The 57,671-nt window shown below is 48.4% G+C and carries 57 protein-coding genes, 3 tRNA genes and 1 other annotated feature (2 of these 61 running past the window's edge); of the genes, 48 read left to right on the top strand and 12 right to left on the bottom strand.

Annotated features, from left to right (window positions below; all coding sequences use genetic code 11):
• From G358_RS0105695 to G358_RS0105580, 23 genes are all read left to right on the top strand, one after another.
• On the top strand, window positions 1-76 hold the 3' end of the coding sequence (locus G358_RS0105695; protein WP_019636237.1) for a UDP-N-acetylmuramoyl-L-alanyl-D-glutamate--2,6-diaminopimelate ligase. Its footprint begins 1,415 nt before the window's first position; 76 of the gene's 1,491 nt are visible here — the last part of the coding sequence; its start codon lies beyond the left edge, outside the window; its stop codon occupies window positions 74-76.
• Window positions 76-1,473, top strand: a complete 1,398-nt coding sequence (locus G358_RS0105690; protein WP_033403820.1) for a UDP-N-acetylmuramoyl-tripeptide--D-alanyl-D-alanine ligase — start codon at window positions 76-78, stop codon at window positions 1,471-1,473. Before G358_RS0105695 ends, G358_RS0105690 begins: the two co-directional genes overlap by 1 nt.
• 24 nt (window positions 1,474-1,497) lie before the next feature.
• Window positions 1,498-2,463: a phospho-N-acetylmuramoyl-pentapeptide-transferase gene (mraY, locus tag G358_RS0105685; protein ID WP_019636235.1), complete on the top strand. Its 966-nt coding sequence runs from the start codon at window positions 1,498-1,500 to the stop codon at window positions 2,461-2,463.
• 4 nt (window positions 2,464-2,467) lie between these two features.
• Window positions 2,468-3,892, top strand: coding sequence for a UDP-N-acetylmuramoyl-L-alanine--D-glutamate ligase (gene murD / locus G358_RS0105680; protein WP_019636234.1), 1,425 nt, complete (start codon window positions 2,468-2,470; stop codon window positions 3,890-3,892).
• Window positions 3,893-3,941: 49 nt separating this feature from the next.
• Window positions 3,942-5,039, top strand: coding sequence for a stage V sporulation protein E (gene spoVE / locus G358_RS0105675; RefSeq protein WP_019636233.1), 1,098 nt, complete (start codon window positions 3,942-3,944; stop codon window positions 5,037-5,039).
• Window positions 5,040-5,046: 7 nt separating this feature from the next.
• The gene (gene murG / locus G358_RS0105670; RefSeq protein WP_019636232.1) at window positions 5,047-6,165 is read left to right on the top strand and encodes an undecaprenyldiphospho-muramoylpentapeptide beta-N-acetylglucosaminyltransferase; all 1,119 of its coding nucleotides are present in this window, start codon (window positions 5,047-5,049) and stop codon (window positions 6,163-6,165) included.
• A gap of 223 nt (window positions 6,166-6,388) precedes the next feature.
• Entirely contained in the window at window positions 6,389-7,294 is a 906-nt protein-coding gene (gene murB, locus G358_RS0105665; RefSeq protein WP_019636231.1) for a UDP-N-acetylmuramate dehydrogenase, read from the top strand.
• A gap of 16 nt (window positions 7,295-7,310) precedes the next feature.
• The gene (gene murA, locus G358_RS0105660; RefSeq protein WP_026342083.1) at window positions 7,311-8,591 is read left to right on the top strand and encodes a UDP-N-acetylglucosamine 1-carboxyvinyltransferase; all 1,281 of its coding nucleotides are present in this window, start codon (window positions 7,311-7,313) and stop codon (window positions 8,589-8,591) included.
• Window positions 8,592-8,680: 89 nt separating this feature from the next.
• The gene (locus G358_RS0105655; RefSeq protein ID WP_019636229.1) at window positions 8,681-9,436 is read left to right on the top strand and encodes a cell division protein FtsQ/DivIB; all 756 of its coding nucleotides are present in this window, start codon (window positions 8,681-8,683) and stop codon (window positions 9,434-9,436) included.
• Window positions 9,437-9,693: 257 nt separating this feature from the next.
• Window positions 9,694-10,947, top strand: coding sequence for a cell division protein FtsA (gene ftsA / locus G358_RS0105645; protein ID WP_019636228.1), 1,254 nt, complete (start codon window positions 9,694-9,696; stop codon window positions 10,945-10,947).
• Between the two features lie 50 nt (window positions 10,948-10,997).
• The gene (gene ftsZ / locus G358_RS0105640; RefSeq protein ID WP_019636227.1) at window positions 10,998-12,119 is read left to right on the top strand and encodes a cell division protein FtsZ; all 1,122 of its coding nucleotides are present in this window, start codon (window positions 10,998-11,000) and stop codon (window positions 12,117-12,119) included.
• Between the two features lie 211 nt (window positions 12,120-12,330).
• Complete coding sequence (spoIIGA, locus tag G358_RS0105635; protein WP_019636226.1) at window positions 12,331-13,344, top strand: sigma-E processing peptidase SpoIIGA; 1,014 nt, start codon at window positions 12,331-12,333, stop codon at window positions 13,342-13,344.
• A gap of 16 nt (window positions 13,345-13,360) precedes the next feature.
• Entirely contained in the window at window positions 13,361-14,083 is a 723-nt protein-coding gene (gene sigE, locus G358_RS0105630; RefSeq protein ID WP_019636225.1) for an RNA polymerase sporulation sigma factor SigE, read from the top strand.
• Between the two features lie 102 nt (window positions 14,084-14,185).
• Window positions 14,186-14,968: an RNA polymerase sporulation sigma factor SigG gene (gene sigG / locus G358_RS0105625; protein ID WP_019636224.1), complete on the top strand. Its 783-nt coding sequence runs from the start codon at window positions 14,186-14,188 to the stop codon at window positions 14,966-14,968.
• Between the two features lie 184 nt (window positions 14,969-15,152).
• The gene (locus tag G358_RS0105620) at window positions 15,153-15,461 is read left to right on the top strand and encodes a YlmC/YmxH family sporulation protein (protein WP_019636223.1); all 309 of its coding nucleotides are present in this window, start codon (window positions 15,153-15,155) and stop codon (window positions 15,459-15,461) included.
• Window positions 15,462-15,656: 195 nt separating this feature from the next.
• Window positions 15,657-16,520 carry a peptidoglycan editing factor PgeF gene (pgeF, locus tag G358_RS0105615; protein WP_019636222.1) on the top strand — a complete coding sequence of 288 codons (864 nt, stop codon included), beginning with the start codon at window positions 15,657-15,659 and terminating at the stop codon, window positions 16,518-16,520.
• An 8-nt stretch (window positions 16,521-16,528) separates the two neighbouring features.
• Window positions 16,529-17,221: a YggS family pyridoxal phosphate-dependent enzyme gene (locus tag G358_RS0105610; RefSeq protein WP_019636221.1), complete on the top strand. Its 693-nt coding sequence runs from the start codon at window positions 16,529-16,531 to the stop codon at window positions 17,219-17,221.
• Complete coding sequence (locus G358_RS0105605; RefSeq protein ID WP_019636220.1) at window positions 17,221-17,670, top strand: cell division protein SepF; 450 nt, start codon at window positions 17,221-17,223, stop codon at window positions 17,668-17,670. Before G358_RS0105610 ends, G358_RS0105605 begins: the two co-directional genes overlap by 1 nt.
• 7 nt (window positions 17,671-17,677) lie before the next feature.
• Window positions 17,678-17,950 carry a YggT family protein gene (locus G358_RS0105600; protein ID WP_019636219.1) on the top strand — a complete coding sequence of 91 codons (273 nt, stop codon included), beginning with the start codon at window positions 17,678-17,680 and terminating at the stop codon, window positions 17,948-17,950.
• A 7-nt stretch (window positions 17,951-17,957) separates the two neighbouring features.
• Window positions 17,958-18,740, top strand: coding sequence for a YlmH family RNA-binding protein (locus G358_RS0105595; protein WP_019636218.1), 783 nt, complete (start codon window positions 17,958-17,960; stop codon window positions 18,738-18,740).
• Between the two features lie 102 nt (window positions 18,741-18,842).
• The gene (locus tag G358_RS0105590; protein ID WP_019636217.1) at window positions 18,843-19,361 is read left to right on the top strand and encodes a DivIVA domain-containing protein; all 519 of its coding nucleotides are present in this window, start codon (window positions 18,843-18,845) and stop codon (window positions 19,359-19,361) included.
• 64 nt (window positions 19,362-19,425) lie between these two features.
• Window positions 19,426-19,707, top strand: a binding site (T-box leader).
• A 138-nt stretch (window positions 19,708-19,845) separates the two neighbouring features.
• On the top strand, window positions 19,846-22,941 hold the full coding sequence (gene ileS / locus G358_RS0105585) for an isoleucine--tRNA ligase (RefSeq protein ID WP_019636216.1): 3,096 nt from the start codon (window positions 19,846-19,848) through the stop codon (window positions 22,939-22,941).
• A 226-nt stretch (window positions 22,942-23,167) separates the two neighbouring features.
• Window positions 23,168-23,542 (top strand): DUF5665 domain-containing protein, encoded by a 375-nt coding sequence (locus G358_RS0105580; protein WP_019636215.1) that lies wholly within the window; start codon window positions 23,168-23,170, stop codon window positions 23,540-23,542.
• A 107-nt stretch (window positions 23,543-23,649) separates the two neighbouring features.
• Here the strand turns inward: G358_RS0105580 and G358_RS0105575 are convergent, their stop codons facing one another.
• The gene (locus G358_RS0105575) at window positions 23,650-24,387 is read right to left on the bottom strand and encodes a TraR/DksA C4-type zinc finger protein (protein ID WP_019636214.1); all 738 of its coding nucleotides are present in this window, start codon (window positions 24,385-24,387) and stop codon (window positions 23,650-23,652) included.
• Window positions 24,388-24,594: 207 nt separating this feature from the next.
• Here G358_RS0105575 and lspA point away from each other — a divergent pair, with 207 nt between their 5' ends.
• The 9 genes from lspA to pyrE all read left to right on the top strand — a co-directional run bounded on the left by lspA (window position 24,595) and on the right by pyrE (window position 35,551).
• The gene (gene lspA / locus G358_RS0105570) at window positions 24,595-25,089 is read left to right on the top strand and encodes a signal peptidase II (RefSeq protein WP_019636213.1); all 495 of its coding nucleotides are present in this window, start codon (window positions 24,595-24,597) and stop codon (window positions 25,087-25,089) included.
• Window positions 25,090-25,130: 41 nt separating this feature from the next.
• On the top strand, window positions 25,131-26,039 hold the full coding sequence (locus tag G358_RS0105565) for an RluA family pseudouridine synthase (RefSeq protein WP_240479953.1): 909 nt from the start codon (window positions 25,131-25,133) through the stop codon (window positions 26,037-26,039).
• 626 nt (window positions 26,040-26,665) lie between these two features.
• A complete protein-coding gene (gene pyrR / locus G358_RS0105560) occupies window positions 26,666-27,211 on the top strand; it encodes a bifunctional pyr operon transcriptional regulator/uracil phosphoribosyltransferase PyrR (protein ID WP_019636211.1) in 546 nt (181 codons plus the stop codon).
• Window position 27,212: 1 nt separating this feature from the next.
• Window positions 27,213-28,127, top strand: a complete 915-nt coding sequence (locus G358_RS0105555; RefSeq protein ID WP_019636210.1) for an aspartate carbamoyltransferase catalytic subunit — start codon at window positions 27,213-27,215, stop codon at window positions 28,125-28,127.
• A gap of 105 nt (window positions 28,128-28,232) precedes the next feature.
• The gene (locus tag G358_RS0105550) at window positions 28,233-29,531 is read left to right on the top strand and encodes a dihydroorotase (protein WP_019636209.1); all 1,299 of its coding nucleotides are present in this window, start codon (window positions 28,233-28,235) and stop codon (window positions 29,529-29,531) included.
• Window positions 29,532-29,737: 206 nt separating this feature from the next.
• A complete protein-coding gene (gene carA, locus G358_RS0105545) occupies window positions 29,738-30,874 on the top strand; it encodes a glutamine-hydrolyzing carbamoyl-phosphate synthase small subunit (protein WP_019636208.1) in 1,137 nt (378 codons plus the stop codon).
• Window position 30,875: 1 nt separating this feature from the next.
• Window positions 30,876-34,088 (top strand): carbamoyl-phosphate synthase large subunit, encoded by a 3,213-nt coding sequence (gene carB, locus G358_RS0105540; protein ID WP_019636207.1) that lies wholly within the window; start codon window positions 30,876-30,878, stop codon window positions 34,086-34,088.
• A 93-nt stretch (window positions 34,089-34,181) separates the two neighbouring features.
• The gene (gene pyrF, locus G358_RS0105535; RefSeq protein WP_019636206.1) at window positions 34,182-34,919 is read left to right on the top strand and encodes an orotidine-5'-phosphate decarboxylase; all 738 of its coding nucleotides are present in this window, start codon (window positions 34,182-34,184) and stop codon (window positions 34,917-34,919) included.
• On the top strand, window positions 34,913-35,551 hold the full coding sequence (gene pyrE / locus G358_RS0105530; RefSeq protein ID WP_019636205.1) for an orotate phosphoribosyltransferase: 639 nt from the start codon (window positions 34,913-34,915) through the stop codon (window positions 35,549-35,551). The genes pyrF and pyrE overlap by 7 nt, the downstream gene beginning before the upstream one ends.
• A gap of 87 nt (window positions 35,552-35,638) precedes the next feature.
• Here pyrE and G358_RS0105525 read toward each other — a convergent pair whose 3' ends face one another.
• The 3 genes from G358_RS0105525 to G358_RS0105520 form a co-directional block, all read right to left on the bottom strand.
• Window positions 35,639-35,884: a hypothetical protein gene (locus G358_RS0105525; protein WP_019636204.1), complete on the bottom strand. Its 246-nt coding sequence runs from the start codon at window positions 35,882-35,884 to the stop codon at window positions 35,639-35,641.
• Between the two features lie 119 nt (window positions 35,885-36,003).
• Window positions 36,004-36,315, bottom strand: coding sequence for a hypothetical protein (locus G358_RS32930; protein WP_157274269.1), 312 nt, complete (start codon window positions 36,313-36,315; stop codon window positions 36,004-36,006).
• Window positions 36,316-36,934: 619 nt separating this feature from the next.
• Window positions 36,935-38,563 (bottom strand): S-layer homology domain-containing protein, encoded by a 1,629-nt coding sequence (locus G358_RS0105520; protein WP_019636202.1) that lies wholly within the window; start codon window positions 38,561-38,563, stop codon window positions 36,935-36,937.
• Window positions 38,564-38,768: 205 nt separating this feature from the next.
• On the opposite strand from G358_RS0105520, the gene G358_RS0105515 reads away from it, so the two are divergent.
• The 9 genes from G358_RS0105515 to G358_RS31550 all read left to right on the top strand — a co-directional run bounded on the left by G358_RS0105515 (window position 38,769) and on the right by G358_RS31550 (window position 47,298).
• Complete coding sequence (locus G358_RS0105515) at window positions 38,769-39,629, top strand: ABC transporter ATP-binding protein (RefSeq protein WP_019636201.1); 861 nt, start codon at window positions 38,769-38,771, stop codon at window positions 39,627-39,629.
• Entirely contained in the window at window positions 39,592-40,695 is a 1,104-nt protein-coding gene (locus G358_RS0105510; RefSeq protein ID WP_019636200.1) for an efflux RND transporter periplasmic adaptor subunit, read from the top strand. The genes G358_RS0105515 and G358_RS0105510 overlap by 38 nt, the downstream gene beginning before the upstream one ends.
• The gene (locus G358_RS0105505) at window positions 40,695-43,586 is read left to right on the top strand and encodes an ABC transporter permease (protein WP_019636199.1); all 2,892 of its coding nucleotides are present in this window, start codon (window positions 40,695-40,697) and stop codon (window positions 43,584-43,586) included. Before G358_RS0105510 ends, G358_RS0105505 begins: the two co-directional genes overlap by 1 nt.
• 7 nt (window positions 43,587-43,593) lie before the next feature.
• Window positions 43,594-44,490, top strand: coding sequence for an ABC transporter ATP-binding protein (locus G358_RS0105500; protein WP_026342078.1), 897 nt, complete (start codon window positions 43,594-43,596; stop codon window positions 44,488-44,490).
• Window positions 44,487-45,989: an ABC transporter substrate-binding protein gene (locus tag G358_RS0105495; protein WP_019636197.1), complete on the top strand. Its 1,503-nt coding sequence runs from the start codon at window positions 44,487-44,489 to the stop codon at window positions 45,987-45,989. The genes G358_RS0105500 and G358_RS0105495 overlap by 4 nt, the downstream gene beginning before the upstream one ends.
• Before the next feature lie 355 nt (window positions 45,990-46,344).
• Window positions 46,345-46,418, top strand: a tRNA-Met gene (locus G358_RS0105485).
• An 18-nt stretch (window positions 46,419-46,436) separates the two neighbouring features.
• Window positions 46,437-46,510, top strand: a tRNA-Ile gene (locus tag G358_RS0105480).
• 92 nt (window positions 46,511-46,602) lie between these two features.
• Entirely contained in the window at window positions 46,603-46,722 is a 120-nt protein-coding gene (locus G358_RS34385) for an HNH endonuclease (RefSeq protein WP_338042674.1), read from the top strand.
• 15 nt (window positions 46,723-46,737) lie between these two features.
• The gene (locus G358_RS31550) at window positions 46,738-47,298 is read left to right on the top strand and encodes an SMI1/KNR4 family protein (protein ID WP_019636195.1); all 561 of its coding nucleotides are present in this window, start codon (window positions 46,738-46,740) and stop codon (window positions 47,296-47,298) included.
• A 224-nt stretch (window positions 47,299-47,522) separates the two neighbouring features.
• On the opposite strand, the gene G358_RS0105470 is transcribed toward G358_RS31550, so the two are convergent.
• Entirely contained in the window at window positions 47,523-48,368 is an 846-nt protein-coding gene (locus G358_RS0105470) for an MBL fold metallo-hydrolase (RefSeq protein WP_019636194.1), read from the bottom strand.
• A gap of 86 nt (window positions 48,369-48,454) precedes the next feature.
• Here G358_RS0105470 and G358_RS32925 point away from each other — a divergent pair, with 86 nt between their 5' ends.
• Window positions 48,455-48,595 (top strand): hypothetical protein, encoded by a 141-nt coding sequence (locus G358_RS32925; protein ID WP_019636193.1) that lies wholly within the window; start codon window positions 48,455-48,457, stop codon window positions 48,593-48,595.
• A gap of 4 nt (window positions 48,596-48,599) precedes the next feature.
• Here the strand turns inward: G358_RS32925 and G358_RS0105460 are convergent, their stop codons facing one another.
• The 5 genes from G358_RS0105460 to G358_RS0105440 all read right to left on the bottom strand — a co-directional run bounded on the left by G358_RS0105460 (window position 48,600) and on the right by G358_RS0105440 (window position 50,694).
• A complete protein-coding gene (locus G358_RS0105460; protein WP_019636192.1) occupies window positions 48,600-48,896 on the bottom strand; it encodes a hypothetical protein in 297 nt (98 codons plus the stop codon).
• 215 nt (window positions 48,897-49,111) lie between these two features.
• Window positions 49,112-49,309 (bottom strand): DUF6199 family natural product biosynthesis protein, encoded by a 198-nt coding sequence (locus G358_RS0105455; protein WP_019636191.1) that lies wholly within the window; start codon window positions 49,307-49,309, stop codon window positions 49,112-49,114.
• A 277-nt stretch (window positions 49,310-49,586) separates the two neighbouring features.
• On the bottom strand, window positions 49,587-50,144 hold the full coding sequence (locus G358_RS0105450; protein ID WP_019636189.1) for a 5' nucleotidase, NT5C type: 558 nt from the start codon (window positions 50,142-50,144) through the stop codon (window positions 49,587-49,589).
• Window positions 50,145-50,212: 68 nt separating this feature from the next.
• Complete coding sequence (locus G358_RS0105445) at window positions 50,213-50,401, bottom strand: glycine zipper domain-containing protein (RefSeq protein WP_019636188.1); 189 nt, start codon at window positions 50,399-50,401, stop codon at window positions 50,213-50,215.
• A gap of 71 nt (window positions 50,402-50,472) precedes the next feature.
• Window positions 50,473-50,694, bottom strand: coding sequence for a DUF2905 domain-containing protein (locus G358_RS0105440; RefSeq protein ID WP_019636187.1), 222 nt, complete (start codon window positions 50,692-50,694; stop codon window positions 50,473-50,475).
• A 342-nt stretch (window positions 50,695-51,036) separates the two neighbouring features.
• Here G358_RS0105440 and G358_RS0105435 point away from each other — a divergent pair.
• The 6 genes from G358_RS0105435 (at window position 51,037) to G358_RS0105410 (ending at window position 56,501) form a co-directional block, all read left to right on the top strand.
• Window positions 51,037-51,122: transfer RNA gene (locus G358_RS0105435), tRNA-Leu, on the top strand.
• Window positions 51,123-51,565: 443 nt separating this feature from the next.
• Entirely contained in the window at window positions 51,566-52,240 is a 675-nt protein-coding gene (locus G358_RS0105430; RefSeq protein WP_026342077.1) for a uracil-DNA glycosylase, read from the top strand.
• Window positions 52,241-52,368: 128 nt separating this feature from the next.
• A complete protein-coding gene (locus G358_RS0105425) occupies window positions 52,369-54,594 on the top strand; it encodes an Ig-like domain-containing protein (protein ID WP_019636185.1) in 2,226 nt (741 codons plus the stop codon).
• 226 nt (window positions 54,595-54,820) lie between these two features.
• The gene (locus G358_RS0105420; protein ID WP_157274268.1) at window positions 54,821-55,735 is read left to right on the top strand and encodes a ComEC/Rec2 family competence protein; all 915 of its coding nucleotides are present in this window, start codon (window positions 54,821-54,823) and stop codon (window positions 55,733-55,735) included.
• Window positions 55,736-55,740: 5 nt separating this feature from the next.
• A complete protein-coding gene (locus G358_RS0105415; RefSeq protein WP_019636183.1) occupies window positions 55,741-55,956 on the top strand; it encodes a DUF3006 domain-containing protein in 216 nt (71 codons plus the stop codon).
• Window positions 55,957-55,979: 23 nt separating this feature from the next.
• Window positions 55,980-56,501, top strand: a complete 522-nt coding sequence (locus G358_RS0105410) for a DinB family protein (protein ID WP_019636182.1) — start codon at window positions 55,980-55,982, stop codon at window positions 56,499-56,501.
• Between the two features lie 91 nt (window positions 56,502-56,592).
• On the opposite strand, the gene manA is transcribed toward G358_RS0105410, so the two are convergent.
• On the bottom strand, window positions 56,593-57,540 hold the full coding sequence (manA, locus tag G358_RS0105405) for a mannose-6-phosphate isomerase, class I (protein ID WP_019636181.1): 948 nt from the start codon (window positions 57,538-57,540) through the stop codon (window positions 56,593-56,595).
• A gap of 42 nt (window positions 57,541-57,582) precedes the next feature.
• Window positions 57,583-57,671 carry the 3' end of an ROK family protein gene (locus G358_RS0105400; RefSeq protein ID WP_019636180.1) on the bottom strand. 832 nt of this gene lie beyond the right edge of the window, so the window shows 89 of its 921 coding nt (coding positions 833-921); its start codon lies beyond the right edge, outside the window — the gene reads right to left on this strand; it ends in the stop codon at window positions 57,583-57,585.

The raw sequence follows: 57,671 nt of genomic DNA, 5'->3' as shown, positions 1-57,671 counted from the left end.
ATTGATCGGTACAGCGGTGCTCGATTTTGATGATCGGATCGTCGCTAAAGAAGCGATAAGGGGTTTGAGTAAGTGATAACTAGAACATTGGAACAAGTAGCTGCCATGTGCGGCGGAGAAGTTTGGAACACGGAAGATAAGCAAGTAACCATACAAGGAGTTACCACGGACTCGCGCAGCGTTGCTGGAGGCTGTCTTTTCGTTCCGCTCATCGGAGAGCGGTTCGATGGCCATCAATTTGCCGGGGATTGCCTGGCGGCAGGGGCAAACGCAGTATTGTGGGACAAAGCCAAGGGGACCCCGCCTGGTCCGGCTGTCCTCGTGGATGACACGCTAGAAGCGCTCCAGCGGCTTGCGCAGAGCTATTTGCAGGAGAGCAAGGCAAGGGTAGTTGGCATCACGGGCAGCAACGGGAAGACGACGACGAAGGACATCGTATATTCCCTGCTCTCGACCACCTATTCTGTTCATAAAACACAAGGCAATTTTAACAATCATATCGGACTTCCGCTTACGATTCTCTCCATGCCGGAGCATACCGAGATCGCGGTGCTAGAAATGGGGATGAGCGGCCGCTATGAAATAGAGTTGCTTTCGAAGCTGGCCGAGCCGGAAGTAGCGGTTATTACGAATATCGGTGAAGCGCATCTGCTGCAGTTGGGCTCCCGGCTGGAGATTGCCCGCGCCAAGCTGGAAATATTGGCAGGGCTGAAGCCGGGCGGGCTGCTCGTCTATGAAGGCGATGAGCCGTTGATAGCGGAGGTGCTTCAGGAGCCGGGGACGGTGAAGCAGGATCATTTCACCACGGCCACCTTTGGTCTTGCCCCGCATAATGATGATTATCCCGTCGGCATGATGTTCCTCGATGACGGCACGGTGTTTACTTCCAGCGCTCAGGGGGACACGCCGCTGCATCTGCCGATTCTCGGGCAGCACAATGTAATCAACTGCCTTGCGGCAATCGCCGTTGCCCGCTATTTTGGCGTCACGGTACAGGCGATGAAGGAAGGGCTGGCGAATGTTCAGCTGACCGGCATGCGGATCGAGGTGATCACTGGCGACAGCGGCGTAACGATTTTGAACGACGCCTATAACGCCAGTCCCACCTCGATGAAGGCGGCGATCGGAGTGCTGCACAATATGAAGGGGTTCCGCCAAAAAATTGCTGTGCTAGGCGACATGCTTGAGCTGGGCCCGACCGAGAACGACCTGCACCGTGATGTAGGCGCATTTTTAACACCTGATAAAGTGGATCATTTGTTTACTTATGGCGCACTGGGAACAAAAATTGCCGAAGGTGCGGCAGGACATTTGGACCAAGAGCGCATCCATGCATATACTGATAAAATCGAGTTGATTACGGACCTTCTGGACGTACTGCATCCTGAGGATGTTATCCTCGTCAAAGCGTCCCGGGGAATGAGGCTGGAGGAAGTTGTGGAAGCGGTCAAGTGTAATGATCTTCATCAATAATACCGGCGAAAGGGGGGTGATCCCATGGATTTTGGACTTATATTACTAACAATCGGGGTGTCCTTTATATTGGCCGTTATTTCGGCTCCGCTGCTCATTCCGCTTTTGCGGCGGATGAAGTTCGGGCAGCAGATTCGTAACGAAGGACCGGAAAGTCATCAGAAGAAGGCAGGTACGCCTACGATGGGCGGAATTGTCATTATTTTAGCGTTTACATTGGCTTTTCTTAAGTTTTCGGTGGTGAACACCGAGTTTTATGTCATGCTTGTCGCTACGCTTGGCTTCGGTTTGGTCGGATTTCTCGACGATTACATTAAAATCGTATTCAAGCGTTCCTTGGGACTGACGCCCAGGCAGAAATTGTTCGGTCAGCTGCTGTTCGCCGGTATCGTATGCGCCTTGCTGATTTCGGGAGAGCACAGCACCGCTCTTGGTATTCCAGGGACGCCAATATCGTTTGATTGGGGCGGCTGGTTCTATTATCCGTTTATCATTCTTATGATGCTCGCTATTAGCAACGCTGTGAATTTTACAGACGGACTTGATGGGTTGTTGTCCGGGGTGAGCGCTATTGCTTTCGGCGCTTATGCCGTTATTGCGATACAGGCGACTTCCATACCAGCGGCGGTGTGTGCTGCAGCGATGATCGGGGCCGTGCTTGGCTTTCTCGTGTTCAATGCTCATCCGGCTAAAGTATTTATGGGAGATACCGGTTCACTGGGCATTGGCGGCGCGATTGCGGCGATTGCGATCGTAACCAAAAGCGAGCTGCTGTTCCTCGTCATTGGCGGCGTCTTTGTGATGGAGATGCTGTCTGTCGTACTGCAAGTCATATCTTTCAAAACACGCGGGAAGCGAATATTTAAAATGAGTCCGATTCACCATCATTTTGAATTGACAGGCTGGTCAGAGTGGCGTGTTGTCGTTACATTTTGGGCCGTCGGCTTATTGCTTGCAGGGATTGGACTTTATTTAAACAAGGGGTTGTAAAACAATGAAACATCCAGAACAATACCGGGGGCGCCGGATCGTCGTTCTCGGTTTGGCGAGGAGCGGCGTTCAAGTTGCCAAAACCCTGCATCATCTTGGTGCGATCGTAACCGTGAATGACAAGAAGGATAGAGAACAATGTCCCGAAGCTTCTGAATTGGAGGCTTTGGGAATTTCTGTTCTATGCGGGGGCCATCCGGAAGGGCTGATCCATGAAGGGATAGAACTGGTTGTGAAAAATCCGGGTATTCCTTATACGGCGGCGCCAGTCGTCAAGGCATTGGAACTCGGAATTGATGTCGTGACGGAAGTCGAGGTGGCCTATCATTTATGCGCCGCACCAATTATCGGCATTACGGGCTCCAACGGAAAAACGACGACAACGACCTGGATCGGCAGCATGCTGCAAGCGGCGGGCCTGAAGCCGCTCGTCGCCGGCAACATCGGTACACCGCTCTGTGAAGCGGCAGAGGCGGCGAGCGAGGACAATTGGATGGTCGTCGAACTGAGCAGCTTCCAACTGAAGGGAACGCAGCAGTTCCGCCCGTCAATCGGCGTTCTGCTCAACCTGGCCGAGACGCATCTCGATTATCACGGTACGATGGAGGACTACATTTCTTCTAAAGTGAAGCTGTTTGCTAACCAGACCAAAGAGGATATCGCCGTCCTAAACTGGGACGATCCAGTATGCCGGGAATTCGTCCCAACCATGAACGCAAAGGTGCTGCCCTTCTCAGCGGCAGAGCGATTGACGGTAGAAGGGGTATACATTGAGCCGCCGTATTTGCCGCAAGAGCTGGATGCATGCGATAGAGTCATCGTCTACCGGAATGGCGAAGGGCTGGTTACCGAGATTATCCGTGTGGAGGAAATCGGTCTGCCGGGCCGTTTTAACGTTGAGAATGCCCTGGCAGCTATTGCAGCCTGTCTGGCTGCTGGCGCGGCTCCTGCGCAGCTGCTGGAGTCTTTAAGATCGTTCCGGGGAGTGGAGCATCGTCTCGAATTTGTCGCCGTTAAAGAGAATGTAACCTACTATAACAATTCAAAGGCGACGAACTCCAAAGCGACAACGATGGCTCTCGAAGCGCTGAACTCCCCGATTGTGCTTATTGCCGGCGGATTGGACCGCGGTTCCGATTATATGGAACTGGTTCCTGTATTTAAGGACAAGGTCAAAGCGGTCGTTGCCCTGGGAGAGACGCGGGAGAAAATGGCCAAGGCCGCAGAACTGGCGGGACTATCTGAGGCTGTGCTTGTCGATACTGGAGACAGTGCCGCCGAAACATTACGCGCCGCGACGCTCAAAGCTGCCGGTTTGGCTGAGCCGGGAGACATTGTCCTGCTCTCGCCAGCCTGCGCTAGCTGGGACATGTTTGCTTCCTATGAAGAGCGGGGACGCATTTTTAAAGAGGTGGTGCATACCCTTTAAGTAGGGGGGTGGATAAGCCCCTACTTATTGTTAAGAGGTGGCTTCCACGATGAACAAAAACCGCAAGGCACCAGATTTCTGGTTACTGGCCAGCATAGTGGCTTTGCTGGCTATAGGAATTGTGATGGTATACAGCGCAGGCTCCGTGCTTGCTTTTCATGACTATGGAGACTCTTTCTATTTCGTGAAGCGTCAGCTGTTATTTGCTGTTCTAGGCCTGGCAGCAATGTTCTTTATGATGAATCTCGATTACCGTCATCTGCGCCAGTATGCGAAAATTAGCTTGTTTATCTGCTTTGCTCTGCTTGTCATCGTGCTTATTCCTGGAATAGGCGTCGTTCGCGGCGGCGCGCGAAGCTGGCTTGGCATTAGCTCTTTTGGCATTCAGCCTTCCGAATTTATGAAGCTCGGCATGATTCTCTTTCTCTCCCATTGGCTTAGCAAGGAAGATTATAAGATCACGATATTTTCAAAAGGGTTGCTGCCTCCCCTAGGCGTAATGGGGCTCGCGTTCGGCCTGATCATGATGCAGCCGGATCTAGGCACCGGTACAGTTATGATGGGGGCGTCGCTGCTCATTATTTTTACAGCTGGTGCGAGAATTTCACATTTGACCGGATTGGCTGCCATAGGTGCTGCCGGATTTGCCGGGCTCATTTTAGCGGCGCCTTACCGGCTGCAGCGGATAACCGCCTTTCTCGATCCTTGGTCCGATCCGCTTGGTGCAGGGTACCAGATCATCCAATCACTGTATGCGATTGGGCCCGGCGGACTCGCTGGGCTTGGGCTTGGAATGAGCCGTCAGAAGTACAGCTATGTTCCGGAGCCGCAAACGGATTTTATTTTTTCGATTTTGTCCGAGGAGCTTGGCTTTATTGGGGGATTACTTGTCCTCCTGCTGTTCCTTATTTTAGTTTGGAGGGGCATGAGAGTGGCGATGACAGTGGATGACAGCTTTGGCAGCTTGCTTGCCGTCGGTATTGTCGGTATGGTAGCTGTACAGGTTGTTATTAATATCGGCGTCGTCATCGGTCTCATGCCTGTCACTGGCATTACTTTGCCGCTGATCAGCTACGGGGGCTCATCGCTTACGTTAATGCTGACAGCGCTTGGAATTTTATTGAATTTATCCCGTCATGCGAGGTGAATAAGTTATGCGCGTCGTGCTTAGCGGCGGCGGAACGGGAGGGCACATTTATCCCGCTCTTGCGATCGCCAAACAATGCGGTGCGGAATATCCGGAGTCCGAATTTTTATATATTGGTGGACAGCGGGGACTGGAGAGCACTCTGGTTCCCAAAGAGAATATTCCATTTGAAGCTATAGATATTACCGGCTTTCGCCGGAGTCTGTCATTTGATAACGTTAAAACGATCGTTCGTTTTATGAAAGGGGTGCGTACTTCCAAGCGGCTGCTGCGAGAATTCAAACCGGATGTGGTAATAGGGACCGGCGGTTATGTCTGCGGTCCGGTAGTGTATGCGGCGGCCAAACTTGGCATCCCCAGCATCATTCATGAGCAGAACGCTGTACCGGGGTTGACGAACCGCTTTTTAAGCAAATATGTATCGACGGTGGCGGTCAGCTTCGAAGGCTCAGGACCCGCCTTTCCCGCCGCGAAGAAAATACTGTATACCGGCAATCCGCGGGCGACAACCGTATTTGAAGCGGATAAAAATAACGGCTATGCTTCGCTCGGTCTTCCCTCCGGAAGAACAATTGTTCTTATCGTAGGGGGCAGCCGTGGGGCAAAGGCGATTAACGAAGCTATGGTCGGCATGGCTCCATTTGTAGACAAGCTGGAACATATCGATTTCATTTATGTTACCGGCGAACAATATTATGAAAATACAAAAGCGGCCGTGGCGTCGAAGCTTGGAAATATGCCTGACAACTTGCGAATACTGCCCTATGTGCATAACATGCCTGAGGTGCTCGCCTGTACTTCTTTAATCGTGAACAGGGCTGGAGCGTCTTTTTTGGCCGAGATGACCTCCCTTGGAATCCCATCTATATTAATCCCGTCTCCCAACGTAACGAATAATCATCAGGAGAAAAATGCGAGATCACTAGAAATGGCCGGAGCGGCCGAAGTCATTCTCGAGCCTGAATTAACGGGGAATTCGCTGTTCTCTGCCATCAAGCGCATTATGACGGAATCCTTGGTACATGAGTCGATGTCCAGGGCGTCCAAACGGCTTGGCAAGCCGGAAGCGGCTCATTTAATCGTAGAGGAAATGCGCCGGCTTGTCCGGAACCAAAGTACACGCTAGTAATACACCGGAGCTGGGCCTTTGTCACCATCTTACTGCCGGAGGCATAAGATACTTTATAAATCGTGACAATCCAAGCGGGGACCAGGAAGGAAGAGCGATTTCATCGAGAACCTGTTCCCTGTACACCCACGCAGCCGGTGAAATTTATACGGATTAACCGATTATCGGAAGGCCTGGTGCCGGAAGGGATTCGGCATGTTAGTCAAGGAGGGATTTTCCGATGCAGCAGTGGATATCAAAATTGTTAGAACTGGAAGTTGGCAAGGTGTTGCCCAATGAGTCGATGTCAAAGTATACGACTTGGAAAATAGGAGGCCCTGCCGACGCTCTGATCGTCCCAGAGAACATACAACAGCTGGCCAATCTGATCCGCCAGCTCTATGAAGAGCAAATCCCTTGGTTAATGGTTGGCAAGGGCTCTAACATGCTCGTATCCGATAAGGGCATTCGCGGCGCGGTGATCAAATTAGGCAGGGAATTGGAGCAAATCCGATTCCGGGGAACCGAGGTTGAAGCGGGGGGAGGCGCCTCGATTGTAAGATTGAGCATTATGGCGGGCAAAGAGGGCTTGAGCGGACTGGAATTTGCTGGAGGCATTCCAGGAACCGTCGGTGGAGCCGTATATATGAATGCCGGCGCTCACGGGTCTGATGTGTCACGCATATTTAAATCCGCTGAAATTGTTCTGGAGACCGGTGAGTTGGTAACTTACAATGCGCAGGATATGGATTTTGCATACCGCCATTCCATTTTGCATGGAAGCCGGGGCGTCGTAGCAAACGCCATCTTCACACTGCAGGAGGGAGACCGCTTGGAAATTGCTGCTGCCATGGCATCCTACAAAGATCGCCGCCGCAAAACCCAGCCGCTGCAGCAGCCCTGCGCGGGTAGTGTGTTCCGTAATCCGTCAGGAGATCACGCGGCCAGGCTGATTGAAGCGGCAGGACTTAAAGGGCGCAGTATAGGCGGAGCTCAAGTATCCGAGCTGCATGCCAATTTCATTGTCAATACGGGGCAAGCGACAGCAGAGGACGTTCTTGCGCTCATGGAGCTAATCCAAGACACCATCGCTTCGAAATTTGAAACCGCTCTGGTGCCGGAGGTTTATTTCGTGGGTGAACGGTAAACTCGGAGGTGATACATTGGACAAATTGGTGATTGAAGGCGGGAGACCCCTCTCAGGAACCATTCGTATCCATGGAGCGAAAAATGCCGCACTGCCTATTCTGGCTGCTAGCTTGCTGTCCGAAGGCGCGGTGCAGCTTCGCAATGTTCCCCGGTTGCTGGATATTGATGTTATGCTGGGCATTTTAAGCCGTTTGGGCTGCAAAGCGGATCATCAGGGCGATACCGTGATGATCGACGCCAGCAGTGCTAACTCCAGCCATGTGCCGGAAGATTTGATGAGTCAAATGCGATCTTCTATTTTTCTTATGGGACCGCTGCTTGCGAGATTCAAAGAGGTTTGCATTTACCAGCCCGGCGGGTGTGCGATCGGTGAACGGAAAATTGATTTGCACTTGCGGGGACTGCAGGCTCTGGGAGCTGTCATTGAGGAGCGGCATCAACAGATTTGGTGCAGGGCCGGCCAATTGGTCGGGGCCGACATTCATCTTGACTTTCCAAGCGTCGGGGCTACGGAAAATATTATGATGGCAGCGGCTCTGGCGAAAGGTACGACCGTGATTACGAATGCGGCCCGTGAGCCCGAAATACAGGATTTGCAAAATTTCCTTAACGAGATGGGCGCAAGCATTATGGGAGCCGGCACGGATACGATTACGATCCAAGGCGTATCGCGACTTTACCCGTGCGATTATGAAATTATTCCCGACCGGATTGTGGCAGGTACAGCGCTCATCGCTGCCGCGGCAACGAGAGGCTCGGTTACTTTGACGCACTGCAATCCAGCCCATCTCGTGTCATTGCTTCATGTATTGCGCCGGGCTGGTGTTCAAATCAGTGCTCTCAATGATATAATAACTGTAAGCAATGCAGGCCGGCTAAAGGCTGTAGACCGAATTGTGACTTCTCCTTATCCTTCGTTTCCGACGGATTTGCAATCTCAGGTCATGGTTTTGCTGTCTTTGGCAGATGGAGTCAGCCTGATGAAGGAAACGGTATTCGAAGGCCGCTTCAAGCATGTTGATGAATTGGTGCGGATGGGGGCAGATATATCGGTAGATATGAATGCAGCAATCATTAGGGGCGTGCCGAGACTGTACGGGGCTACTGTGGAAGCAACGGATTTGCGGGCCGGTGCCGCACTGGTGATTGCCGGGCTGGCGGCGCAAGGCAAGAGTATCGTTGAGCGGGTATATCATATTGACCGGGGTTATGACCGGATCGAAGTGATGTTTCAGCGATTAGGCGGCGTCGTTAGCCGCGATGCTCCCGTGTTGAAACAGCTGGATTTAGCTTGAGCTAGCTTAATGATGGAGCCTTGATCAATATCCCCTCCGGCGGAGGGGATAAAGGCTTTGTATACTACAATAATGTCCGGAGAAATGTTATGTCAAAAGCCAAAGTGCCGGTGTTGAAGCAGCCGAAACCGAAGAAGAAAACGAATGGAAAAATTGTAGGCATATTAATTTTATTGTTTCTGACGTTGTTTGCCGTACTTTTTTTTCGTTCCTCGTTAAGTAAAATTTCCAGCATTGCGTTTGATGGCAACACATATACGACAGACGAAGAGCTCTTGCAAATTAGCGGGTTGAACATTGGCGCTCCCTTTTTTGGAACAAGCTCGGAGAAGATCAGTAAGCGGATGACGAAAGTGCCGTCCATTGAGGAAGCGGAGGTGCACAAGGCTTTTCCCGGAAGCATTACAATCCGGATTAAGGAATTTCCGCTGGCAGCTTATGAGCTGACCGTGGATGATGGGGTGAAGGGCTTGCTGGCCAACGGTACGAAAATTAGCCTGAGTCCCGGAACGATGCCGATCGCAAAGCCGATTTTGACCGGATGGAAGACGGATGATCCAAATTTGGCCAAGCTGTGTGAGGTACTGGCGCAAATGCCGGAAGACTTGACTTCCGATATATCAGAAATAGTACCTTCACCTACCCTGTCCTATCCAGACCGGGTAAAAATGTATACAGGCTCCAAATTCGAAGTGGTGACGGCGATTTCCTTGCTTTCGAGGAAGCTGGAATATATGAATTCCATTCTTCAGTCCCAGGATCCGGGAATGCTCACGATGCTGGAGGTAGATTCATATGTGCCTTATGTACCACAGGATGAGCAAAATGATACTACTCACGAGTGAAAAACAATGTTAAAATACATTTTATGGGCTAGTTTTTCCACCTGCTTTTTTTTGCAGTTTTTTTACGGGGTAAGTTATTTGTGCCTCGTGCCCGTTAACCTATTCTATCGTTACCTTTATCCTATTTTTATGCAAAAGATGGAATTCAAAAATATTGTAGAAAAAAGAGGGAAAGGTCAAACGGCGGAGAATATGTAGAGAGTGCATTTTTAAATTCGTATTTATAATTTTGAATGGGAAATAGGAGGTGCCAGAGCTTGAGCAACAATGACATCATTGTTAGTTTGGACATCGGTACATCCAAAGTTCGTGCTATTATTGGGGAAATTAGTAATGGAACCTTTAATATTATTGGGGTTGGATCTGCCGACTCGGAAGGAATTCGCAAAGGTGCGATTGTAGATATTGACCAAACCGTTCAATCGATCCGCAGTGCAGTCGAACATGCGGAGCGGATGGTAGGAATTCAAATATCGGAAGTATATGTCGGCATTTCGGGAAATCATATTGGACTCCAGACGAGCCACGGGGTTGTAGCCGTACAAAATGAAGACCGTGAAATCGGTGAAGAGGATATCGACCGGGTATTGAAGGCAGCGGAAGTTATCGCACTGCCTCCGGAGCGGGAAATTATCGATGTGGTTGCTAAGCAATACGTGGTGGATGGCCTTGAAGGAATTCAAGATCCCCGCGGCATGATCGGAGTCCGCTTGGAAGTCGAGGCAACGATTGTTACAGGCGCTAAGACGGCAATACATAATTTGCTTCGATGCGTTGAGAAGTCTGGACTTAGAGTAAGGGACCTGGTATTGCTGTCATTAGGAGCGGGTCAGCTTGCCTTATCCAAGGATGAGAAGACGATGGGCTCCGTGCTGGTGGATATCGGCGCAGGATCGACCACAATCGCAGTGTTCGAAAGCGGCGCAATTATTGCGACATCTACGTTACCGATAGGGGGAGAATTTATAACGAATGACATTGCTTATGGCCTTCGTACTCTGACCGATCAAGCTGAGAAGGTAAAGCTTAAATACGGCTGCGCCTCTATCGAGGATTCGGCGGGAGATGTCACTTTTAAGGTGACGAGAATTGGAAGCAATGTGGAGAAGGAATTTACCCAGGAGGATTTGGCGGCTATTGCCGAGCCTCGGGTGCAGGAAATATTTCAAATGATTCGGCAGGAAGTAAAACGGCTCGGTTACAATGAGTTGCCCGGAGGTTATATACTTACGGGAGGAACCGTATCGATGCCGGGACTTCTCAAGGTTGCACAGGAGGAACTGGCCGCTTCCGTGCGGGTTGCTGTACCGGATTATATTGGTGTCCGTGATCCCGGTTATACGGGAGGCGTCGGCATATTGTACAAAGTCATCAAAAATATCCGCGTCCGAAATGCCGGTAACAGTGCTAAGAAGCCAGCTAATCGGAATAAGCCGGTAAGTACCCAGGAAAGCTCAGGCAAACCAGGGATTATGGAACGTCTTAAGAACTTATTCAGTGAATTCATATAACTTGAAGATGGACGGGCCATCCATGCACAATGAGGGGGAGATGGAAGAGTATGTTGGAATTTGATTTTGAAATGGAGAGTTTGGCTCAAATAAAAGTCATTGGTGTTGGCGGTGGGGGCAGTAACGCTGTGAACAGAATGATCGAGAACGGAGTGCTGGGCGTCGAATTCATTACGGTGAATACCGATGCTCAAGCTTTGCATTTAGCCAAGTCCGAGCATAAGCTGCAAATTGGGGATAAATTGACGCGGGGACTTGGAGCGGGAGCCAACCCGGACGTAGGGAAGAAGGCGGCTGAAGAGTCGCGCGATTTGATTGCCAATACGCTGAAGGGCGCAGACATGGTATTTGTCACAGCCGGGATGGGAGGCGGCACCGGTACGGGGGCAGCCCCGGTCATTGCGGAAATTGCCAAAGAATGCGGAGCATTGACTGTGGGGGTTGTTACGCGTCCATTCACATTTGAAGGCCGCAAGCGTTCCTCCCATGCCGAGCTGGGCATCGAGGCTCTGAAGGAGAAGGTGGATACATTAATCGTTATTCCGAACGACCGCCTTCTTGAAATCGTAGATAAGAAGACGCCGATGCTGGAAGCATTCCGCGAAGCCGACAATGTACTGCGTCAGGCCGTTCAAGGCATTTCCGATCTGATTCAAGTTCCGGGCCTTATCAATCTTGACTTTGCCGACGTGAAGACCATTATGACGGAGCGCGGCTCCGCTTTGATGGGGATTGGCGAAGCAACAGGCGAGAACCGCGCAGCAGAAGCGGCGCGTAAAGCTATTATGAGTCCGCTGCTTGAAACTTCCATCGAGGGAGCACGCGGTGTTATAATGAACATTACAGGCGGATCAAATCTGTCCCTGTATGAAGTGAATGAAGCGGCCGAGATTGTTATTTCTGCTTCTGATCCGGAAGTGAATATGATCTTCGGTGCGATTATCGATGAGAATTTGAAGGAAGAGATTAAAGTGACGGTCATTGCTACCGGGTTCGAACATAAATCCTATTCCGCAGCTTCGATTCGTAAGCCAGGGACAGGAACAGGGGCAGCCGATTCCCAAGATAGCCGTTCCGCTTCCGCTTTAAGACCTTTCGGGAATCAGCCGAGCGGTGACCAGCTGGATATCCCAACATTCCTCCGCAATCGTTCTCGCAACAATAACGAATAAGTTTGACCAAATCTCCCCAAAATCTAAACCTCTGTTCCATTGCTATGGAGCAGAGGTTTTTTGCATTGCTCGACAAAAATAGTACTAATTCTTCACTCAATTTTAGACAGACTTTACAGACGTATCTCATTATACTGATAGCAACTCCTCGTCACAACAAGTTCTCTAGTATAGCTGAAGAAGATTTAAGGAGCTGGGCAGGTGAAGCATAGTGGTCGTCTATATCGATCTCATCTTTTTAATGAACCTGCTGATCGATGCGAGCTTACTGCTGGTGACAGCCTGGATCAGAAAGCAGCGCGTCATCGTATGGCGAATCGCTGTCTCGGCTGCAGTTGGGGCGGCGTATGTCATCATGATGTTCCTCCCCGAGCTGTCTTTTCTGTTTACATTCGTCGTGAAGTTTTTATTTTCTGTTGTGATGCTCTGGATTGCGTTCGGATATGTTAGTCTGCAAAACTATTTGCGGAATATGGGAGCATTCTACATGGTTAACTTCGCAGCTGCTGGCGGTATTCTGGGTATTCATTATTTGCGGCAAAATTCCGGAGAAGTGTGGAGCGGTATATGGTACTCGGCTTCCGGAGGTCTCGGCTTCTCGCTCGAAATCGGTTCTATTTTCACGGTTGTTGTTTTTTTCATTATACTTATTTGGTTCAAAATGGTCGTATCCTCGCGTCGCGCCTTGGAGCGCACAGACAGCTGTTTGGCAGAAGTTCAGGTGCGGATCGGGGAAATCGCAGTAAAGTGCACAGGACTAGTCGATACCGGAAACCAGTTGAAGGATCCGCTGACGAGATGGCCGGTTATGGTTATGGAAGCCACTTTGTGGAAGCAAGTGTTGCCGGAATCTTTGACCGTCAGACTGGCTGCGGAGCAAGCGGACAACCTCATTATGGATTGGGCGGATGATGAGTCGTTCCCATGGAGAGACCGGTTGCGGCTCGTTCCTTACCGTGGGATCAACAAAGGCTCCCAATTTATGCTCGCCTTGAAGCCGGATGAGGTATGTGTTGTTAGGGATGGTCAAAAAGTGGTCACGACCAAGGTGCTGATCGGCTTGGACGGCGGGCAGCTGTCTAGCGAGAAAACTTATCGTGCCATTATTCATCCTGTGCTGATGGAAGGAATGGAAGAAGGGACGGGATTATCACCTTCGGGAATGGCTGCGGCTCCCTTTGCTGACAATCAGGAAGGGGCGTCTATAAGTACACCAGGATCGTAATATAGGAGGAAGAGAGATGCGTGTAAGATGGAAGTTAATGTTGCAGTTGCAGTATTACCGGCTGTTGTTCCTATTCGGGCTTAAGAGTGAGGAAATCTACTACATAGGCGGCAGTGAGGCGCTCCCTCCTCCCTTAACGAGAGAGGAAGAAGAATATTTGCTGCAGCGCCTGCCTACGGGAGATTCGGCCATACGGGCTATGCTTATTGAGCGGAATTTGCGTCTTGTCGTTTACATCGCCCGCAAATTCGAGAATACGGGCATTAACATCGAGGATCTCGTGTCGATCGGTGCCATTGGGCTGATCAAGGCCGTCAACACGTTTGATCCGGACAAAAAGATTAAGCTGGCAACGTACGCATCACGCTGTATTGAAAATGAAATCCTGATGTATTTACGGCGCAACAGTAAAATCCGTACGGAAGTGTCCTTTGATGAGCCGTTGAACATTGATTGGGATGGAAATGAATTGCTTCTGTCCGATGTGCTCGGAACGGAGAACGACACAATCTATCGCAATATTGAAGAGCAGGTTGACCGTAAGCTTCTTCATAAGGCGCTTGACAAGCTGAGCGAGCGGGAAAGGATGATTATGGAGCTGAGATTCGGCCTTGTCGATGGCGATGAGAAGACGCAGAAGGACGTGGCGGACCTGCTTGGAATTTCTCAGTCCTATATATCAAGGCTGGAGAAAAGAATTATTAAAAGACTCCGTAAGGAATTCAATAAGATGGTCTAAGTCCTTATGAATTCAGAAACGATTTCCGAGGAAATTCAGGAATAAAAATACAGCCCGGGGAGATAATGATCATTAAGTTTCTCCTTGGGAGGTAAAGACACGATGACCCGAAACAAAGTCGAGATTTGCGGTGTGGACACTGCAAAATTGCCCGTTCTAACCAATGTGGAAATGCGTGAGTTGTTCCGTTCCCTGCAGCAGGACAACGTAAGATCAGCCAGAGAAAAGTTAGTGAATGGCAACCTTAGGCTAGTGCTGAGTGTCATCCAGCGATTCAACAATCGGGGGGAGTTTGTAGACGATTTATTTCAGGTCGGCTGCATCGGACTCATGAAAGCGATCGATAATTTCGATTTATCGCAAAATGTTAAATTTTCCACCTATGCCGTGCCCATGATTATCGGTGAAATCAGGCGATATTTGCGGGACAACAATCCTATCCGGGTATCCCGCAGTCTTCGCGATATAGCCTATAAAGCACTGCAAATGCGCGATACGTTAACCAATCTGAACTCGCGCGAGCCAACCATCTTCGAAATTTCCGAAGCGCTCGGTTTACCGAAGGAAGATGTCGTTTTTGCCCTCGACGCGATTCAGGATCCCGTCTCTTTGTTTGAACCGATTTATCATGACGGAGGAGATCCTATTTATGTGATGGATCAAATTAGCGATGATAAAAATAAGGATGTGACGTGGATTGAGGAAATCGCTTTGCGGGAGGCGATGCAGCGCTTAAACCGCCGCGAAAAAATGATCCTGTCCATGCGCTTCTTTGAAGGCAAAACGCAGATGGAGGTTGCCGATGAAATCGGCATATCTCAGGCGCAGGTGTCAAGGCTGGAGAAGTCGGCAATCTTACAAATGCAAAAGCATGTTAAGTCTTAAAGCAAAGGTTCCTTCGGGAACCTTTTTTAATTGTATGCTGCTTTGCAGGATAAGTTCTTTAATGTTTTGGAGTTGATCATCATATATATAAAATTATTAGGCTGGTCGACACTTGCCCTACATCCATATCAATTGTTCAACATATATAGAATTTGAATGTGGGCTAATGTTAGGAGGAGCGAACATGAAAATCTCCGATTTTCAGGCGAAGGATGTCATTAACGTTGTAGACGGCAAACGGCTTGGACATATAAGCGACCTTGAGCTCGATTTGCGTCAGGGGCTCATTGAGGCGATCGTTGTGCCAGTAAACAGCAAGTTCATGGGATTGTTCGGCGGGGGCAGCGATTTAATTATTCCATGGAAAAACATTGTGAAAATCGGTTCGGATGTAGTGCTGGTTAAAATGGACGGCTTGGCGCAAAGCGGTGTCCAGCAGGTTGAGACGACTGTATATATCGATCGTGACGGGAGAACCGATCGCCGGAATTGACTCCTGCAGTTGAATGCGGCTGACTGCGGGCCGACTACGGCATGACTACGGCATGAAGGAGATCTCCTTCGAAAAGCAGTCTTCCTTATGGTAAACTAAAAGTAGTTGTTTGAATATCGCGTGGGGTCATTTAACTTATTCGAATGTTATTAGAAAGATAGGATTACAGGAATTGAAGTGCTGAAGAGGTGGATGATGGAACCGTTTATTTGGAAGCCTATAGAAGAGTTTTCCGGGCAGCGGGAAACTTTGCCGGAAACCTTTGTTTTGGAAAGCTGGTGTGATGCGCTGCCCGGACTTCGTGCAGGCTTTAGCGGCCGAAATGGGGGAGTGGGGCAAGTCCCCTATGAAACGCTGAATTTGGCTTATCATGTCGGAGATGCCCCTGCGGATGTGCTGGAGAATCGCCGTCTCCTGGCCGCAGCGGTTGGCTTTAGACCCGAGACCTGGACCTGCGGCGAGCAGGTGCATGGAACGAACGTTGCTGTTGTAACACAGGCTGACATAGGGAAGGGCTACCTTGACAGGGAGAGCGCGTTTCAACATACGGACGGACTCGTAACGAATGTCCCTGGCGTGCTGTTGACGTCTTTTTACGCGGACTGTGTTCCGCTTTACTTTATGGACCCCGTACAAGGGGCGGTAGGCCTTGCTCATGCAGGCTGGAAAGGAACAGTAGGCAATATTGCCTTGGCGGTCATCCAGACGCTGGAGCGGGAGTACGGCAGCCACAGAGCGAATCTCCTTGCGGCTATCGGTCCGTCTATCGGACAATGCTGCTATGAAGTCGATGAAGCGGTAATCTCTAAAGTGAAGCAAGGCTTGTCGGGCGACGAGGACATGAGCGCGTATGTCTCTAAGTCTGTTCATCCTGGAAGATGGATGCTGAACTTGAAAGAATTGAATCGAATCATTATGATAAAAGCAGGAATATTGCCGACTCATATCGAATGTACAACATGGTGTACAAGCTGTCATCCTGATAAGTTTTTCTCATACCGCAAGCAAAGCGGTATAACCGGAAGGATGGCAAGCTGGATTGGATTGAAAGAGAGGTGATCCTTTCTTTGTCACTTAAAGAACGGATACAGCAAGTAGAGCACCGTGTCCTGGCCGCTTGTGAACGAAGCGGACGCCAGCGGGACGACGTAAAAGTCGTCGCGGTGACGAAATATGTGAGCCTGGAGACAACAGGCTTGTTGTTGGATGAAGGCATAGCGCACATTGGAGAAAATCGCCCGCAGCGGGCGGTGCCGAAATGGGAGGCGCTCGGCGGACGGGGCATATGGCATTTTATCGGTTCTTTGCAGACCAACAAAGTCAAGGATGTCATTGGTAAATTTCAATATATTCATTCGCTCGACCGTCTTTCGCTCGCTAAAGAGCTGGAGAAGAGGGCCGCAGCACTAGGGATAACTGTAAGTGTCTTTTTGCAGGTGAATGTATCGGGAGAGTCGTCCAAGCAGGGAATCCGTCCGGAAGAGGCAGCTCAATTTCTGAAGGAAGTCGCAGCGTTGTCCCATGTGAAAGTGATCGGGCTGATGACAATGGCACCGATCGAGGAGGACCCAGAGCTAACGCGCCCGGTGTTCCGCCGGCTTCGGGAGCTGCGGGATCAGCTGAATGCTCAGCAAATTTCACAGGAGCCGTTAACAGAGCTGTCGATGGGAATGTCCGGCGACTTTGAAGTCGCGATCGAAGAAGGGGCGACATGGATACGATTAGGCACAATATTAGTAGGGAAAGGGGAGGAGACGTAATGGGAGTAATGAATCGGTTTATGAATTTTCTTGGCCTTCAGGAAGAGGAAGAAATCGTCGAACGGGAGAAGATGCCCGGACAAGAGGAAGCGGACTTCGAAGCACCCAGCTTTGAATCGCGCAGAAATCAAAAGATAAACAATGTAGTCAGCATTCATTCCCAGAAGAACGTGAAAGTCATTCTCTATGAACCTCGTTCTTATGATGAGGCGCAGGAAATCGCTGACCATTTGCGTTCGCACCGGTCGGTTGTCGTAAATTTACAGCGCGTGCGCAACGATCAGGCGATGCGCATTATTGATTTTTTAAGCGGTACGATCTATGCGCTTAGCGGCAGTATTTCCAAAATCGGCGGCAACATTTTTCTATGTACACCGGATACAGTGGAAATTCAAGGCGCGATTACCGAAATATTGACCGAAGATAATGAATACAACAGAATGAGGTGAAGGCAGCTTGGGAAATAATATCGCGCAAATAATTTTAATGCTTCATCAGGTTTATTTTTTCATGATTTTAATTTATATATTGATGTCCTGGGTGCCGAATGTCCGTGAGAGCTTTGTCGGAGAGTTGCTGGGAAAATTGGTTGAACCGTATTTAGCGCCGTTCCGCCGTTTCATTCCTCCGATTATGGGTATGATCGACATATCGCCGATCGTCGCTATTTTTGTGCTTCGCTTGGCCGTATACGGCTTGCTGGGCGTGCTGGACTTCGTGTTCAGGTAGGTCATTTATGCGAGAGAATATTTATGAACACTTTCTTCCGGAAGAGCGGCCGTTCGTTGATCGTGCCTGGGAGTGGGTGGTAAACGCAGCGACTTACCATGAAGTGAAGCTAAGTGATTTCCTTGACCCTCGGCAGGGTCAAATTGTTGAAAGCCTGGCCAATCGTCATCCGGATGTTGCTCTCCGCCTGGACGGGGGATCTCCGGAAGCCGAGCGGCGGCGCGCCCTGATTGCTCCTGATTATCGGGATATCGCCGCAGAGCCTATGGGAATGAAAGTACTCAGCATCACATCCAGTGACCAGAAGTTTATTTCGCTTCAGCATGGCGATTATTTGGGAGCAATTCTTGGTTTAGGACTGAAACGGGACAAGATCGGCGATATTCACGTTCACGAGGACGGGTGCCACGTTGTGGTGACAGAGGAGATATCCGCCTTTTTGGATGTGAACCTTCGTCAAGTGCACCGAGTCGGCGTCTTAACCGAAATTGTTGAGCTCGATGCGTTAAGAACGGCTAGCGCTGCGCTTGAGCCGCTGGATATAACGGTGGCTTCTTTACGTTTGGACGGAATAGCAAGCGATGTGTTCCGTTTAAGCCGCAGTAAAATTGTTATTCCAATCCGGGCGGGTCGCTGCCGGGTGAACTGGAAGAACGAGGAGGATCCGTCCAAACTGTTGAGGGCCGGTGATGTTGTAGCGCTCCAAGGATTTGGCAGATTCAAGGTGTTGGAGACGGACGGCATGACTAAAAAGGGCAGACATCGTGTCCGAATCGGTAAATTTGTGTGAACGCTTTGCAGGAGTTCGCGGATTCCTGTCGAATTTAACAACAACTTGTACTGTACATGCTTCCCTGTAGGGAGGCTTCGAATTTTCTAGGAGGTGCGCAGCATGCCATTAACACCGCTGGATATACATAATAAAGAGTTTTCCAGACGTATTCGCGGTTACGACGAAGACGAAGTAAATGAATTTCTTGATCAGGTCATTAAAGATTATGAAATCGTGATCCGGGAGAACAAGGAGCTTCATAACCAGATACTGGTTGTGCAAGAGAAGCTGGATCATTTTGCAAATATTGAAGAAACGCTGAGCAAGACGATTATCGTGGCGCAGGAGGCGGCGGACGAAGTAAGGAACAACGCAAAGAAGGAAGCCCAGCTCATCGTGAAGGAAGCGGAGAAGAACGCGGATCGCATCGTAAACGAATCGTTGGCTAAATCGCGCAAAATAGCGTTGGAAGTCGAGGAGCTGAAGAAGCAGGCCTCCATTTACCGCGCCCGGTTCCGGACGCTCGTTGAGGCGCAGCTTGATTTATTGAGCCAGGACGGTTGGGAATCACTTGAAGACCGCGACCGTCATGCGGATCGTCATTTGGACAATGAACGTGAAATTAAAGAAATTTACTAAGCGGCTGCCCTGTTGACAGAGCAGACCATTATAAGATATAACTATAAGCATATTACACATGCATATGAATTTGATGATGGGAACCAGTACGCTGTGATTCTGTTCTCAGAGAGTTGGTGAATTGCTGCGAGCCAATGTTCAGAACACAGTCGGAATATCGTCCCGGAGAAGATAAGCTGAAATTTCTTTCTGAAAGCGTAAGTTTATCCGGCCGCCGGCCGTTACACCGGCCCCATATGAAGCGTATGGGATCAGAGTGTCATGCCGGGTACCGGGTACAGCTCATTTTTGGGTACAAGGGGCATGGAACAAGGGTGGTAACGCGAGCATAAGTCTCGTCCCTTTTGGGGCGGGGCTTTTTTTGTTGTCCGGGGCCGATTGGAGGTACAAAGGCCAGCATTTTGAAGGCTTCGCATGAAATTGATGGCTCAAATTGAATGTAGCGCAGTGAATAAAGATTATGACCGAAAGGAAGTCGCAGTAAATGAAAAAAGTGGATGTGAAGGAACAAGCGCGCGCGCGTGATCTCCGCATTTTAAATAAATGGAAGCAGGAGAACACGTTCAAGCGCAGTATGGAAAATCGGGCGGGCCGCCCGAACTATGTGTTCTATGAAGGCCCCCCTACGGCGAATGGAGCCCCGCATATCGGGCACGTGCTCGGCAGGGTCATTAAAGATTTTATCGGGCGTTACCAGACGATGAACGGCTTTCGTGTCGTTCGCAAAGCAGGCTGGGACACGCATGGCTTGCCCGTTGAGCTTGGCGTAGAGAAGCAGCTTGGCATTTCCGGCAAACAGGAAATCGAGAACTATGGCGTCGAGAAATTCGTTAAGAAATGTAAGGACAGTGTGTTTGAATACGAAAAACAATGGCGCGAGTTGACGGAAGGGATCGCTTACTGGACAGATCTCGACAACCCGTACATTACACTGGAAAATACGTATATCGAAAGTGTATGGAATATTTTATCCACTATTCACAGCAAAGGCTTGCTGTATCGCGGCCATCGTGTCAGCCCCTATTGCCCTTGCTGTCAAACGACGCTCAGCTCTCATGAGGTGGCCCAAGGCTACGAAGATGTGAAGGATTTGAGCGCTACGGCAAAATTCAAGCTGAAGGACAGCGGCGAGTATGTTCTGGCCTGGACGACGACGCCGTGGACGCTGCCCGCGCATGTGGCGCTCGCGGTTAATCCTGAATTGGAGTACGTGCGTGCCAAGCAGGAAGACGGCGTATATATCGTGGCTAAAAATTTGGCTGATGACGTGCTAAAAGGTGATTTTGAAGTACTGTCCACATTTAAAGGAGCAGAACTTGTAGGCAAATCCTATACTCCGCCGTTCGGCTATGTTTCACCGGAGAATGGACTGGTCGTTCTCGGTGCCGGGTTCGTTACCGATGCTAGCGGGACAGGGATCGTGCATATGGCGCCCGCTCATGGTGAGGACGATTACCGGGTATGCCGTGAGAATGGCGTGCAGTTTGTCAGCGTAGTAAATACGCAAGGCCGCTATACGGAAGAGGTAACGGATTTTGCCGGGCGTTTTGTCAAGGATTGCGACTTGGATATTGTGAAATGGCTGTCTGAGCGCGGCCTTCTATATTCCAAAGAAAAATACGAGCACAGCTATCCGTTCTGCTGGCGTTGTAAATCCCCGCTGTTGTACTATGCGATGGAAAGCTGGTTTATCCAGACGACGGCTGTCAAGGATCAGCTTATCGCGAATAACAACAGCGTACAATGGTACCCGGGACATATCCGGGAGGGACGCTTTGGCAAGTTTCTGGAGGAGCTGGTCGACTGGAACATCAGCCGCAACCGTTACTGGGGAACGCCGCTTAATGTTTGGGTGTGTGAATCCTGTAAAGGCGAATACGCCCCTTCCAGCCATAAAGACCTGCGCGAGCATGCGATTGGTCATGTATCTGAGGACCTCGAACTGCACAAACCGTATGTCGATGAAGTGAAGCTGCATTGCCCGCATTGCGAGGGTGGTGTTATGGAGCGCACATCGGAAGTGATTGACGTTTGGTTTGACAGCGGGTCGATGCCATTTGCTCAATATCATTATCCATTCGGGGATAAAAATATATTTGAAGAGCAATATCCGGCCGATATGATCTGTGAAGGAATCGACCAGACGCGGGGCTGGTTCTACAGTCTGCTTGCCGTATCTACGCTGTATAACGGCAAGGCCCCATATAAAGCGGTTATTTCGACGGGGCATATTTTGGATGAGAATGGACAGAAGATGTCCAAATCAAAGGGCAACGTTATTGATCCGTGGGATATTATTAATGAATACGGAGCGGATGCTTTCCGCTGGGCATTGCTATCTGACAGCGCCCCATGGAACAGCAAACGCTTCTCCAAAGGAATTGTGGCTGAAGCGAAATCCAAAGTGATCGATACGTTAGTCAATACGCATTCCTTCCTGACGTTGTATGCGACAATTGACGGTTACAAACCGGAAGAGCACGCCTACCGTCCATCCAGCAGCAAGCTGGATCGCTGGATTTTATCGCGGCTCAACAGCCTCATCCTGGTTGTGGATAAAGGACTGGCGGTGAATGACTTCCTCAATCCGGCCAAAGCGATAGAAGGATTCATCGACGAGCTTAGCAACTGGTACATCCGCCGTTCGCGCGATCGCTTCTGGGGAAGCGGCCTTGGCGAGGACAAATTGTCAGCATATCAGACGCTGACCGCTGTGCTGCTGACGCTGTCCAAGCTGATGGCGCCATATACACCGCTATTGTCGGAGGATATTTATACAAACCTCGGCGGCGGGGAGAGCGTGCATTTGGCGGACTATCCGAAGGCTGATGAAGCGCTTATCGACAAGGCGCTGGAAAACGATATGGAGAGCGCTCGTCAAATCGTTGAGTTAGCCCGTAATGTGCGGAATGAGACGGGAATAAAAACCCGCCAGCCGCTGAAGGGCCTTATCGTTTCTATGGACCGGGATTTTGCGGTTCATGAATATGAAGGCATCATCAAGGATGAAATTAACGTGAAGGAGATCGAGCTGGAGACGAGTGACAGCGGGTTTGTCGATTTCACGCTGAAGCTGAATTTGAAGGTGGCCGGAAAAAAATATGGTAAAAACGTCGGCTTCCTGCAAGGCTATTTGAAAGGGCTGGCTCCGGAGGAGACGCGCCGTGCGGTAGAGGGCGGGGAAATCCATGTCACTTCGCCTGCAGGTGAAGAGCTGCAAATTACGGCTGATGAGCTGCTGATTGACAAGCAGGCGAAGCCCGGATTTGCTTCCGCATCCGGCTATGGAATTACGGTGGCGCTTAATACGGATATAACACCAGAACTGGAGCAGGAAGGCTGGGTTCGTGAAGTTGTTCGCGCTGTTCAGGATACTCGAAAAAAGCTGGATCTGCCGATTGAGCAAAGAGTACAACTGACGCTTGATGTAGATGACGAGCTGAAAGAAGCCATTACGGCATTCGAGCAAGTGCTGCGCGATAACGTACTCGTTACTGACGTGGTGTTTGCTGCGGCGGATGGAGAGTTCGAAATCGCTGATTTGGGAACGAAGAAGATAGGAATCCGGATCGTTTCCTAATCTACTCCTAATCTTGTTGTGATCTTGCTGGCACCCTAATCCACTTCCTAGTGAAGTTATTTTAACGATGGCGTGTGCCTTGCTGAATGGCGGCTGCGATTGACGGTCATAATATTAAAACCCAAGCACAAACGAGCTCTGGTTTTCCTCGCAATGGAGGAAGCCTAGCTCGTTTGTGTTCAATAAAGCATGCAGGTGCTGCCTTAGTAAAGGATGGGATAGCCGGATGATTCATCACAGACCGAAAGCAGGCAATGTGAAAATAAAGAGTGCGTTTCCGAAAACGATTAGCGCTCCTGAAACACAGGAGGAAAAAATGAACGCTATTTACCATTTAACGTTTAAGGGATCACAGCTGCTCGAGGAAGCTCGAATCAGGGAATATACGGAGCTGCTGCAGAGCCCTTGGAGTCTGATCTGGCGCAACGTTTTGGGCGGAACCGCAAGAGGCATAGGCATCGCCATCGGTTTTACTTTTTTTGCGGCAACCATTATTTATATCCTGCAAATTCTTGGGGCACTGAATCTCCCGATCATCGGAGATTATATTGCCGATATTGTCAGAATCGTACAGCGCCAACTGGAGCTGAATACGTATTAATGCTGTTCCATACTATAATCAATATTGTTGTTAATATCTGGATTGTAGGCATGGACGTCTTCGTTTACCGTATATATAAGATGTACTAAATACCGAAGGATTTGTATTTAGTACGTGTTTGGCCCGCCGCCAAGCGAATCCTCGCTTTCCAAATATTCGGTGGCGCTCATGTGCTTGCGGTATTGCCCATTTCGGTAAAAGAATACATTCTGACCGTAGATGTCTGTGGCGATGAAGCTCTCATAGGGCTCAACGAAGCCGTCGAGTTCATTGCTTGACTCGATTTCCATGTCGTTGTAATCATCGATCTCGTCCTCTTCGGCCATGGCCGGGGAATTCGAAGTGCCATAGCTCTCGACAATTTGCCAGGCATCTTCCCCGTCGAATTCAGTCTCGTGGTCCAGTTCGTCCAGACTGGTACGCCCGAACGGCGGGGCCAAAAACTCCTCCTCGATCGGCCGGTTTCTCGATACGACCTGTTGGGGGCTGTGTTCCTTGCAGTAAGCAGTTTCCGGGATTGCCTGCAGCCGTTCGAGCGGTATCGGCTTTCCGCAGGAAATACAGCTGCCGTAGGTCCCCTCGGCTATCCGGTCGAGCGCACCATCAATGCGGGTAAGATGCAGCTCGTCATGTTCGGTCAGAGCCCGGTCCTTGCCGCGTTCAAAAAGCTCTGAACCGATGTCGGCTGGATGATTATCGATTGAACTCAGTTCGCTTGTATTGTCCCTAAGATCGTAGTTGAGCCCATAGTGATCGTTGGCGGACAGCTTGGTCTGGATGGACTTTTGTTCAGAGCGCAGCATTGCTTCCAGCTCTGCAATTTGTTGTTTGGTAAGATGAGGCATAATAAGTCTCCTTTCGGCAGGGGATCGCTTAGGTCGTTTGCCATAGCCCTATTTTGCGTCAAAGTACGACGATTTACCTAAGGAAAATACTATCGCTCATGGACGACTCAATTCCTGCTGTGCTACAATAAACAAGGCTTACATGTGGTTAATCCTGCCGTTGTAACTTTAAAACGGGTGGAAATGAAAAACGAGGTGACTTGCCGCATGATTTATTTTTTAATTGCATTGATTATTTTCCTTATTGATCAGGGAACGAAGTATTTAATAGCAACACAAATGACCATAGGTGAACAAGTTCCTGTAATAGGCAATTTTTTCCTGATTACTTCGCATCGAAATCGTGGTGCGGCTTTTGGAATTTTGGAAGACCAGCGCTGGTTTTTTATCGTATTTACGATTATTGTCGTTATCGGAATCGTGTGGTATTTGCAAAAAGTTAAACGCTTGCCCAATAAATTGCTGCCGATTGCCTTGTCACTAGTTCTTGGAGGAACGTTTGGGAATTTCATCGACCGTTTGTTGACCGGAGAGGTTGTCGATTTTCTGCAGTTTAATTTCGGCAGCTATACGTTCCCGATTTTTAATGTAGCCGATTCCTGCATCGTTATAGGGTTCGGGCTCATTGTTCTGGATTCATTTCTCGATGTGCGCCGTGAGAAGAAAGCTTTAGGCGATACCGCTATGGAGCGAGAGGATTAAGCATGAGTGAGCATACATTTTACGAAAACGCGGAAGTCAATATGCGGCAATGGCTGGTAGATGATGAAGCAGCCAAGCAGCGGATCGACAAATATGTAAAAACTTTGCTTGACGATGATACTTCACGCAGCCAAATTCAGATTTGGATTGACGATGGACATATCGAGGTTAACGGTTTAGCGGTAAAAGCCAACTACAAGGTGGCTGAAGGCGATCGCGTCACATTGATAATACCCGAAGCGGAATCGGTGGAGATTGCAGCTGAGGATATTCCCCTTGATATTTATTTCGAGGACCGTGACGTCATCGTTGTAAACAAGCCGCGGGGAATGGTTGTTCATCCTGCGCCGGGGCATAGTTCAGGGACGCTCGTTAATGCGCTGATGGCTAATTGCCAGGATTTATCCGGCATTAACGGAGAGCTTCGCCCCGGCATTGTCCACCGGATCGACAAGGATACCTCAGGACTTCTTATGGCCGCCAAAAATGACAAGGCTCATGCTTCGCTAGCGGCTCAGTTGAAGGAGCACTCCGTGACCCGAAAATATTTAGCACTCGTTCATGGCAATCTCAGCCATGATCAAGGTACGGTGGATGCGCCGATCGGACGCGATCCTCATGATCGCAAAATGTACACCGTCATCGACCGGAACAGCAAGCATGCGGTTACGCATTTTCACGTGGTGGAGCGATTTGGGGACTATACGCTGCTTGAATTGAAGCTGGAGACCGGAAGGACGCATCAAATTCGCGTACATATGAAGTTTATCGGTCATCCGCTGGTAGGCGATCCAATGTACGGGCGAAGCAAAGGTATAAAATTTAACGGACAAGCGCTCCATGCAGCCGTTCTTGGTTTCGTTCACCCGAGCACAGGGGAATACAAGGAATTTACGGCTCCGATTCCTTCGGATATGGAGGATTTGCTGCTTTCCTTGCGGAGTCGTTAAAGCGGCAGCTTGAGTTTTTGACTAATGTTATATAGTAAAATGATCAGCTCTAATAAGCACCTGCTGACCCGGATATTCGTATAAACGAACCCGGTTCCAGTAAGGTGTTTTTTGTTTTGTTAAAGAGAAGGGGGGCGGTATAAAGTATAAACAATAATACGAATTATCCAGAATTCAAGCGACGCTTTGCGATGTGCCATTAAGGTATGAATGCGTGATACAGGGCAAAATATTAAGAAAAAAATTATTGTATAAATATAAGTTTAATTGTATAATTATTAATATCCTTCATAATTCCTATTTGTGGAAACTTAAATGATCGCTCAATTCCAAAAAAATAATGCCTATTTTTTACTAGGTCGCCTTCTTGACAGTCCAGGTGCTTTCTGTCATAATTCTCTTAAATCAATAGCACCTTTAAATCAGTCCCGTGAGGCTGGCAAGGTAACGTGAATGGGTTATTTGGGGAGACCTGCGCTTTTTTGCGGGGTTATCCGACCGGATACCCGCAAAATAGTCATGGTCAATTACTGTGGCTAACGACTCCTTGCCTGAATCAGGCAAGGAGTTTTTTGTGCGCTATCACGGAACCAGGTGAATTAATCGTCCTTAGGAGGCTAAAAGAGATGAGCATTGAAACACGTGTCATTATGGATGAGACTGCGATTCGGCGGGCGCTTACAAGAATTGCGCATGAAATTTTGGAGCGAAACAAGGGAATTGAAGGATGTGTTCTTGCCGGGATCAAGACGAGAGGCGTATTTCTGGCGCAGCGGCTGGCAGAACGGCTGGAAGAAATTGAAGGGGCTAGCATCCCATGGGGAGAGCTTGATGTAACCTTCTACCGGGATGACCGCAACAAGACCGCTGAGGTGGCAAACGATAATGGCTTTAAGCTGCCGGTTCACGGCAAAAAAGTGATTTTGTTCGATGATGTTCTTTATACGGGCCGCACGATCCGCGCAGCGATGGACGCGATTATGGACTGCGGGCGTCCGGAGAGCATTCAGCTTGCGGTACTCGCTGACCGGGGACACCGGGAGCTTCCGATCCGCCCCGATTATATTGGCAAAAACGTTCCTACCTCCAAGTCGGAAGAGATCGAAGTGCTTTTACAGGAAATCGACGGTAGCGATATGGTTCGGATCATGCACGACCGGGAGGAGAACTGATATGACGATGACAGCTTCCTCATTGAAAGAACGCAGCTTGCTGGGCCTGAAGCATCTGAGCAGTGCAGAAATTAATTGGATTCTGGACCGCGCCGCTTACTGGGAAGAGAAGAAGGAGAAAGTCACTCCGATTTTGAAAGACCGGTTCATCTCTAACATGTTTTTTGAAAATAGCACGCGCACGCGCTTTTCCTTCGAAATGGCGGAGAAACGGCTAGGTGCGGAAGTGCTCAACTTCTCGGCAGCTTCCTCGAGCGTAGAAAAAGGCGAATCGATTTATGATACGGTCCGTACGCTGGAATCGATGGGCATCGATGCAGGAGTCATCCGGCTCAAGCCGATCGGACTGCTGGAGGAATTGGCGGAGAAAGTGTCGATTCCGCTTGTGAATGCAGGAGACGGCAACAATGAGCATCCGACGCAAGCGCTGCTCGATTTGTACACGATGAAGAAGCATTTCGGTGAGATAAAGGGTTTAAAGGTGTCCATTATCGGTGATATCAAGCACAGCCGGGTAGCCCGTTCGAATTTGTGGGCATTGCAAAAGCTGGGCGCGGAAGTGAAGTTTTGCGCGCCGGATACGATGAAAGCACCGGATTTGGAGCGCCATGCCCCTTACGTGTCTATAGATGAAGCGATGTCCAGCGATGTGGTCATGATGCTGCGGGTTCAGCTGGAGCGGCATGCGGAGGGAATTATGAACTCGGCCGAGGAATATCGGCTGCGTTACGGAATGACGGAGGAACGGGTGCGTAAGCTGTCGCCGCATGTCATTATTATGCATCCCGCACCGGTGAACCGGAACGTGGAGATCGACGACAGCGTAGTTGAACATCATCAGTCCCGGATTTTCAAACAGATGGAGAACGGAGTTCCAATCCGGATGGCGGTTATGGAGCGGGCGATGAAACAGTAATCTCGCTACCCAGATGAATCAGAGCAAAGGTAGAAGAGACTTGATTAAAGCAGATTGCTTTGAACAGATAACCTGATACAGCAATTCAATGAGCGGAGGTAAGTTATGCTACTCAAGATTACAAATGCCAATGTATTGGACGGAAATGGTCAATTGCAGCTGAAGGATATTTATATCCATGACGGAGTGATCGAAAAGGTGGCAGATGCCGGGAGTGAAACCGCGGGCCAAGCTGGTGCGTACCAGGCGGTCGACGCCGGAGGCAAGCTGGTCACACCGGGTTTTATCGATATGCACGTTCATTTGCGCGAGCCGGGGTATGAGCATAAAGAGACGATCGAGACGGGCTCAAGATCGGCGGCTAAGGGGGGCTTCACGACGATAGCCTGTATGCCCAATACCCGTCCGGTTATCGATACGCCGGAAACGATCGGGCTGGTGAAGAACAAAGCCGCAGAAGCGGGACTCGTTAACGTCCTGCCTTACGCGGCGATTACGAAGAGCGAGCTTGGACGGGAACTGACTGATTTTGCCGCTCTGAAAGAAGCTGGGGCGATCGGGTTCACGGATGACGGTGTAGGCGTGCAAAGTGCGCAAATGATGAAGGATGCTATGGCGCTCGCCCATTCGCTCGGCATGCCGATTATCGCTCACTGTGAGGACAACTCGCTCGTGGAGGGCGCTCCGGTCAATGAGGGGGAATTCGCCAAGCGCCACGGGCTGAAAGGAATTCCGAATGAGTCCGAAGCGATTCACGTCGGCCGGGACATTTTGCTGGCAGAAGCGACAGGGGTTCACTATCATGTGTGCCATGTCAGCACGGAACAGTCGATCCGCTTGATTAGGCAAGCGAAAGAGATCGGCATTCGCGTAACCGCAGAAGTGTGCCCGCATCACCTGCTGCTTGCCGAGACGGATATACCTGGACTGGACGCCAATTGGAAAATGAATCCTCCGCTGCGCTCCCAGCGCGATGTCGAAGCCTGCATTGAAGCGCTGGAGGACGGTACGATTGACATGATCGTCACTGACCATGCACCGCATAGTGAAGAGGAAAAAGCGAAGGGCATGCACCTCGCGCCGTTTGGAATTGTCGGCTTTGAAACAGCCTTTCCGCTGCTCTATACCAAGTTCGTTCTAACCGGACGCTGGGATTTGTCCCTGCTTGTTGAGCGCATGACGGCTGATCCTGCCCGGGTATTCGGCCTTACGGCGGGGCGGTTGGAGCCTGGTGCTCCGGCTGACCTGACAATCGTTGATCTTGAGAAGGAGCAGGAAGTCGATCCGGCTGCGTTTGCTTCGAAGGGACGCAACACTCCTTTTGGCGGCTGGAAACTTAAAGGCTGGCCAGTGACGACGATCGTAAAGGGCAAGGTCGTTTGGTCGGAAGGTCAAGCGAATTAACGGCAGCTTAAATATTAAGAGCAAGTAATAACACAAATAATAGTAGCAATTATTACTAGCAATTATTAGCAGCAAATAATAACAGCCCAATGTTTCATTAGACTTTACAAAAGCCGTATCGGTTTTGCAAGACTTCTTCATTTTTTTTCAAAATCGTACTCATTCATATATATAAATAAAAGTCGAGTATAAAGGAGTGCTGGGAAATGCAGGCAAGATTGTTATTGGAAGACGGCACATTGTTTACCGGAAAGTCTTTCGGGGCAGAGGGCGAACTGACAGGAGAGGTTGTTTTTAATACAGGTGTTACCGGCTATCAGGAGGTCGTATCCGATCCTTCCTATTATGGACAAATCGTAACGATGACTTATCCTTTAATCGGCAACTACGGCATTTCCAGAGATGATTTTGAATCGATCGTTCCTGCGATTCATGGCTGCGTCGTCCGCCGCTATGAGCCGGTCCCGAGCAACTGGCGCGCGCAATACAGTCTGGGTGACTTGCTTAAGGAGCACGGTGTTCCTGGAATTTCAGATATCGATACCCGTATGCTGACGAGAAAAATCCGCCAGCAAGGCACGATGAAAGGAATTATTACGACCTCAGCCAAATCCGTGGAAGAGCTTGCGGAAATGATGGCTTCGGTCCGTGTGGATGAACTGCATAATCAGGTTGCCCGCACGTCTACTGCGCACTTATACCATAACCCGGGATGGAAGGAGCGGATCGTGCTCATCGATTTCGGCGCCAAGAACGGTATTCTCCGCCAGCTCAACCAGCGCGGCTGCGATGTGGTGATCGTTCCACACAACACGACAGCGGATGAAATCCGCCGTCTTAACCCGGACGGCATTCAGCTGTCAAATGGTCCTGGCGATCCTAAGGACGTCCCCCATGCTGTTGAAACGATCTCTCAACTGCTCGGCGAGTATCCGATATTTGGCATTTGCCTTGGACATCAGCTGCTGTCCCTGGCCTGCGGAGCGGATACGGAAAAGCTGAAATTCGGCCACCGCGGAGGCAATCATCCGGTAAAAGACCTTGCCACAGGGCGCTGCTATATTACATCCCAGAACCACGGATACACCGTAACAGAATCATCGATTGCCGGCACCGGGCTGGAAATTACACATATCAACAACAACGATAAGACGGTTGAAGGCGTCAAACATACGAAATATCCGGCTTTCTCGGTTCAATATCATCCTGAAGCATCGCCAGGACCTCAAGACAACAGCTATTTGTTCGACCAGTTCCTGGATATGATTCACGAGCACAAGCGGCAAAATCCGCAAAAACCTCGTCAAGCTGAACTGATGGCAATTGCGAAAGGAGAACTTTAATATGCCTATCAATAAAGAGCTCAAAAAGATTCTCGTCATCGGTTCCGGCCCGATCGTTATCGGTCAGGCCGCCGAATTTGACTATGCAGGAACACAGGCCTGCCAGGCGCTGAAGGAAGAAGGCGTTGAGGTCGTGCTGATCAACAGCAACCCTGCTACAATTATGACTGACACGAACATGGCGGATAAAGTATATATCGAACCGATCACGCTGGAATTTGTTACGCAAATTATCCGGCAGGAGCGCCCGGATGGGCTATTGCCGACGCTTGGCGGCCAGACCGGCCTGAATATGGCGGTCGAACTGGCTCGCGCTGGAGTACTGGAGCGCGAGAATGTCAAGCTGCTCGGTACGCAGCTTACTTCGATCGAGAAGGCGGAGGATCGGGATCTGTTCCGCGAGTTGATGCGTGAACTAGAGCAGCCGGTACCAGAAAGTACAATTATTACTACTGTTGAGGAAGCGCTGCGGTTCGCGGAAGAGATCGGTTATCCGGTCATTGTTCGACCGGCCTATACACTAGGCGGTACAGGGGGAGGCATTTGCGCAACGGAAGAAGAACTGAAGGAGACAGTTGCTTCCGGTATTCGCTATAGTCCGATTGGACAATGCCTGATCGAGAAATCGATCGCCGGTATGAAAGAAATTGAATACGAGGTTATGCGCGATGCGAATGATAACTGTATTGTCGTATGCAACATGGAGAACTTTGATGCTGTCGGTGTGCATACCGGAGACAGCATTGTCGTTGCGCCAAGCCAGACGCTTTCGGACCGCGAATATCAAATGCTCCGCTCCGCATCGCTTAAAATCATTCGCGCTCTGAACATTGAGGGCGGCTGCAACGTCCAGTTTGCCCTCGACCCGCAAAGCTTTCAATACTATGTAATTGAAGTGAACCCGCGGGTCAGCCGTTCCTCGGCACTGGCCTCCAAAGCAACGGGCTATCCGATTGCCAAAATGGCAGCTAAAATTGCGCTTGGTTATACGCTCGATGAAATCGTTAACCCGGTAACAGGGCAAACTTATGCCTGCTTCGAGCCGACGCTCGACTATATTGTCAGCAAAATCCCGCGTTGGCCGTTTGATAAGTTCATTCACGCGAACCGGAAGCTCGGAACGCAAATGAAGGCGACCGGCGAAGTCATGGCCATTGGCCGGACGTTTGAAGAGTCGATTCATAAAGCCGTCCGTTCCTTGGAAATCGGCACACATCGTCTATATTTAAAAGGCGTCGAACAATTGAGTCAACAAACGTTGGATCAACGACTTATCCAAGCGGACGATGAAAGGCTGTTTCTGATCGCCGAAGCTTTCCGCCGCGGCTACAAATTGCAGCAAATTCAGGATTTGACGCAAATTGACTGGTGGTTCCTGGACAAAATCGAAAGACTTGTCGCGTTCGAGAAGCACATTGCCTCAGAGTCTGCGCTAACCTTTGAAACATTATATGAAGCGAAGCGCCTTGGATTTACCGATAGGGCCATTGCTGAACTGCGGGCGGCCGGACAGCCGTCGGGCTCACATACAACAGAGGATAGTGTAACCCAGCTGCGTAAGGAACACAAACTGCGTCCGGTATATAAAATGGTCGATACTTGCGCGGCGGAATTCGAGGCCACCACTCCTTATTATTATTCTACTTACGAGGTAGAAAACGAAGTGGTACAAACGGAAAAACAGAAAATTGTTGTGCTTGGATCCGGTCCGATTCGGATCGGTCAAGGGATTGAGTTTGATTACTCGACGGTTCATGCTGTATGGGCGATTCAGAAGGCTGGCTATGAAGCAGTCATCATTAATAATAACCCGGAAACCGTCTCGACGGACTTCAACACATCCGACCGGCTGTATTTTGAACCGCTGTTCTTTGAGGACGTTATGAATGTCATTGAAGAGGAGAAGCCGGTAGGCGTTATCGTCCAGTTTGGCGGCCAGACGGCGATTAATCTCGCTGCACCGCTGCAGGCTGCAGGCGTTCGTATTATCGGTACCTCTTTGGAGAGCATCGACGAGGCCGAGGATCGCAAAAAATTTGAGGCTCTCTTGTCCCGGCTGCATATTGCCCAGCCGAAAGGCAGTACGGTCACCTCCGTAGATGAGGCGGTAGGTACAGCGCAGTCGCTCGGCTATCCTGTTCTTGTGCGTCCTTCCTACGTACTAGGCGGACGGGCGATGGAAATTGTATATTCTGATCAGGAGCTCCTAAAATATATGGAAGAGGCTGTCAACATCAACCCGCAGCATCCGGTTCTGATCGACCGCTACATGCTTGGGAAAGAGGTTGAAGTCGATGCGATTTGCGATGGCGAGACCGTGCTCATTCCGGGGATTATGGAGCATGTCGAAAGAGCGGGCGTCCACTCCGGCGACTCTATTGCAGTGTATCCGCCTCAGCATGTCTCTGCTGAATTGAAGGAGAAAATCGCCGAGATTACGATAAAGATTGCCAAAGAATTAAAGACGGTCGGGCTTGTAAACATTCAGTTCGTAATTTATAACAACGAAGTTTATGTAATTGAAGTTAACCCGCGCTCTTCACGGACGGTGCCGTTCTTGAGCAAGGTAACGAACATTCCGATGGCCAATTTGGCTACCCAGTGCATTCTCGGCTCGAAGCTGAAGGATCTGGGATACTCCGACGGCTTGTGGCCGGAAGCGGATCACGTATCGGTCAAGGTTCCGGTATTTTCCTTCGCCAAGCTGCGCCGGGTCGAGCCGACCTTAGGGCCGGAGATGAAGTCGACCGGCGAAGTGATGGGGCGCGATCCGCAATATGCCAAAGCGCTGTATAAAGGCCTGATCGGTGCCGGAATGAAAATTCCAAACACCGGAGCGATTATCGCTACGGTAGCGGATAAAGATAAGGAAGAAGCTGTGGAGCTGCTGCGCGGATTTTCCAGCCTCGGCTATCAAATTTTGGCGACAGGCGGTACAGCCGCCGCACTCCAGGCTGCCGATATTCATGTAACTACCGTAAACAAATTAAGCGAAGGAACTCCGAACATTCTCGATCTGATTCGCAATGGCGAAGCTCATTTTGTAATCAATACGCTTACTAAAGGCAAGGAGCCAGAGCGTGACGGGTTCCGTATTCGCCGGGAAGCGGTGGAGAATGGCGTTGTGTGCATGACTTCACTCGACACGGTGCGTGCACTGCTAAATATGCTGGAGACGATTAATTTCTCTTCCCAAGCGATGCCGTCTTTGTAATCAATATGTTATGATGTTACACGCCTTTTAGGAATAGCGCGGCTCCGGAGACTTCGGCTTCGGAGCTGCAAGTATGACGGGGGGACCAATATAATGAGTACATTTGAACAGGCTGCCGGGCGCCTTATGGTTGCGCTTGATTATCCAACTGCGGAAGGAGCGAGGAAGCTGATCGCGGATTTGGAAGGGATTCCTTGCTATGTGAAGCTGGGGATGCAGTTGTATTATGCAGTGGGCCCTGATTTTGTCAGGGAGCTTAAGCAGCGCGGATATCGTGTGTTTTTGGATTTGAAAATGCATGATATTCCAAATACCGTGAAAGGTGGAGCTGACAGTGTAACCCGGCTAGGTGTAGACATGTTCAATGTGCATGCCGCTGGAGGGCTGAAAATGATGGCTGCCGCATTAGAAGGCGCCAGAACAGCACTGGAGAGCGACCCGTCGCTTGCGATGCCTACAATTATTGCGGTAACTCAGCTGACGAGCACAAGCCAGGAAGCCTTGAATCATGAAATAGGCATTCCAGGCACGATGGAGGACGCGGTCGTCGCTTATGCGGCATTGGCTAAAGCGGCTGGTTTACACGGAGTCGTCGCCTCCCCGCTGGAAGTACAGGCGATCAAAAAGCACTGCGGGGAAAGCTTCAAGACGATAACACCAGGTATTCGCCCGGCAGGCAGTGCTGCGGGAGATCAGTTCCGCACACTTACTCCAGGGGACGCGATCCGTCAGGGAACGGACTTTATCGTCGTTGGACGACCGATTACCCAGGCCAAAGATCCACGCCGCGCTGCTGAGCTTATTATTGAGGAGATGATGAAAGCATGGTAAATACAAATCAAATTGCTCTAGAAGTCGCTGATAAATTGCTGGAAATTGAGGCGGTCGCTCTGCGTCCTCACCAGCCGTTTACTTGGACATCAGGAATCAAGTCGCCAATCTATTGCGACAATCGTCTTACGATGTCTTATCCCGAAATCCGGGATTTGATCGCGGAATCGTTCGCCGCGATCATCCGCAGTGTTTATCCGCAGGCTGAAGTAATTGCAGGAACGGCTACCGCTGGAATTCCTCATGCGGCATTCGTCTCCCAGAAGCTCGGATTGCCGATGATTTACGTTCGTGATAAAGCGAAGGGACACGGCAAGGAGAATCTGATCGAAGGCTTGATCAAACCGGGGCAAAAGGTGATCGTCATCGAGGATCTGATCTCGACCGGCGGCAGCTCGATCAAAGCGGCGCAGGCCGTTCGAGAAGCCGGGGCAGAACCGCTGGCCGTGCTGGCTATCTTTAACTACCAGCTGGGCAAGGCGGCGCAGGCGTTTGCTGAAGCTGGTATCCCGCTGCAAACCTTGTCCAACTATACGGCATTGATTGATGTGGCCGTACAGCGCGGCGACATTCAGCCGGAAGACCTGGAGCTATTAAAGTCATGGCGGCAAAACCCGGCGTCGTTAAAGTAAAACCCAAAGAACGAAACATTTGTCTCCGTAAATGTTTCGTTCTTTAATTATGCAGATAGACTTTTATTTCGAAGTTTTTTTGTAAAATCAACCTGTATCATTTTTACTTTTTGAACGATTATATTTAACAAGAAAGATAATAATTAGAGCCAAATAACCAATTTCTAGTAACCTTAAATAAAACGGTAGTGCTAAGAACGGAAATAAATCTGTTAATGGTTTGCTTGGCTGCGACTCATGTACAATTACTGTTAAGAAATTTAGTAGCAGACTAAAAAAACTACCAGTAATAAAAGTACATAAAGCAATGATTAAATAAAAACGATCCTTCATGAATAATCTCTCCTAAATTAAAAACTGTAAAATGTAATGAAATGTATTTTAGTGATCATTTCACTATCATTCTACAGTTAATTGTATTGTCTAATCTATAGTAATTTTAAGAATTACTTTTATCTTATACTCCAAGCAACATATTGTGGAACTTCAGCAGACCAGTCACCACTACCTGTATGAGTAAGTACACCATTCATGAATAAATATATGTCGTATTTTCCTTGAATATGTTTCCAGTGATCAATCTGGTCAACATAATAAGTAGTTCTTGCAGGGACGTCTGCCGTTGCAGTATATGATTCTTTTAAGGATGCTTGAAATCCTAATTGTATCGCAAGTGTTTTTCCGAGTGTACCGCTTCCAGACATATCTAATGATACTTCAATTGTCTTGCTAACAGTTTGAGTGACGTTGGATTTATTCTCCAAGTAGGTAGCTAATTTCTTTTTATCATATTCATATGAAGAGACGACGTACGGAACGAAAACTGGAGTTGGTACCAATGCAGGCTTTATTCCACTGTTTTCACTGCGTTCCAGTTCTCGAATCTGTGATGTAAGAATTTCCTTTTGTTTTTTAGTCAGGTTTGGTGGTAATTGAATGCTCTTACTATGATATAAAATACTATCACTATTATTAAGTTGGTCAATTGGTTGCTAAAATAAAAATTCTTCTCATTTTATCAACCTCTTCTTTTTTTAATAAAAGCACAAAATCTGTTTATATTGTAAGCTGGCCAGCTCTACAATTGTTTTAAAAATATGAAAATGAATTACATAGCTTTAAATTAACACATAATACAAAATATGTAAACGGTATTTATATATTTTTACTTTTACTAGAGAAATATGGTAAGTTACCGATTGGCAAGACTAGTTGATGATCTTATCATCTCCTTGTACTATTGCTCCCGTTAGGGACTGTAACATTTGGCATTGCTTAAATCCTGGCGCGAAAATCCGGCATCATTCGGAGTATAAATTAAAGTTAAGCAAAATAACCATTCCCGCATGACAAGGGAATGGTTATTTTCTTTAAGTTATTTATTTAATAGAATGAGTACGAGGAATAACGTTCGGCATTACTTAGGCTCGTCCAAATATCCGGTGTCTCTCCGCCGATGGGCCAGTAGGCAAAGCCAGCGATGTCTCGTTCTAGGGCCATTTGGTATTTCAGTGATAAAGAACGGGAATCCTCCAGCCATATCCGGTGAAGACCACTGTCGTTATAAGTCGCGATATACTGATTCAGCATGTCATTCCATGCAGGGCGAAACTTATAGCTTTGCATCAGTTCAGACTGCTTCTTAAGGGTAATGTCCGTGGAATCGAGAGCGGTGATCGAGGTGCTATTTTCTTGGATTCTCCAATCACGGTTATAGAAGGGCAGTCCCAGAATGATTTTTTGATCAGGCACATCCTGCCGCAAAGTTTCAAGACCATTTCGTACCCAAGGCAAGGAGGAGACAGAACCGGCATAGGAGCCTCCTGACCAATGTTCATCATATCCCATTAGCACAACATAATCGGCATATTGTCCTATGGCCTTGTAATCGAAAGCCGCCGTCCAGTCCGTGCCAAGCTCGGGTGACACATTGACCGACAGAACAGCTCCGGTCTCATGCATTTGCTCACTAAGCAGCTTGATAAAGCGGGTGAAGTAAGCACGGTCATCGGAGTGTACATTTTCAAAATCGACGTTAATTCCCTGTAATCCATACTTTTGGACGAATGTGATAAGACTGCGCGTAAAGCTTGCCGTTTCGGCCTGCGAGGACAGAAGATCATGCGTCGCCTCCATATCAAAACTGTTCCCCAGCATAGCCCAAACCGCTTTGTTATGCTGCTTGGCCCACTTTAGAATAGAAGTATCTGTATAGTCATGCAACTGTCCGTCCCCTTCGAGGAAATACCATCGTGGAGACATGACGTTAACATTGGATTTCAGCAAGCTTTGCTTATACTGCTCGGCCGTCTGTCCATATTGCCAGCCGAGTTGAATTTTTTGGCTGATAACTTTGCCGATTTCTCCCGACCACGTCTTATGACCTAGTACGCGATAAAGAAGAGAGGCCGCTTCCTGGCGGGATAACGATTGCTTGGGTTGAAAGAAGCCTTCGTACCCGACCATGAATTGCAGCTTAGTTACTGTCTGTACATAAGGAAGCGCCCATGAGGCAATTTCTGATTGATCCCGGTATGGCGGCAGCGTAGCAGTAGGAGCAGGATGCTGCTTGAATGCTCGTACGATCCAGGCTGCGGCCTCCTGACGGCTCAGAGGCCGATTAGGGCTAAACGTTCCAAAGCCTGTTCCCGCAGCAAGGCCGATTTCGGTAGCTGCTTGTATGTAGCCGTAGTACCATTTGGATGAAGGAACATCGCTGTAAGATGGCACTTCAGCTTGTACCGGAGTGAGGCGGAGCAAGCGAACCAGCGTTGTCAGAAACTCCGCGCGGGTGATGGACTGTTTCGGGGCAAATCTCCCAGGCTCGGTTCCCGTCATTATATTGTCGTTATACAGTGCCACAATCTCTTTTTTAGCATAGCTCATGTCAATGTCCTGAAAAGGATTATTCTGCTTCATGGCTGTGATGGACGGCTGAAGCTTGCAACTATTATAAACAAAAAGCGTGAGAGTAATTAGAAATAATATTTTTGCATTCGTGCGACGTGTCATGATAATAATCCCCCTTGTACGAAAAAATTCGCGCTTTCGTCATCTTAACAAAGTTGCGTCCATCCTTCAGCGAATAAATAATGGAAATAAAATCTCAATATCGTAAAAAATGTTGTAACTTTTTGCCATGATTTTTCGTTTATAATGCTAGACGTGATGGATTTTATAGAAAAGAAAAATAGGAAGCATAGGAGACCGATACACAATGATGCGATGGCTTCGCAACTCAGCAAAATCGAAACAATCCGGCCTGGATAGTGCAGCATTGAACGGGGACAGCTTGCCGGAGGAACATGATGTGAACGTTAATTCAGAGCAGCCTCAGTTAATGAATGATAGCGAAAATATGGAAGGCGCAGACACCGGACGAATTTCAGCGCCTAGGGCTCCAGGCGAAACGATTCTTTCGGTAAAAGAGGTGCACCGGACGTTTCCGGTAGGCGGGACAGAGCTTCATGTGCTCAAGGGCATTAACATGGAGGTCCGGTCCGGCCAGCTTGTTATGCTGAAAGGCAGGTCGGGATCGGGGAAAACAACGCTCCTGAACATGCTTGGCGGGCTGGATCAGCCCAACAAAGGCGAAATTTTGTTTCAAGGCCAGGCGCTGCATAAGCTTAGTGATGACAAGCGTACAGTTTTGCGGCGGGATCAGATCGGTTTCATTTTCCAAGCCTATGCATTGCTGCCTTTGCTTTCGGCATGGGAGAATGTAGAGCTGTCGCTGCGTATGGCAGGTGTCCCTTCCCAGCAATGGAAGTCGCGCGTGACGCAATGCCTGGAGTTGGTTGGGCTTGGCAAAAGAATGTTTCATCGTCCGTTTGAAATGTCAGGCGGGGAGCAGCAGCGGGTAGCGATTGCTAAAGCGATTGCCCATAGACCCAAACTGCTGCTAGCTGACGAGCCGACAGCGAATCTTGATTCGCAAATGGGTGCGCAGGTGATGGCCGTATTCAAAAATATTATACATACGGAACAAGTGACGATTTGCATGACTACTCACGATCCTACAATCTTGGAGGTAGCAGACCATGTTTATGAAATGGTGGATGGAAAATTTATTGAATAGAAAGAGGCAATTTCGGGCTTTAGCTCTTATATCATTGTGCATTGTTCTTATCGGTGCATCCGGCTGCGGACTGCTTCCGAATGAAGAAGAGGAAGAGGATATTCCGGTCATTACACCGCCGACGATTTCGAAAAAGCCGGAATACGAAGTCCGGAAGGAACCGATTGAACTGCAAGTTAAGGCAACGGGGAAAATATTAAGTCAGCGGGAAGAGCCGCTCTATTTTTCGAATGACAAAGGTGCTACGCATATTAAAAACGTCCGCGTAAAAGCAGGCGATCACGTAGCTGAAGGCGACATTCTCATTGAGCTTGACGTAGAAGATTTGCAAAAGCAGCTTCGCAAGAAGAAGCTGGATTTCCGCAAGCAGGAAATCGCAATGAAGGAAACGCTGCGGACCAAGGACGAGAAAGAGGAATTTGAATTCGAGGAAGCGACCATCGTTTTTGAGGAAGCGCGGCAAGAACTGATCGATCTTGAACAGCAAATTGCTGACGGGACATTACGGGCGCCGTTTGCGGGCACGATCATTTCCTTGAAGGCGGAGAAGGGCGGCACCATCAAAGCTTATGAATCATTAGGCGTCATCTCTGATACTTCGGCGCTTGTGGTTGGTGCTACATTTAGCAAGGATGATTTGGAGAAGCTTGCCGTCGGGATGAAGGCAACTGTCGATATTAATACGTTTGGCACATTTAATGGCAAGGTAAAAGTGATGCCTTCCGCGACGGACAGCAGTGGAGATAATGGCGGCAACAACGGTATGGGAGGAAATGCGCCAGAGAAGGACTCCATTGACAAATACCTCATTGTGGAGCTGGAGAAATGGCCTGAAGAGTTAGGACGCGGGACGATGTTAAGCGTTTCTATCGTTACTCAGCGAATCGAGGACGCAGTCGTTATCCCGATCTCTACATTACGGACGGTCGGATCACGTACCTATGTACAGGTCATTGAACCGGATGGAACAAAGCGTGAGGCCGATGTGGAAGTGGGGATTCAAACTCCGACGGATGTGCAGATTGTTAAGGGACTAGAGCCGGGGCAGAAAGTAGTGGGTCGCTAATGGGTGTGCCTTTATTACGCCTGTTGTTCCGCAAAATGTGGAACACGAAATGGCTGACGCTAAGTACGTTATTAGGACTCGTCGTCGCCGTCTCATTTACGGTAAGTATTCCGATGTACTCGGACGGCGCATTAAAGCGAGTGGTCACGAAATCTTTAAAGGAAGAAAGCAAAGGCTTGCCGGCAGGCTCTTTGTTGATGAGTTATCAGGCGGGTGGCGGCGCGAAGACTGATTTTGCAGGCTTGGAGGCTGTTCACTCGTATATTGTCAATGATGTGCCCGAGGAAATTGGTTTCCCGCAGCAGACATCCGTCAATTCCCGCTCGATCCGTGCGTCGGATGTGTATCCTCAGGATCCTTCCAAGGTGGACGCGAGCCGTAAACGAGCGATGACGATCGTCTCGATGAGCGGCTTGGCAGAGCATATTTCCGTAACTAACGGAAATATGTTTACGGACCGGGTTGACAATGAATTCGTTGAAGCTTTGATGCTGGAAGAAGCGATGTTCCGTCAGGACTTGCATGTCGGTGCAGTGATGGAATACCCGGTGAGCGGCAAGCCTGATTTAACGCTCAAAGTGAAGATCGTCGGCACATTCCAGCCGTCTCAAGAGACTGATCCTTATTGGTATCAAGGCTTCGAAGGCATGATGAACCAGTTTTTCATCAGCGACATAGCATTTAACGATGGCTTGTTAAAACAGCTATCCGTTCCGCTTCACAATTCTGGATGGTATTACGCGTTTGATCTTAGCGAGATAAAGACGAGTCAGTTGACGCCGCTGCAAAATACACTGGATCGCCTGAACGTGGAGCTATATCAGAAGCTGAAGGATACTAAAGTGGACATTTCGTTTGGCAATCTGCTAAATGATTTCCGCAAGCAAAGCTTGCAAATGCAGACGCTGCTCTTCACGCTGGCCGCCCCGATGATCGCCATGGTGTTCTATTATATCGTGATGAATGCGCGGCAATCGCTGGATAAGCAGCAAAGCGACATCGCTGTATTGCGGAGCAGGGGAGCCTCCACCAAGCAAATCGTGTTCATCTATTTGCTGGAGGGGCTGCTGCTTGGATTGGCGGCAATCGTTATCGGTCCATTGTTGGGGTGGTTTATGTCTAAAAGTATCGGGTCGGCGGACGGATTTCTCACCTTCGTCAACCGGAAATCGATACCTGTCGGATTTAATATGGATGCGATCGCGTTGGGAGGAGCGGCAGTTGTTATCGCTATACTGGCCACGCTGCTTCCGGCGATTTCGTATGCCAGGTCCTCCATCGTCAATGCCAAGCAGAAACAGGCCCGTTCCGACCGGAAGCCGTGGTGGCAGCGATATTTCATGGATGTCATTTTGCTGGGGATAGCCGGATATGGCTATTACCTGTTCTTGGATCGGCAAATGATTACATTTCAGACGGAAATGACGACGGATGAGCTGCAGGTTCAACCATTTCTGTTCTTTGTGCCTGCTATCGCTATCTTTGCGATCGGTCTCTTTTTTCTGCGGCTTTTTCCTTGGATATTGAAATTGATCGGCTGGGCAGGGAAAAAATGGCTGCCTGTTCCGTATTATTTAAGTTTGACGCAGCTATCACGTTCAGCAAGCTCTTATTATCCGCTAATGATTTTGCTCGTACTGACGCTGGGGCTCGGGGTTTATAATGCTTCCGCGGCCCGTACGATTGACATTAACTCCACAGAACGAACGCTTTATAAGTATGGGACCGATGTCATCATGCAGGCGGTTTGGACCGGAACTCCTGAAAAGACGACAAAGCCTCCGTCACAAGGACAGGGCGGCGGTCAAGGCGGTGGGCAGCAAGGAGGAAATCCAGGTGCGGGAGGTGGTCCTGGTGGAGGTCCTGGCGGTAATACTCCGCCCGCCAAGATCGTATATAATGAAGAGCCGCCATTTCAGGCTTTCCGGGAGCTGGAGGGGGTCGAGCATGCGGCCCGCGTGTTGCAAACGAAGGGGAACATCATTGTGTCGGGCCGATCGGCGGGCCAAGGTACGTTGATGGGTATCGATAATATCGATTTTTCAGAAGTGGCGTGGTTCCGAAATGATCTGTTCCCGGTACATCCAAATCATTATTTGAATTTGCTGGGAATGAATGAAGCTGCTGCAATTATCCCGTCAAATTTTGCTGAGAAATATAAACTAAAGCAAGGCGACACTTTCTCGGTATCTTTAACGGATGGAGTCATTGAATTGGCCGTGTACGGTATCGTGCCTTATTGGCCAAGTCAGTATCCGGACGAGAGACCTTTTATTGTTACGAATTTGGATTATATCAATGATCAGTTGCCGCTCATCCCATACCAGGTATGGCTTAAGGTGAAGGAAGGCGCAAAGATTGTTCCTATGATCGAGAAGTTGAAGGAGAAAGAAATCGAGCTTTACTCGTTAGAGGACGTGGGCAGTGAGCTGGATGTTCAGAGGAAGCATCCTACTCGCGGCGGGGTTTTTGGTATTCTCAGCCTAGGATTTTTAGTTTCCGTTATCGTGTCACTGATCGGCTATATCCTTTACTGGTTCTTTAACTTGTCTGGACGGGTTGTACAGTTCGGTATTTTGCGGGCCATGGGCCTATCGCGCAGACAGCTGACATCGATGCTGTTAGCCGAGCAAATACTTACTGCCGGGCTGTCCATCGTGCTTGGCATTACGATAGGAAAAGTGGTTGGCAAGCTGTATTTGCCGTTCCTGCAAACGGCAGACAATGTAACAACACAAGTGCCGCCGTTCCGGATTATTTTCGATTCAAAGGATACTCTTCAGCTTTATGTAGTTGTACTCGTCATGCTCGCTACGGGAGCAGGCTTGCTGTTCTGGCAAATTCGGCGTCTTCGCGTGCATCAGGCTGTGAAGATGGGAGAGGAGCGCTAAAATGACGATGATTCATTGTGAAGGACTAGTGAAAATATTTAAAACGGAGGACATCGAGGTCGTCGCTCTTCAAGGCTTGAATTTGACGGTGGAGCAGGGCGAAATGATGGCAATTATCGGGAATAGCGGCAGCGGAAAATCGACGCTGCTCAATATTCTGGGCGGCCTGGACCGGCCTTCCGCAGGGCAAGTATCCGTCGGGGGCTGGGATCTGCTCAAAATCCAGGATGATCAATTAGTGGAGTACAAACGCAACACCGTTGGTTTTGTATGGCAAAACAATGCGCGCAACCTGCTCCCGTACTTGACGGCGCTGGAAAATGTCGAAATGCCGATGCTGCTGTCCGGCAAGCTGGATCGTGACTATGCGAAGCAGCTGTTAGAGTGGGTAGGCCTGAAACACCGTATGCACAATAAGCTGCATCAATTGTCCGGGGGGGAGCAGCAGCGTGTCGCCATAGCGATCTCGCTATCGAACCGGCCGAAGATGCTGCTGGCGGATGAACCGACAGGCTCGGTCGATACAGCGACATCTGATCAGATTATGCGGATTTTCAGGGATGTGAACAAAGAGCTGGGCATCACTATTGTGATCGTTACACATGATCTCGAATTAGCTGGTAAGGTAGACCGGGTTGTAGCTATTCGGGACGGCTTGACGAGCACGGAGTTCATAAAGCGGAATCCGAATTTGGATCAGGCAGAAGGTGAGTCCGGGTTTGGGCAGCAGGGCGGGCTTCAGGAGGTTCACGAAGCTTTCGTCGTCGTCGACCGTGTCGGCCGGCTTCAAGTTCCGAAGGAATATTTGGAGGCCGTCGGCATTGGCGGCAGAGCCAGCATGGAATTTGATGGGGATAAAATTGTGATTACTGCACCAAAACCATTAGAGGGGGAAAATAAATGAACAGCAGGTACAGTGGCAAACTTAAAAAAATAGTAACCTTCACTTTGGTAGCAAGCTTGGCTGTAGGATTAATGGCAGGGTGCAGCAGCCCCAATAAAGGAACGGATAGCAAAGAGCAGAAAGTGCTGCGGATCGGCATGATGTACGGATCCAATGATGATTCCTGGTTCCGCCAGCAATATACTGATATTTACGAGTTCAATAACAATGTGAGGATCGAAATTGTTCCTGCGGTGGATTCCTCTGAATATAAGTATAGAGATTACGACGCGGGACCTTACGTAGCACCGGATTATTATGAGGGGATGAAGAAGTTAATGACCAGCAACAATCCGGTTGATATTGTCATTGCGGATACTACAACGCTTAAACGGCTTGCTGAAGAAAATTTGCTAAAGCCGCTTGATCCGATGATTCAGGAGGATAAATTTGATACATCAGACATCGTGCCGTCTGTCATTGAGAGTTTGAAAGAAATAAACGGGGATAACCAACTATACGGTTTGTCTCCTTCCTTCAGCTCCTCTGCGCTTTATTATAATAAAGACATGTTCGCAGCTGCGGGAATTGATCCGCCGACGGATGGCATGACCTGGGATGAAGTGTTTGAAAAAGCCCGTCTGCTTTCTAAAGGGGAAGGTAAAGACCTGATATATGGCTTTTCTTTCAATAGATATCGGTACAGCGATCCATATTGGGATATGAACAATACTTATATACCTACACTTCAGCTAAAAATGTACGATGATAAGGCTGAGCTAATGACGGTTAACTCGCCACAGTGGCAAAGAATATGGGAGGCGGTCAGCAAGCTGGCTATGGACAACATTATTCCAAATTCACTGAACATGAATATGGATGATGCCTATTCGAGCCAGAGCTATAATCCAATCAATGAGGATTTATTCCTGTCGGGGAGAGTAGCGATGTTAATTGGCGAAAGCTACTATGTTAACGAGATTGTCGAGGCGAACAATAATGCGGACAGAATCAAAGATTTCAAGCCAGTTAGCTGGGATATTGTAACGGTGCCTGTTCATGCAGAGAAACCGGACATTGGCGGGAATATTTGGATTGGGAATACGTTCTCGATCAACAGTACGGCACCAAATGCAGAAGCTGCCTGGGATTTTATTAAATTTGTAAATGGAGAAGAATTTGCCAAGCTGAGATCGCGCAGCAATTCTTATGAGATGGTATCCCGTAAATCTTATATTACACCTAAAGCAGGTCAAACGTACAATATCGAGGCGTTTTATCAGTTGAAGCCGACACCGCCAGCAAGCCCCGCGGAAGAGAAGCTGATGAGGGATATGCCTGGGCTTTTCGGAATTACCAATGCCGGAAGACCTCTTTTTCAAGAAGTGCTGGAGAACAAAAAGTCAATCACAGAAGCGCTTAAGGAATGGGAAGAGAAGGGCAATAAAATGCTGATGGAATTAAAGAAAAATCCTAAAACTCAATTTAATGAGGATGGAACGCCCTATACGATGGAGTAATGTTATGGATTAACGATGTTTTCTCACCGGATTTTTTCCGGTGGGATTTTTTTTTTGGCGTTGTTGGGTATTCTATAGATGTAATGGTTCATCTACAAAATATTGAAGGGCAGGAACGGCAGAATGAGATGGGTTTATTTCAATAAATTATACAGAACAAAATTTCAAGCAGGCTGTTTGGCGAAAAGACTCGTTCAAGACGGGTGGATTTACGGTTTTGATGAAATGAGAGAGGTGGAAATATTCCGTTCCCGCAAAGGAAAATATGGCGTTCGTTTTATTCCATAATTTTTGGTTAACTCCTTGACAACATGAGTCGTTATGGTGTATATTATTACTTGTCGCTATTTACTGACGCGGGGTGGAGCAGCCCGGTAGCTCGTCGGGCTCATAACCCGAAGGCCGCAGGTTCAAATCCTGCCCCCGCAATTTATTGTTGCTCCGTTCGGGCCCTTAGCTCAGTTGGTTAGAGCGGTCGGCTCATAACCGACTGGTCGGGGGTTCAAGTCCCTCAGGGCCCATTCGTAAGAGAAACCCTTGCTGTGCAAGGGTTTTTTTTCTGTTCAGAGGATTTGATAGATTAGTAGTTTTTAGCGGGTAATAGTGACCAGTAATAGAGATACATCATATTATTCAACCGAGGGAATATGGGGGTACAAATGATCCCAATAATTTAATCCCATTACCTAAAGCAATTCATAAATTATATACGTCTTGGTTTGCCGGATATTAGGAGGAATTTTCTGAGATGCTTTTTAACTTCCAAACGATTTTAGATGGATTAAGGAAAAGAACAAATAGTAAAAATGAAATATTAATTCAACTATCAGGCGGTGAGCTTGAAATTGCGAAATTTGAATTCAATCCACCCGCCCGGATTGAAGAAATCGACTTTATATCAAAAAAGTATAATGTTAATCTGCCAAATGATTATGTAGAATTTATGTGTATACATAACGGAGCAAAACTATTTGACGTTGGTTTTGGAGAGTTCACCGAAATATATCACTTAAATAAAGTTGACGAAAATTCTGAATTAATGCCTGATACAATCCGTGGAGGTCTTATTCCAGTTGCCCATTATCCTTCAGGGACTATTTATTTAGATACTACTCGAGAAAAATGTATTTTTACGAATGATTCAAGTCAAGATTTCAATTTTATGTCAATGAATTTTGGGGAGTGGCTGGAAGCTTTAATCTTAGCAAATGGGAAATACTTCTGGGAATGGACACCACAAATGTTGTATAGGACTATCGACAATAGAGAGTTAAGGGTCAAAGAATGGTTAATAGACGGATTTAATTAATTGGATATTAAAAATGTGGATAAAGCATGTTCTTTACCTAACGTATAGGACTATGTTCCACTTCGGGCCGTTGGAAGCGTGGTGCTAAATCGGGCAGGTTAATGAGTTATCAAGACCAAGACAACAATTGTCAAAACCAAGAGTTGTATATTATAAAAAAACCTGCAGGCAAGTGCTTGCAGGGTATTTTTTTGTCTTATGTGCTTGAAGGTAATGATGGTAATTTAATTTACATATTTCCCGTATTCAGGTACAGCAATCTGATCAAATTCGTTAACAAGTTTCTCAAGGCTTGTTGTAAGCAATTCACCTGACATAGGTAACCCATGCCCAGTAATAGCAGCAGCAGGCTTCAGCGCCGCTAGCTTAATAACCGATTGTTTGGCAGCCTTCCAATCTGTCGTCAGATAGCGGGGAGGACCGCTTATCTCTTGTTCCTGAGTGAACACTTTATACAGATACTCCTGTTTCACTGTAACGAAAGCATCCCCGGCGATTAACGCCCGGTCTTTCTCCCTAAATAACGAAATATGACCTGGAGCATGTCCCGGCGTATGAATCCATCTAAACCCGGGCATATGAGGGATCGTTCCATCAGATGGTAATGATTGTGCGTTATTCCTTAAGTCTATCGGCTCATTAGGGAACATAGGGGACATTTTCGCGACCATGCCCCCTTCAACTGTCGGGTCTGGTTCCGGGTAGCTCTTCTGGCCAGTTAGGAAAGGCATCTCCATTGAATGGGCATAGACCGGAACTCCCCAATGTTTGACAAGTTCAATTACCCCCCCGACATGATCAAAATGGCCATGAGTCAAAATGATTGCTTTTGGACGGCTGTTGACGCCATATCGTTCTTCTGTGACAGAGATGATCTCATTAGCAGACCCCGGCATTCCGGCATCTACTAAAACAAAATCCTCGGTGTCCGGACTCCCAACAAGGCAGATATTTACAATCTGGACGGTATAGCATAATAAATCGGGCAGTACCTCAGTCCCGATACCGCTTCTGATTGACGTTGCTGGAATAAACCTGTAATCATTTCCGTATTCCATTTCCTGATTCATTTTTACCACTCCAACTATAGATTTTAAATTCTCGGTTTTATTATGTGCCGAATGCAGGAAAGAATAATCCCAGCAGGCCGGGAAAAATGAACAGAAGCGATACAAATCAACTCCTTGCAATAAAATACGTGAATATTCAGCCGTTGTTTCAATTTGAGCAAAAGAAAGCCGCTGCCGAAGGCAGCGGAGCAGTAGAAAAAATGCAGCACGATACAGCTAAAAAATGATAAATCAGATGAAGAAAGGGAGCAGGTACAAACTCGAAAGGCCATAAAACGGAAAACGGCGATAGAAGAACCGGCGTCTAGGGAAGAAGCCAGGGTGGAAGCCGAATTGTCTGTAGGTTGATTCATTGGCCGGTAATCCGTCTAAGCGCTGGATCATTTCATTGGTAGGTATAGCGAGAGTAACATAGTTTTGGTCTACATGGGCAATAAAACCATCGTAAGCATGACCGTCGGTCGTTTCAACACCGACATATTTATTCATGCAGCTCCAACAAACCTGTTGATAGTCACTTGCGTTCATAAACGTACCTCCTAATCAGTAAGTGTATCCCCGACATTAGTCTATGGACTTTAACCCATTATGCTCACGGCATTAGCCTATAAAGTGCTTTTTAGCCAATCCCAATCCTCGGATCAGACTAGGTGTCCAAGATGGATACATGTAAATTTAAGAAGGAACGGACTGTGGAACAGAGATTCTCTTTGTCCTGTAAAGGAATTATTCAGGGAATCGGGTCAGAAGAAATTAGACCATAGAAAGATCACAACAATTAACACTAATGCGCTGGTGATTCTGGTCATCAGTAAATAGGCTTCGCTTGGCTCCAGGTCTTTTCCCTTCACCATCCAGCCGTACTGCATGTGCCAGCTGAATCGCGGGAATATGATATTGAGCACGGCGATCAGCACGAAGATTAATAAAAAGAATCTCATAGAAAATCATCTCCTTATACAGATTAATACGGAGCATGCTTTTCCTCGTTCCAGGCGATGCAGCATAACGGTACAAGGTGACCTTGAACAAAGGCGCTCCCTAGAACAGGGAGAGTAGACCCTCCCAAATTGGAGACTGCAATATGTATGGGGAGTAGGGATATTGCGGCAAGAAGGGGAGCGGGAGATTGGCCGAGCTTTTAAGCTCTTAAGCCGTGACCGGATATTGGGACAAGAGGAGTTGTTTCGCTAAAGGCCGCAGGGCAGCTCATAAATGCTACTCCTCAGCCTCTAGCATTTGATCGACCAGGTCGCTCATCCCTTGCCAAGTGTTCTTTAATTGGTATTGATGCTGTATATGCGCATTCCACGGGCGGGGGATAAGGATGGTCTTTTTTCCAGCTTCCCTGGCAGCGGTAACATTATGAGGGCCATCATCAATGAGCAGATCAAACCCAACCAAGTATTTACGTCGCGCTACAAAAAAATTCTCATAAGGGATAAAAGGGAGGTACGTCTGCATCCAGTTCCATTTCTCGGGAACGGAAGCGGGGCGAGCAGCGGTAATAACGATAACATCGTATTTGGCAGTCATTTTGCGAATTTCTTCGACCGTATATTCATCAAAGATATCCAGTTCTTCATACAGGCCCGGTCTGCCGAAGAAAGCCTCTTCTGTGCATTCCGGATGCCAGATGCTGCTCAAGTCAAAGCTGGTAACCTGCTCCATCATGAGCTGAAGACTGGGGTATTGCACATTATGATAATAAAGCGCCTTAGGTATTAAATGACAGATGGTGTCGTCCATATCGATGGCTACGATTTTTTTGCTCATAAAAATATGTTCTCCTAGCTGTAGATGTAATTGTATATGCAAATTGTAACGAGCATCTCGTCCGAGGGCTATTTTTTCATACTCCAAAACCCATCAAACACGATGCCTAGTGCAATGCCGATAGCAATTCCGATAGAAAGATTGTCCAGGGCTATCCCCAAGCCAACCCCCATAGCAGCCCCAATAGGTAATCCAGTGCCAATGCCTTGCCTTTTTTTCACTTTGTTTTCTTTGTTGTTTTTCTTTGCTTGGCTCATGGTATAACCTCCCCCAGGATTACGGTTTATTTCACTTCTTTCAATGCTATCCCAAATTCATGAGGAAGCTATTATTTCATGAACCAGCGGACAACATAGCTGATCAATGACAGAACGACGCTGATCAGAATACAGGTTACGATAGGGAAATAAAATTTGACATTGCCTTTATCGACAATAATATCTCCCGGCAGGCGCCCGAGATGGATGAACCTGCCCAGAAAAGACCAGAGCAAGCCCACAATGATGAGCACTGCCCCAGCGAAGATCAATATTTTCGGTATATTGTTCATTGGAGTTCGCTCCCTATATAGCAATGGTCATCGTTATTGTATCCAGACACTTTGGCTTTAGATGTAAGATGCTGCACAAGAAACGTACATGTGTACATGTGCCAGCGTAGCAAGGCTCGCGTACCGATTGCTACCAAGCTCGTGCAATGAGATGGATGAATTACCTCCCTTTAACCTACCAAAAAAATTCGCAAATGGCTACTAGTGAGATACTCTCCGTCAAACTGCTCTGAATCGGGTAAATAATTTTAACGGCAGGCCTTGAATCTTTATCGAAGATCGTGTTATAATCAACGATGCCGGAATTTTTTAGAGTTAGTTCAGGCAGGCGCATTTTAATGTGCCGGGGTGGCGGAATTGGCAGACGCACAGGACTTAAAATCCTGCGGTAGGTGACTACCGTACCGGTTCGATCCCGGTCCTCGGCATTACACGAAGAAACGCGGTCACATCAACGTTAAATGGGCGTTGAGATGGCGCAGGTTCTGCGGAGCTATGTGATAGCGAAATCCTGACGCACAGAACCACGAAAATGAACGTCTCACCGTATAAGCGGAGGAGGCGTTTTTTTATGCGGATTTTATACGGAATTACGCCTTTTCATGCTGCCTCCTTAATTTGTCCCTTATAGAGATTTTTGAGTCGGTCTCTTTAATCTGGCCCAGAGGGTGAACGAGCCAGCCGTTATTTTCTATATGCGAATGGCTGGCTGGGATGGGCTGCTGTGACGTCCTGACTTCCACTTCCTGTTGATGTTTATGCTGCAGGGTTGTGCGATTTTCTTTATACGATTTGTGTTAAAATTAATCATAATTATTAACGATATTTTATTTCTGCAAGAAAGAAAGGGAGAGACAGCATGAGCAAGGGGATATTCGGTAACGATTGGGATCAGGTGCTTGCGGCGGAAACGGACAAGCCGTATTTCCATGAGCTGATGAATTGGCTGGATGAGGAATACAGGGAGCATGTAATATTCCCGCCGCGTGAATATTTGTTCCAGGCATTGAAGCTGACGAGCTATAGCGGGACGAGAGTGGTCATTTTAGGGCAGGATCCCTATCATGGCGCGGGGCAGGCGCATGGCTTAAGCTTCTCCGTGCTGCCAGGTGTAAAGGTTCCGCGATCGCTGCGGAACATCTACAAAGAGCTGTCCAGCGATCTGGATATATCCATTCCGGCAGGGGGGACTTTGACTTCATGGGCCGAGGAGGGCGTCTTGCTGCTGAATACGGTGCTGACCGTACGCGAAGGGCTGCCTGGATCCCATCAGGGTAAAGGCTGGGAGCAGTTTACGGATGCAGTTGTGGAGGCGTTGAACGAAAGGGAAGAGCCGGTGGTTTTCATTTTGTGGGGCAGCCATGCCCAGAAAAAGGGCGCGAAAATTCATACGACCCGTCACTTGGTCATTGAATCAGCCCATCCGAGTCCGCTGGCAGCGAGAAGAGGCTTTTTTGGCAGTCAGCCGTTTTCCAGGGCGAATGCATTTTTCAAGGCGCTGGAAGAACCGCCGATCAATTGGGATTCCATAAATATCCAGAAATGATATGAAAGTAGGACAAAGGGATTATTTTTATGGGGAAAGGTTACGAAATTAATCCTAGATGTCGATATAATTTCAGTAGAGCTAGATTAGAGAATCTGGCTACAAATGACAACGAAGGAGAGAAATGGATGATTCCGAACAGGAAAATGACGAAGTGGCTCCTCATCATGGTGCTGCTCATTGCCGCAGTATTTCCAACTAGCGTCTTTGCCGCCTCCGGCGATGTCGTGTCGATTGATATTGAGGGCTCTGGCACAACGCTGGATGTGACGGTAGGCAAAGGGTCCAAGCAGTTAAAGGTATGGGCTACTGTAGAGGGTTCTTCCGTGAAGAGGGACATCACGCGGGCGGTTAGCTGGTCATCGGATCAGCCTGAAATTATTAAAGTTGATAATGGGCTGATCACGCCATTAAAGAGCGGAACTGCTAGAATTACGGCAGTTTATAATGACGCTCAGATGGATTCAATCGAGGTCAGAGCTAACGATACGTATAAAAATTTGACCTTGGAGTATTCGCTGAAAGGTAAATATAAGCTTGGAGCGGATGAGGCGGATTTGTATGTTAAAGCCCAGGCCGTCATCGAGAATACGAGTGGAACGCTGGCCGACATTACGGAAGATGCCCAGTGGTCATCCTCCAACGGGTCCGTGCTTACGATCAGCAAAGGGAAAATAACGCTTGTAGGCGAAGGGAAAGCGACGATTACGGCGAAGTATGAGGGCTTAACAGCTTCCTTCGAGGCGACGGTAACATCTCCCTATTCTGAATTAACTCTTGTCAATGCGAATAATGATCCGGTTGAAGATATTGAATTAGTCGTAGGCGATAATGAATTTACGCTGAAGGCCAATTCTAAAGCTGCCAATGATCAATCCGTTCTGGACGTATCTGATCAGGCCGAATGGTCGTCCTCGGATAAAGGCGTTGCAACGGTAGAGGGCGGCAAAATCAAAGTGATCTCTGTCGGTAAAACGACGATCACTGCCCAATATTTGGGGGCAAAGGGTGAAGTGGATGTGTATGTACGTACGCCCCATGAAGTCATTCTGCTCAACCCGTCATCCGATCAAGCCCTATATATCGGTGAGAGGCTTGAAGCTGCTGCAGAAGTAAGAAGCGGTGCCAATTTGACGGATGATGTTACAATGAATGCCGAATGGACGTCTTCCAACCCATTGGCTGTGACGGTAGACAAGGGCGTCATTTATCCGAAGGCGTTGGGAACATCTACGATTAAAGTAAGTTATTTAGGCATTAGTAAAAGTATAAAGGTTACCGTTCATCCTACGATTACGAAGTTCGAGGCTGAAAAGAATGAGCTTGAGTTGTTTAAAGGCGAGTCGCTCAGCCTGCCGAAGATAACGGCCACGAAGCTGGATAATGAGGAAATTGACATCAGCAAAGAAGTCGAATGGTCTTCGAGCAATGAAGAGGTTGCCAAAATTGAAAATGGCAAAATTGTAGCAAATGAAGCGGGAACAATCATTATTACTGCCAAGCTGCCGGAGTCAAAAGTGACAGCAAGCACTGCATCGCCAATACGCAGCAGTTCGGTTGAAGTGCAGGTGACGATTAAGGAAAAAGTACTTGCTCTTCTTAGTGAAGAAGAGAAGCTTAACTTAGTCGTTGGGGAAGAAAGTCCGATTCCAAAGGTTACTGTTGTGTGGCAGGACGGGAATGAAGAAGACAATATTTCCAGCCAAATCACCTGGACGATTTCCAACAGTAATGCAGTCCTCAAAGATTCTGCCGACGGCAAAACTATCAAAGGGCTGACTAAAGGATCGGCAACGCTGAAAGGAACCTATTCGAACCATACGATCAGCATTCCTATGACGGTTGAGCAGAAAATTACGAAAATAGTCGTAGATCCGCAAAATATTGAGCTCAACATTAAAAAATCGAAGGCCATTAAAGTAACCGGATATTATACGAACGGGCAGACGGTTAATTTATCCTCGAAAATGAATTGGCAGTCATCGAATACGAATGTGGCAACGATCAGCTCAACTTCAGTAAAAGCGGTAGCGGAAGGAACGGCTACATTAACCGGGGCATATCAAGGCCATAGCGCTACCGTCAATGTGAAGGTCGTACCTAAGCTGACAAAGCTGACGGTTAACGAGAAGAAATTTACGCTGGCTCCCGGAGCGAGCAAAACCGTCGTCGTGACAGCTGAATACGACACAGGCATGAAATCAGCGGTGACCGGAAGCGCGGAATGGACAAGCTCTAAGCCGTCCGTAGCCAAAGTGACTGCCGGGAAAATTGAGGCGGTAGGTAAAGGTACGACGTCGATTAAAGGGAAATTCGGCGGCAAGACGGTGACGATATCCGTTACGGTTAAATAGAATAATTTATGCTTTAATGAAACAATAACAATCCTGTATTCCAAACTCCAATTAAGGGACTCTCCAAAGCTGGCTTTAAGGACGGCGAAGGAGAGTCCTTTTTCTTCACTAAAAAAAGCTAATGGTTGATTCTGGTTAGCTCATCTTATATAATTGGAGGAACAAACGTTCTAATTTGTGGTGTTTAAAAAACATAGAGACATATGAAAAGGATAATTATACATCGATGAAGAAACGCAAACCTAAAGCAGCCTTAATTACTCTAGTGAATGTTATCGTAATATTAATGTTATTAGCCGGCTATCATTTTGAATGGGATTTTGAATCTGGCTCCAGCAAGTCAAGCAATTCTACCAAGTCGGACAGTATGTCTGCCATGCATTCAGATCGATTGCGCGTCATTTTTTTGGACGTTGGCCAGGGAGCGTCTCAACTGCTGATTAGCCCGTCCGGGAAGACGATGCTTATTGATGCAGGAAATAACGATCAGGAACAGGCCATGCTCGATTACTTGAAGCTGTATGGAATCGACTACTTGGATATTGTCATTGGCACGCATCCGGACGCGGATCACACTGGCGGGCTGGATCGGGTGATCGATCATGTCGATGCCGGCGAAATTTATATGCCCCGTATTCAAGCGAATACGAAGACATTTGAATCTTTACTGCAGTCAATCAAGAATAAAGGACTGAAAGTGAAAACGGCGAAATCCGGGCTGGTGCTCGATTGGGATGAGGAAGTGGAGGTCACGATGCTCGGACCTGTGCGAACCTATGAGAGCAGCAACAACATGAGCGCAATCGTTAAAGTGGTTTATGGCGATACGTCCTTCCTGCTGACAGGCGATGCCGAGCGTGAAAGTGAGGCGGATATGCTAGATTCGGGAGCGGATGTGCAAGCGGATGTACTGCTGGTTGGACATCATGGCTCCAAATCGTCATCAACGCTAGGCTTTCTACAGAAAGTCTCCCCGCAATATGCTGTCATACAGGTGGGTGACAACAACTATGGTCATCCTACTCCGACGGTGCTGGAGCGTCTTGGCAAGCTGGGAATTGAAGTATACCGGAATGATTTGCACGGTACTGTAGAAATTGCTTCGGATGGTCAGTCATACCAAATTATGACCGAAAGGTGAGCTGGATGAGGACAGGAATCATTGAAGGCTTTGAAGGCGACTACTGTATCATTGAAATTGACGGCAAGACGACAGACGTACTGCGCAGCCTCGTACACGCCAGTGCAAAGACCGGGGATGTTGTAATATGGAACGGGAGTCAATGGAATGTAGATGTTCAGCAGACCGAGCAGCGAAGCAAACATATAAAGTCGTTAATGGATGAGCTGTGGGAGGATTAAATTATTCATTTGGGGGAAGAGCTATGATCGTTTCTAAGCCAGGACCGGGAGAGTATCCAGATTATTTTGAAGGCTATATTCATAAGGTGCCTGATGGCCAGTTATTATCCCTGCTTGAATTCCAGCCCGAGGAAGCTATGCTTAAGCTGGGAACTCTCTCTGAGGAGAATGGCAATTATAAATATGCCGATGGCAAGTGGAGCCTGAAGGAAGTGCTGGGGCATATTAACGATACGGAGCGGATCATGAGTTACCGGCTGCTGCGAATCGGCAGAGGGGACTGTACGCCGCTCTCAGGCTTTGATGAAGAACTGTTCGTCCGGCACGGGCACTTTGACCGATTATCGATAGTACAGTTGCTTAAAGACTTCGCGGCCGTAAGGAATTCAACCTTATCGCTTGTCCGGCAGTTGGATGAGGAGGACTGGCAGCGGATCGGCAACGCAAATGGCGGTCCTGTCTCAGCACGGGCACTGGTGTTTATTATCGCCGGTCATGCGATCCATCATTTTAAAATCATTCGTGAACGTTATTTGCAGAGCTAGATTTCTTTTATTTTGATTTTCTATAAAAATAAGGTTACCCGGTCGTCATTTAAATGATGACATCCTGAGGCAACCTTATTTTTGTTTTATGCTATTCGGAGGAAATGATCAGGCTCATTGAGCCGCTTAGTTCGTAAGGGCCAAAGGAGACGGGAAGAATGAAATGATCCCCTTTGCTCAGCGGGTACGAATGGCCGCCAATGGTCAATTGGCCTTTACCGTCAATGACGCTGCAAATCGTATATTTTTCACGTGCCGTGATGCTTGCCTGGCCATCGATATCCCACTTTTGTACTGTGAAAAACGCATTGGATACGAAAGAAGTAACCGTCAGGCCTCTGTTTGTTTCGGTGTTATAGTTCTCCGGCTCATACGTTTGCGGAATGGTCGTAACGTCGATCGCTTTGTCCAGATGGAGCTCACGCGTGTTGCCGGCGTCATCCTTGCGACCATAGTCGTAAACACGATACGTCGTATCAGAGCTCTGCTGTGTCTCCAGCACGACAATCCCTTTGCCAAGCGCATGGATCGTACCGCTAGGCACATAGAAAAAATCCCCTGGCTTAACCTGCACCCTGGTAAGAAGATCGCCCCAGTTCCCTTCCTCGATCCACGCGATGAGCTGTTCCTTGGATTTGGCCTCATGACCGTAAATGATCTCTGCACCCGGCTCAGCGTCAATGATATACCAGCATTCGGTTTTACCCAGCTCACCATTCTCATGCTCTTCTGCATATTCATCGTTCGGGTGCACTTGGACGGATAAGTCATCTGAGGCATCCAAAATTTTCGTCAGCAGCGGGAACACCGGAGAGGACGAGTTGAACAATTCCTGATGCGAGGACCAGAGCTCGCCCAAGGACATTCCTTGGCAGGCTCCGTTTTTCACGACACTTTGTCCGTTTGGGTGCGCGGAGACGGCCCAGCATTCCCCTGTTTTAGCGTTCGGTATATGATAGCCGAACAGTTCGGCCAGTTTGCTTCCGCCCCAAATACGCTCTTGAAATACCGGTTCCAAAAAAATAGGCTGTTGATTCATACAATGACTCCCTTTCATACTGATTGCTCTCTACAGTTTGTATTAATATTCCATATGGATTAATGCCGCCGCTCCGATCAAGCCTGCATCCTGATTTAAGGCAGCTGGCACAATCGGGGTGTTTTGTCCGG

The sequence above is a fragment of the Paenibacillus fonticola DSM 21315 genome (genome assembly GCF_000381905.1).
Lineage (GTDB): Bacteria > Bacillota > Bacilli > Paenibacillales > Paenibacillaceae > Fontibacillus > Fontibacillus fonticola.
This window is presented reverse-complemented; position numbering and strand designations above follow the sequence as displayed.

What these genes read in the sequence shown, in the direction of transcription:
- G358_RS0105590 (WP_019636217.1), top strand. Translation starts at nt 18,843, where the DNA reads ATGCCATTAACACCGCTGGATATACATAATAAAGAGTTTTCCAGACGT.
- G358_RS0105500 (WP_026342078.1), top strand. Translation starts at nt 43,594, where the DNA reads ATGATTCATTGTGAAGGACTAGTGAAAATATTTAAAACGGAGGACATC.
- G358_RS0105420 (WP_157274268.1), top strand. Translation starts at nt 54,821, where the DNA reads ATGAAGAAACGCAAACCTAAAGCAGCCTTAATTACTCTAGTGAATGTT.
- G358_RS0105455 (WP_019636191.1), bottom strand. Translation starts at nt 49,309, where the DNA reads ATGAGATTCTTTTTATTAATCTTCGTGCTGATCGCCGTGCTCAATATC.
- G358_RS0105575 (WP_019636214.1), bottom strand. Translation starts at nt 24,387, where the DNA reads ATGCCTCATCTTACCAAACAACAAATTGCAGAGCTGGAAGCAATGCTG.
- carB (WP_019636207.1), top strand. Translation starts at nt 30,876, where the DNA reads ATGCCTATCAATAAAGAGCTCAAAAAGATTCTCGTCATCGGTTCCGGC.
- manA (WP_019636181.1), bottom strand. Translation starts at nt 57,540, where the DNA reads ATGAATCAACAGCCTATTTTTTTGGAACCGGTATTTCAAGAGCGTATT.
- G358_RS0105620 (WP_019636223.1), top strand. Translation starts at nt 15,153, where the DNA reads ATGAAAATCTCCGATTTTCAGGCGAAGGATGTCATTAACGTTGTAGAC.
- murG (WP_019636232.1), top strand. Translation starts at nt 5,047, where the DNA reads ATGCGCGTCGTGCTTAGCGGCGGCGGAACGGGAGGGCACATTTATCCC.
- spoVE (WP_019636233.1), top strand. Translation starts at nt 3,942, where the DNA reads ATGAACAAAAACCGCAAGGCACCAGATTTCTGGTTACTGGCCAGCATA.
- ileS (WP_019636216.1), top strand. Translation starts at nt 19,846, where the DNA reads ATGAAAAAAGTGGATGTGAAGGAACAAGCGCGCGCGCGTGATCTCCGC.
- G358_RS31550 (WP_019636195.1), top strand. Translation starts at nt 46,738, where the DNA reads ATGCTTTTTAACTTCCAAACGATTTTAGATGGATTAAGGAAAAGAACA.
- pyrE (WP_019636205.1), top strand. Translation starts at nt 34,913, where the DNA reads ATGGTAAATACAAATCAAATTGCTCTAGAAGTCGCTGATAAATTGCTG.
- G358_RS0105525 (WP_019636204.1), bottom strand. Translation starts at nt 35,884, where the DNA reads ATGAAGGATCGTTTTTATTTAATCATTGCTTTATGTACTTTTATTACT.
- G358_RS0105470 (WP_019636194.1), bottom strand. Translation starts at nt 48,368, where the DNA reads ATGAATCAGGAAATGGAATACGGAAATGATTACAGGTTTATTCCAGCA.
- G358_RS0105460 (WP_019636192.1), bottom strand. Translation starts at nt 48,896, where the DNA reads ATGAACGCAAGTGACTATCAACAGGTTTGTTGGAGCTGCATGAATAAA.
- sigE (WP_019636225.1), top strand. Translation starts at nt 13,361, where the DNA reads ATGCGTGTAAGATGGAAGTTAATGTTGCAGTTGCAGTATTACCGGCTG.
- pyrF (WP_019636206.1), top strand. Translation starts at nt 34,182, where the DNA reads ATGAGTACATTTGAACAGGCTGCCGGGCGCCTTATGGTTGCGCTTGAT.
- G358_RS0105515 (WP_019636201.1), top strand. Translation starts at nt 38,769, where the DNA reads ATGATGCGATGGCTTCGCAACTCAGCAAAATCGAAACAATCCGGCCTG.
- sigG (WP_019636224.1), top strand. Translation starts at nt 14,186, where the DNA reads ATGACCCGAAACAAAGTCGAGATTTGCGGTGTGGACACTGCAAAATTG.
- G358_RS0105655 (WP_019636229.1), top strand. Translation starts at nt 8,681, where the DNA reads ATGTCAAAAGCCAAAGTGCCGGTGTTGAAGCAGCCGAAACCGAAGAAG.
- G358_RS0105580 (WP_019636215.1), top strand. Translation starts at nt 23,168, where the DNA reads ATGATTCATCACAGACCGAAAGCAGGCAATGTGAAAATAAAGAGTGCG.
- G358_RS0105440 (WP_019636187.1), bottom strand. Translation starts at nt 50,694, where the DNA reads ATGAACAATATACCGAAAATATTGATCTTCGCTGGGGCAGTGCTCATC.
- murB (WP_019636231.1), top strand. Translation starts at nt 6,389, where the DNA reads ATGCAGCAGTGGATATCAAAATTGTTAGAACTGGAAGTTGGCAAGGTG.
- G358_RS0105410 (WP_019636182.1), top strand. Translation starts at nt 55,980, where the DNA reads ATGATCGTTTCTAAGCCAGGACCGGGAGAGTATCCAGATTATTTTGAA.
- G358_RS0105505 (WP_019636199.1), top strand. Translation starts at nt 40,695, where the DNA reads ATGGGTGTGCCTTTATTACGCCTGTTGTTCCGCAAAATGTGGAACACG.
- G358_RS0105450 (WP_019636189.1), bottom strand. Translation starts at nt 50,144, where the DNA reads ATGAGCAAAAAAATCGTAGCCATCGATATGGACGACACCATCTGTCAT.
- mraY (WP_019636235.1), top strand. Translation starts at nt 1,498, where the DNA reads ATGGATTTTGGACTTATATTACTAACAATCGGGGTGTCCTTTATATTG.
- G358_RS0105565 (WP_240479953.1), top strand. Translation starts at nt 25,131, where the DNA reads ATGCGGCAATGGCTGGTAGATGATGAAGCAGCCAAGCAGCGGATCGAC.
- pgeF (WP_019636222.1), top strand. Translation starts at nt 15,657, where the DNA reads ATGGAACCGTTTATTTGGAAGCCTATAGAAGAGTTTTCCGGGCAGCGG.
- murD (WP_019636234.1), top strand. Translation starts at nt 2,468, where the DNA reads ATGAAACATCCAGAACAATACCGGGGGCGCCGGATCGTCGTTCTCGGT.
- G358_RS0105520 (WP_019636202.1), bottom strand. Translation starts at nt 38,563, where the DNA reads ATGACACGTCGCACGAATGCAAAAATATTATTTCTAATTACTCTCACG.
- G358_RS0105550 (WP_019636209.1), top strand. Translation starts at nt 28,233, where the DNA reads ATGCTACTCAAGATTACAAATGCCAATGTATTGGACGGAAATGGTCAA.
- carA (WP_019636208.1), top strand. Translation starts at nt 29,738, where the DNA reads ATGCAGGCAAGATTGTTATTGGAAGACGGCACATTGTTTACCGGAAAG.
- pyrR (WP_019636211.1), top strand. Translation starts at nt 26,666, where the DNA reads ATGAGCATTGAAACACGTGTCATTATGGATGAGACTGCGATTCGGCGG.
- G358_RS0105605 (WP_019636220.1), top strand. Translation starts at nt 17,221, where the DNA reads ATGGGAGTAATGAATCGGTTTATGAATTTTCTTGGCCTTCAGGAAGAG.
- G358_RS0105595 (WP_019636218.1), top strand. Translation starts at nt 17,958, where the DNA reads ATGCGAGAGAATATTTATGAACACTTTCTTCCGGAAGAGCGGCCGTTC.
- G358_RS0105495 (WP_019636197.1), top strand. Translation starts at nt 44,487, where the DNA reads ATGAACAGCAGGTACAGTGGCAAACTTAAAAAAATAGTAACCTTCACT.
- G358_RS0105425 (WP_019636185.1), top strand. Translation starts at nt 52,369, where the DNA reads ATGATTCCGAACAGGAAAATGACGAAGTGGCTCCTCATCATGGTGCTG.
- lspA (WP_019636213.1), top strand. Translation starts at nt 24,595, where the DNA reads ATGATTTATTTTTTAATTGCATTGATTATTTTCCTTATTGATCAGGGA.
- G358_RS0105415 (WP_019636183.1), top strand. Translation starts at nt 55,741, where the DNA reads ATGAGGACAGGAATCATTGAAGGCTTTGAAGGCGACTACTGTATCATT.
- ftsZ (WP_019636227.1), top strand. Translation starts at nt 10,998, where the DNA reads ATGTTGGAATTTGATTTTGAAATGGAGAGTTTGGCTCAAATAAAAGTC.
- G358_RS32925 (WP_019636193.1), top strand. Translation starts at nt 48,455, where the DNA reads ATGAACAGAAGCGATACAAATCAACTCCTTGCAATAAAATACGTGAAT.
- G358_RS0105510 (WP_019636200.1), top strand. Translation starts at nt 39,592, where the DNA reads ATGTTTATGAAATGGTGGATGGAAAATTTATTGAATAGAAAGAGGCAA.
- G358_RS0105445 (WP_019636188.1), bottom strand. Translation starts at nt 50,401, where the DNA reads ATGAGCCAAGCAAAGAAAAACAACAAAGAAAACAAAGTGAAAAAAAGG.
- G358_RS0105555 (WP_019636210.1), top strand. Translation starts at nt 27,213, where the DNA reads ATGACGATGACAGCTTCCTCATTGAAAGAACGCAGCTTGCTGGGCCTG.